The organism is Heyndrickxia shackletonii (genome assembly GCF_001420715.1).
Classification (GTDB): Bacteria; Bacillota; Bacilli; order Bacillales; family Bacillaceae_C; genus Margalitia; species Margalitia shackletonii.
This window is the reverse complement of sequence record NZ_LJJC01000004.1, coordinates 173,015-230,685: the sequence shown is the minus strand read 5'-3', so window position 1 is coordinate 230,685 and position 57,671 is coordinate 173,015. Positions and strand designations below refer to the sequence as shown.

At 37.8% G+C, this 57,671-nt stretch carries 58 protein-coding genes and 3 pseudogenes (2 of these 61 running past the window's edge); 19 read left to right on the top strand and 42 right to left on the bottom strand.

The annotated features are described in order from the left end of the window. Positions 1–132 (bottom strand): annotated as a pseudogene (locus AN964_RS01210) (SRPBCC family protein); it reaches 332 nt to the left of the window's first position. 150 nt (positions 133–282) lie between these two features. On the opposite strand from AN964_RS01210, the gene AN964_RS01205 reads away from it, so the two are divergent. Next, positions 283–927 (top strand): hypothetical protein, encoded by a 645-nt coding sequence (locus AN964_RS01205; RefSeq protein ID WP_055737977.1) that lies wholly within the window; start codon positions 283–285, stop codon positions 925–927. Positions 928–1,045: 118 nt separating this feature from the next. Here AN964_RS01205 and AN964_RS01200 read toward each other — a convergent pair whose 3' ends face one another. Continuing rightward, the gene (locus AN964_RS01200; protein ID WP_055737976.1) at positions 1,046–1,714 is read right to left on the bottom strand and encodes a Crp/Fnr family transcriptional regulator; all 669 of its coding nucleotides are present in this window, start codon (positions 1,712–1,714) and stop codon (positions 1,046–1,048) included. A gap of 74 nt (positions 1,715–1,788) precedes the next feature. Between AN964_RS01200 and AN964_RS01195 the strand changes: the two genes are divergently transcribed. Then, positions 1,789–2,547, top strand: a complete 759-nt coding sequence (locus AN964_RS01195) for an HAD-IIB family hydrolase (RefSeq protein WP_055737975.1) — start codon at positions 1,789–1,791, stop codon at positions 2,545–2,547. Continuing rightward, complete coding sequence (locus AN964_RS01190; protein WP_055737974.1) at positions 2,535–3,152, top strand: HD domain-containing protein; 618 nt, start codon at positions 2,535–2,537, stop codon at positions 3,150–3,152. The genes AN964_RS01195 and AN964_RS01190 overlap by 13 nt, the downstream gene beginning before the upstream one ends. 82 nt (positions 3,153–3,234) lie before the next feature. Here the strand turns inward: AN964_RS01190 and AN964_RS01185 are convergent, their stop codons facing one another. Next, a complete protein-coding gene (locus tag AN964_RS01185; RefSeq protein ID WP_055737973.1) occupies positions 3,235–3,966 on the bottom strand; it encodes a MerR family transcriptional regulator in 732 nt (243 codons plus the stop codon). A gap of 164 nt (positions 3,967–4,130) precedes the next feature. On the opposite strand from AN964_RS01185, the gene AN964_RS01180 reads away from it, so the two are divergent. Next, positions 4,131–4,574 carry a hypothetical protein gene (locus tag AN964_RS01180; RefSeq protein ID WP_055737972.1) on the top strand — a complete coding sequence of 148 codons (444 nt, stop codon included), beginning with the start codon at positions 4,131–4,133 and terminating at the stop codon, positions 4,572–4,574. 39 nt (positions 4,575–4,613) lie between these two features. Here the strand turns inward: AN964_RS01180 and AN964_RS01175 are convergent, their stop codons facing one another. The 11 genes from AN964_RS01175 to AN964_RS01125 all read right to left on the bottom strand — a co-directional run bounded on the left by AN964_RS01175 (position 4,614) and on the right by AN964_RS01125 (position 15,066). Beyond that, a complete protein-coding gene (locus AN964_RS01175) occupies positions 4,614–4,952 on the bottom strand; it encodes a DUF1801 domain-containing protein (RefSeq protein WP_055737971.1) in 339 nt (112 codons plus the stop codon). 45 nt (positions 4,953–4,997) lie between these two features. Next, positions 4,998–5,432, bottom strand: coding sequence for a YciI family protein (locus AN964_RS01170; protein ID WP_055737970.1), 435 nt, complete (start codon positions 5,430–5,432; stop codon positions 4,998–5,000). A gap of 340 nt (positions 5,433–5,772) precedes the next feature. Next, positions 5,773–7,038, bottom strand: a complete 1,266-nt coding sequence (locus AN964_RS01165) for an RNA polymerase sigma factor (RefSeq protein ID WP_055737969.1) — start codon at positions 7,036–7,038, stop codon at positions 5,773–5,775. Continuing rightward, positions 7,035–7,466 (bottom strand): YciI family protein, encoded by a 432-nt coding sequence (locus tag AN964_RS01160; RefSeq protein ID WP_055737968.1) that lies wholly within the window; start codon positions 7,464–7,466, stop codon positions 7,035–7,037. Before AN964_RS01160 ends, AN964_RS01165 begins: the two co-directional genes overlap by 4 nt. 103 nt (positions 7,467–7,569) lie before the next feature. After that, complete coding sequence (locus AN964_RS01155) at positions 7,570–8,376, bottom strand: alpha/beta fold hydrolase (protein WP_055737967.1); 807 nt, start codon at positions 8,374–8,376, stop codon at positions 7,570–7,572. 527 nt (positions 8,377–8,903) lie between these two features. Further along, positions 8,904–10,049, bottom strand: coding sequence for an ABC transporter permease (locus AN964_RS01150; RefSeq protein WP_055737966.1), 1,146 nt, complete (start codon positions 10,047–10,049; stop codon positions 8,904–8,906). A gap of 2 nt (positions 10,050–10,051) precedes the next feature. Next, positions 10,052–11,164, bottom strand: coding sequence for an ABC transporter permease (locus AN964_RS01145; protein ID WP_055737965.1), 1,113 nt, complete (start codon positions 11,162–11,164; stop codon positions 10,052–10,054). Positions 11,165–11,183: 19 nt separating this feature from the next. Continuing rightward, entirely contained in the window at positions 11,184–12,119 is a 936-nt protein-coding gene (locus tag AN964_RS01140; RefSeq protein ID WP_055737964.1) for an ABC transporter ATP-binding protein, read from the bottom strand. 172 nt (positions 12,120–12,291) lie between these two features. Next, on the bottom strand, positions 12,292–13,014 hold the full coding sequence (locus AN964_RS01135) for a gamma-glutamyl-gamma-aminobutyrate hydrolase family protein (protein WP_055737963.1): 723 nt from the start codon (positions 13,012–13,014) through the stop codon (positions 12,292–12,294). A gap of 299 nt (positions 13,015–13,313) precedes the next feature. Next, a complete protein-coding gene (locus AN964_RS01130; protein WP_055737962.1) occupies positions 13,314–14,414 on the bottom strand; it encodes a sensor histidine kinase in 1,101 nt (366 codons plus the stop codon). 10 nt (positions 14,415–14,424) lie between these two features. Further along, complete coding sequence (locus tag AN964_RS01125) at positions 14,425–15,066, bottom strand: response regulator transcription factor (protein WP_055737961.1); 642 nt, start codon at positions 15,064–15,066, stop codon at positions 14,425–14,427. A 343-nt stretch (positions 15,067–15,409) separates the two neighbouring features. Here AN964_RS01125 and sigV point away from each other — a divergent pair, with 343 nt between their 5' ends. The 3 genes from sigV to AN964_RS01110 all read left to right on the top strand — a co-directional run bounded on the left by sigV (position 15,410) and on the right by AN964_RS01110 (position 19,127). Further along, positions 15,410–15,889, top strand: coding sequence for an RNA polymerase sigma factor SigV (gene sigV / locus AN964_RS01120; RefSeq protein WP_055737960.1), 480 nt, complete (start codon positions 15,410–15,412; stop codon positions 15,887–15,889). 22 nt (positions 15,890–15,911) lie between these two features. Further along, positions 15,912–16,793: an anti-sigma-V factor RsiV gene (rsiV, locus tag AN964_RS01115; RefSeq protein WP_055737959.1), complete on the top strand. Its 882-nt coding sequence runs from the start codon at positions 15,912–15,914 to the stop codon at positions 16,791–16,793. A gap of 372 nt (positions 16,794–17,165) precedes the next feature. Further along, a complete protein-coding gene (locus AN964_RS01110) occupies positions 17,166–19,127 on the top strand; it encodes an acyltransferase family protein (protein WP_055737958.1) in 1,962 nt (653 codons plus the stop codon). Positions 19,128–19,284: 157 nt separating this feature from the next. Here the strand turns inward: AN964_RS01110 and AN964_RS01105 are convergent, their stop codons facing one another. From AN964_RS01105 to AN964_RS01075, 7 genes are all read right to left on the bottom strand, one after another. Further along, positions 19,285–19,770, bottom strand: a complete 486-nt coding sequence (locus tag AN964_RS01105) for a DinB family protein (RefSeq protein WP_055737957.1) — start codon at positions 19,768–19,770, stop codon at positions 19,285–19,287. Positions 19,771–19,896: 126 nt separating this feature from the next. Beyond that, positions 19,897–20,565 carry a YukJ family protein gene (locus AN964_RS01100; protein ID WP_055737956.1) on the bottom strand — a complete coding sequence of 223 codons (669 nt, stop codon included), beginning with the start codon at positions 20,563–20,565 and terminating at the stop codon, positions 19,897–19,899. 55 nt (positions 20,566–20,620) lie between these two features. Continuing rightward, entirely contained in the window at positions 20,621–20,947 is a 327-nt protein-coding gene (locus AN964_RS01095) for an ArsR/SmtB family transcription factor (protein WP_055737955.1), read from the bottom strand. Then, positions 20,944–21,360 carry an SRPBCC family protein gene (locus AN964_RS01090; protein ID WP_055737954.1) on the bottom strand — a complete coding sequence of 139 codons (417 nt, stop codon included), beginning with the start codon at positions 21,358–21,360 and terminating at the stop codon, positions 20,944–20,946. Before AN964_RS01090 ends, AN964_RS01095 begins: the two co-directional genes overlap by 4 nt. A gap of 76 nt (positions 21,361–21,436) precedes the next feature. Next, entirely contained in the window at positions 21,437–22,003 is a 567-nt protein-coding gene (locus tag AN964_RS01085) for a DJ-1/PfpI family protein (RefSeq protein ID WP_055737953.1), read from the bottom strand. A 744-nt stretch (positions 22,004–22,747) separates the two neighbouring features. After that, positions 22,748–23,035, bottom strand: a complete 288-nt coding sequence (locus AN964_RS01080) for a hypothetical protein (RefSeq protein WP_055737952.1) — start codon at positions 23,033–23,035, stop codon at positions 22,748–22,750. Between the two features lie 160 nt (positions 23,036–23,195). Beyond that, a complete protein-coding gene (locus AN964_RS01075; RefSeq protein ID WP_055737951.1) occupies positions 23,196–24,887 on the bottom strand; it encodes a peptide-N4-asparagine amidase in 1,692 nt (563 codons plus the stop codon). A 942-nt stretch (positions 24,888–25,829) separates the two neighbouring features. Here AN964_RS01075 and AN964_RS01070 point away from each other — a divergent pair. The 4 genes from AN964_RS01070 to AN964_RS01055 all read left to right on the top strand — a co-directional run bounded on the left by AN964_RS01070 (position 25,830) and on the right by AN964_RS01055 (position 28,779). After that, positions 25,830–26,237 (top strand): MarR family winged helix-turn-helix transcriptional regulator, encoded by a 408-nt coding sequence (locus AN964_RS01070; protein WP_055737950.1) that lies wholly within the window; start codon positions 25,830–25,832, stop codon positions 26,235–26,237. A 14-nt stretch (positions 26,238–26,251) separates the two neighbouring features. Further along, on the top strand, positions 26,252–27,223 hold the full coding sequence (locus tag AN964_RS01065) for a ring-cleaving dioxygenase (RefSeq protein ID WP_055737949.1): 972 nt from the start codon (positions 26,252–26,254) through the stop codon (positions 27,221–27,223). Between the two features lie 11 nt (positions 27,224–27,234). Beyond that, on the top strand, positions 27,235–27,855 hold the full coding sequence (locus AN964_RS01060; protein WP_055737948.1) for an alpha/beta hydrolase: 621 nt from the start codon (positions 27,235–27,237) through the stop codon (positions 27,853–27,855). A 420-nt stretch (positions 27,856–28,275) separates the two neighbouring features. Continuing rightward, positions 28,276–28,779 (top strand): DinB family protein, encoded by a 504-nt coding sequence (locus AN964_RS01055; protein ID WP_055737947.1) that lies wholly within the window; start codon positions 28,276–28,278, stop codon positions 28,777–28,779. Between the two features lie 46 nt (positions 28,780–28,825). Here AN964_RS01055 and AN964_RS01050 read toward each other — a convergent pair whose 3' ends face one another. From AN964_RS01050 to AN964_RS01035, 4 genes are all read right to left on the bottom strand, one after another. Further along, positions 28,826–30,427 carry a bifunctional metallophosphatase/5'-nucleotidase gene (locus AN964_RS01050; RefSeq protein WP_163258598.1) on the bottom strand — a complete coding sequence of 534 codons (1,602 nt, stop codon included), beginning with the start codon at positions 30,425–30,427 and terminating at the stop codon, positions 28,826–28,828. A 297-nt stretch (positions 30,428–30,724) separates the two neighbouring features. Next, positions 30,725–31,690 (bottom strand): quinone oxidoreductase family protein, encoded by a 966-nt coding sequence (locus AN964_RS01045; RefSeq protein ID WP_055737945.1) that lies wholly within the window; start codon positions 31,688–31,690, stop codon positions 30,725–30,727. Between the two features lie 204 nt (positions 31,691–31,894). Further along, positions 31,895–32,599, bottom strand: coding sequence for a class I SAM-dependent methyltransferase (locus tag AN964_RS01040; RefSeq protein ID WP_055737944.1), 705 nt, complete (start codon positions 32,597–32,599; stop codon positions 31,895–31,897). Positions 32,600–33,074: 475 nt separating this feature from the next. Next, on the bottom strand, positions 33,075–33,527 hold the full coding sequence (locus tag AN964_RS01035; RefSeq protein ID WP_055737943.1) for a GNAT family N-acetyltransferase: 453 nt from the start codon (positions 33,525–33,527) through the stop codon (positions 33,075–33,077). A gap of 126 nt (positions 33,528–33,653) precedes the next feature. On the opposite strand from AN964_RS01035, the gene AN964_RS01030 reads away from it, so the two are divergent. Further along, on the top strand, positions 33,654–34,328 hold the full coding sequence (locus tag AN964_RS01030) for a FadR/GntR family transcriptional regulator (RefSeq protein WP_055737942.1): 675 nt from the start codon (positions 33,654–33,656) through the stop codon (positions 34,326–34,328). Positions 34,329–34,347: 19 nt separating this feature from the next. Next, positions 34,348–35,568, top strand: coding sequence for a CynX/NimT family MFS transporter (locus tag AN964_RS01025; protein WP_055737941.1), 1,221 nt, complete (start codon positions 34,348–34,350; stop codon positions 35,566–35,568). A 759-nt stretch (positions 35,569–36,327) separates the two neighbouring features. On the opposite strand, the gene AN964_RS01020 is transcribed toward AN964_RS01025, so the two are convergent. The 8 genes and pseudogenes from AN964_RS01020 to AN964_RS00985 form a co-directional block, all read right to left on the bottom strand. Next, positions 36,328–38,817 carry an FtsX-like permease family protein gene (locus tag AN964_RS01020; protein WP_055737940.1) on the bottom strand — a complete coding sequence of 830 codons (2,490 nt, stop codon included), beginning with the start codon at positions 38,815–38,817 and terminating at the stop codon, positions 36,328–36,330. Continuing rightward, positions 38,801–39,577: an ABC transporter ATP-binding protein gene (locus AN964_RS01015; RefSeq protein ID WP_055737939.1), complete on the bottom strand. Its 777-nt coding sequence runs from the start codon at positions 39,575–39,577 to the stop codon at positions 38,801–38,803. Before AN964_RS01015 ends, AN964_RS01020 begins: the two co-directional genes overlap by 17 nt. Position 39,578: 1 nt before the next feature. Beyond that, positions 39,579–40,145: a 2'-5' RNA ligase family protein gene (locus AN964_RS01010; RefSeq protein WP_055737938.1), complete on the bottom strand. Its 567-nt coding sequence runs from the start codon at positions 40,143–40,145 to the stop codon at positions 39,579–39,581. A gap of 59 nt (positions 40,146–40,204) precedes the next feature. Then, a pseudogene (locus AN964_RS01005) lies at positions 40,205–40,521 on the bottom strand (cupin domain-containing protein). 82 nt (positions 40,522–40,603) lie between these two features. After that, complete coding sequence (locus AN964_RS01000; RefSeq protein WP_055737937.1) at positions 40,604–41,677, bottom strand: DUF3626 domain-containing protein; 1,074 nt, start codon at positions 41,675–41,677, stop codon at positions 40,604–40,606. A 21-nt stretch (positions 41,678–41,698) separates the two neighbouring features. After that, positions 41,699–42,028: an HIT family protein gene (locus tag AN964_RS00995; RefSeq protein WP_055737936.1), complete on the bottom strand. Its 330-nt coding sequence runs from the start codon at positions 42,026–42,028 to the stop codon at positions 41,699–41,701. 230 nt (positions 42,029–42,258) lie between these two features. Next, positions 42,259–42,813 (bottom strand): GNAT family N-acetyltransferase, encoded by a 555-nt coding sequence (locus AN964_RS00990; protein ID WP_055737935.1) that lies wholly within the window; start codon positions 42,811–42,813, stop codon positions 42,259–42,261. Between the two features lie 134 nt (positions 42,814–42,947). Continuing rightward, positions 42,948–43,481 carry a GNAT family N-acetyltransferase gene (locus AN964_RS00985; RefSeq protein WP_205603425.1) on the bottom strand — a complete coding sequence of 178 codons (534 nt, stop codon included), beginning with the start codon at positions 43,479–43,481 and terminating at the stop codon, positions 42,948–42,950. Between the two features lie 269 nt (positions 43,482–43,750). On the opposite strand from AN964_RS00985, the gene AN964_RS00980 reads away from it, so the two are divergent. Continuing rightward, positions 43,751–44,968: an MFS transporter gene (locus AN964_RS00980; protein ID WP_055737934.1), complete on the top strand. Its 1,218-nt coding sequence runs from the start codon at positions 43,751–43,753 to the stop codon at positions 44,966–44,968. Between the two features lie 1,494 nt (positions 44,969–46,462). On the opposite strand, the pseudogene AN964_RS25280 reads toward AN964_RS00980, so the two are convergent. Further along, positions 46,463–46,900, bottom strand: a pseudogene (locus AN964_RS25280) (NUDIX hydrolase); the annotation flags it as partial. A 13-nt stretch (positions 46,901–46,913) separates the two neighbouring features. Continuing rightward, positions 46,914–47,675, bottom strand: coding sequence for a GNAT family N-acetyltransferase (locus AN964_RS00970; protein WP_055737932.1), 762 nt, complete (start codon positions 47,673–47,675; stop codon positions 46,914–46,916). 325 nt (positions 47,676–48,000) lie between these two features. Between AN964_RS00970 and AN964_RS00965 the strand changes: the two genes are divergently transcribed. Further along, entirely contained in the window at positions 48,001–49,131 is a 1,131-nt protein-coding gene (locus AN964_RS00965) for an ABC transporter ATP-binding protein (RefSeq protein ID WP_055737931.1), read from the top strand. Between the two features lie 2 nt (positions 49,132–49,133). After that, complete coding sequence (locus AN964_RS00960; RefSeq protein ID WP_055737930.1) at positions 49,134–50,696, top strand: glycine betaine ABC transporter substrate-binding protein; 1,563 nt, start codon at positions 49,134–49,136, stop codon at positions 50,694–50,696. Between the two features lie 30 nt (positions 50,697–50,726). Here AN964_RS00960 and AN964_RS00955 read toward each other — a convergent pair whose 3' ends face one another. The 3 genes from AN964_RS00955 to AN964_RS00945 are packed head-to-tail and all read right to left on the bottom strand — an operon-like array spanning position 50,727 to position 52,390. Then, positions 50,727–51,059: a YrdB family protein gene (locus AN964_RS00955; protein WP_055737929.1), complete on the bottom strand. Its 333-nt coding sequence runs from the start codon at positions 51,057–51,059 to the stop codon at positions 50,727–50,729. Between the two features lie 9 nt (positions 51,060–51,068). Further along, positions 51,069–51,755, bottom strand: coding sequence for an MBL fold metallo-hydrolase (locus AN964_RS00950; RefSeq protein WP_055737928.1), 687 nt, complete (start codon positions 51,753–51,755; stop codon positions 51,069–51,071). Then, positions 51,752–52,390, bottom strand: coding sequence for a TetR/AcrR family transcriptional regulator (locus tag AN964_RS00945; protein WP_055737927.1), 639 nt, complete (start codon positions 52,388–52,390; stop codon positions 51,752–51,754). The genes AN964_RS00950 and AN964_RS00945 overlap by 4 nt, the downstream gene beginning before the upstream one ends. A gap of 217 nt (positions 52,391–52,607) precedes the next feature. Here AN964_RS00945 and AN964_RS00940 point away from each other — a divergent pair, with 217 nt between their 5' ends. The 3 genes from AN964_RS00940 to AN964_RS00930 all read left to right on the top strand — a co-directional run bounded on the left by AN964_RS00940 (position 52,608) and on the right by AN964_RS00930 (position 54,768). Next, on the top strand, positions 52,608–53,468 hold the full coding sequence (locus AN964_RS00940; protein ID WP_055737926.1) for a pirin family protein: 861 nt from the start codon (positions 52,608–52,610) through the stop codon (positions 53,466–53,468). Positions 53,469–53,546: 78 nt separating this feature from the next. Further along, positions 53,547–54,095 carry an NADPH-dependent FMN reductase gene (locus AN964_RS00935; protein WP_055737925.1) on the top strand — a complete coding sequence of 183 codons (549 nt, stop codon included), beginning with the start codon at positions 53,547–53,549 and terminating at the stop codon, positions 54,093–54,095. 226 nt (positions 54,096–54,321) lie between these two features. Beyond that, the gene (locus AN964_RS00930) at positions 54,322–54,768 is read left to right on the top strand and encodes a C40 family peptidase (protein ID WP_055737924.1); all 447 of its coding nucleotides are present in this window, start codon (positions 54,322–54,324) and stop codon (positions 54,766–54,768) included. Positions 54,769–54,820: 52 nt separating this feature from the next. Here the strand turns inward: AN964_RS00930 and AN964_RS00925 are convergent, their stop codons facing one another. The 4 genes from AN964_RS00925 to AN964_RS00910 all read right to left on the bottom strand — a co-directional run. Further along, positions 54,821–55,345 (bottom strand): 5' nucleotidase, NT5C type, encoded by a 525-nt coding sequence (locus AN964_RS00925; RefSeq protein ID WP_055737923.1) that lies wholly within the window; start codon positions 55,343–55,345, stop codon positions 54,821–54,823. Positions 55,346–55,423: 78 nt separating this feature from the next. Next, positions 55,424–56,539, bottom strand: coding sequence for a DUF1835 domain-containing protein (locus tag AN964_RS00920; RefSeq protein WP_055737922.1), 1,116 nt, complete (start codon positions 56,537–56,539; stop codon positions 55,424–55,426). A 72-nt stretch (positions 56,540–56,611) separates the two neighbouring features. Next, the gene (locus tag AN964_RS00915; protein ID WP_055737921.1) at positions 56,612–57,565 is read right to left on the bottom strand and encodes a DUF4871 domain-containing protein; all 954 of its coding nucleotides are present in this window, start codon (positions 57,563–57,565) and stop codon (positions 56,612–56,614) included. Beyond that, positions 57,552–57,671 carry the 3' portion of an RNA polymerase sigma factor gene (locus tag AN964_RS00910; RefSeq protein ID WP_055737920.1) on the bottom strand. Its footprint extends 405 nt past the window's final position, so the window shows 120 of its 525 coding nt (coding positions 406–525); the start codon falls outside the window, past its right edge; it ends in the stop codon at positions 57,552–57,554. The genes AN964_RS00915 and AN964_RS00910 overlap by 14 nt, the downstream gene beginning before the upstream one ends.

Genomic DNA, 57,671 nt, shown 5'->3' with positions numbered 1-57,671 from the left:
TGAGGTGGTGCCTCCCACTGCTCTTTCGTTTGTTTTACTTGTCGTTTTCGTATGTACTTCTACATCTCTTGCAAGGTCAAGGCATTTGTCAATCGGTGCCTTGATGTAAATTTTATACACAATTAATGGCATTTTGATTTTCTCCCCGAATTAGCACTTATATAGGTAATACTACAATTTTCCGGAAAGTCCTTTAATCCGCTTCCTCTATTAAAATATGGAATTTTATGCTAAAATCAATACAAATTGTTTGAATATTTCGTCAGCTAGAGGGGGGTTTTTATGAAGCAAATAAACACAAATATCGTTCAAGGATACAAAGAAAAAGATATTCCTTTTTCTTTGTATGCGGATGAAAATAAATCTAGTAATTTAGCCATTTTCCTCCCAGGGGGAGGATATTCCGTTGAAAGACCGCTTTTTCATTATGCAACTAAGATTTTTTTAAACAGATCATTTGACATTTTACATATAAATTATCAATACAATGATTCATTTTATGATGATTTCAGTAATGAGGAATTAGCAGAAGCGGTTAAATATGATGTAAGGACCGTTATTGATAAGATTTTTGGAGACTCACCTTACGAAAACTATTATCTAGTCGGTAAGTCCTTAGGAACAATCGCTATGGGCACTGAATTAAAAAGGCAGATTTTTAAGAATGCTAAAGCGGTGTGGTTAACCCCGTTGCTTCATAGGGATGATGTATTTAATGCAATGATCAGTAGTGAAAATAGTGGTTTGTGCTTTATTGGTGACAATGATTACTGCTATATTGAGGACAGATACAATCAATTGCTAAAGAATCCAAATATCCTGTCAACATTATTTCCAAAAGTGAATCATGGCTTAGAATATGAAGATGATACGCCAGAGACAATTGAGGTTTTAAAAAAGATTATGAAAGAAATGGAACAATTTTAAAGCGTGGTAAACGCCACGCCTTTTCCTGTTAATGACTTTTTGCTCACAAGTACTGAGGTGATTCTTCTCACCGGTTTTTCCTTTGTTTTCGTATGTACTTTTTTACACTTTAAAATTATTATTCATAACGAATATCCTCAGAATAAAGATCTAGTTTTGCAAAATCTATTATTTTAATCCCTTCTGTTGTTCGAGTAATAATATCTTGTTCACCCCAAGTTTTGATAATTCGATTTAAGTGTCTTTTGGTTGTTCCGATTAATGAAGCCACCTCATTTAAATTAGATGTAAAAATATAATCTTTTGTAGAAGAATCCGAGTAAATTGTACATAAATAAGCTGCGAAACGAGCTTCAACTGATGCTAGTGCATTCACTCTTGAGGAAATAGTACAAGTTTGCAATTTATATGCAAGTTCTTTTAATAGAAGCTTTGTAAATGTACCATCCATTTGCAAATATGTTATATAAACCGAAAGTGGAATGAAGATAAAAGTACACTTACTTGAAGCGATGCAATCCGATTGAATCGTACAGTCTTGTAAAATTTCAATATCGCCCAAAACAGACAGAGGATTGCAATAACGTAGTAATAATTCTTTGCCGGTTACTTCCCTTGTTGTTACATAATACCGACCTTCTATTAACAAGTATAACCCGTCTATTTCTTTTCCCGATTGAAGAATAATTTCTTTTTCATGGAATGTGCGTAACATCAATAAATGCTGAATAGATAAAGGAATTGGTAGATTAAACTGTTCGCATGCTTGCTTTAAATTTATGCTCATATTTTACCTCCGGGACATCTGTCCTCTACATTCTATCAAAACTTTTGTAACATATGTAAAAAGGGGTGAGCATAATGAATTTTGTATTTGATATAGACGGCACTATTTGCTTTACCGGAAAGAATATAGAGGAAGAAATTTGTTCTGCTTTGGATGAATGCTTGGATAAAGGGCATGAAGTAATCTTTGCTTCCGCCAGACCTATCCGTGATTTATTACCGGTACTGCCCAAGAGATATCATCACGTAAAGATGGTTGGTGGCAATGGCGCATTTACTTTTAAAAACGGGAAAATTGAAGTTATCTATTTCAAACAAGAAATAGTGATAGCATTAAAAAAATTGATTGAATCATATCAATTAAAATATCTAGCGGATAGTGATTGGGATTACAGTTTTACGGGTGAAGAGGATCATACGATTTTTAAAAACCTAGATCCCCATAAAACAGCGATGAATAAACCACTTGAGGGTTTAAATGGAATTTCAAAAATGGTGATTTTTTCTCCGCCAGCGGAGGTGAAACAGGCTTTACATAAAATGCCGGTTTCTTTATTTGAACACCATTCAGAGGAGTTAATTGATATAAGTCCCCTTGGCATAGATAAACAAAAGGGGTTGCAGCAATTAGGTATTACAGAATTTATTGCATTTGGGAATGATGCAAATGATAAGCAGCTTTTTCAGGATGCTAAGCATAGTATTTGTGTGGGGAATCATCCAGTTTCTGTGTATGCAAATGAAATTGTTAATAGAGAGAACGTCGCTAAAAAAATCAAAGAACTAGCGAAACGATATGTAAATGAGGAGAGCGTTTATTCATGCAACAACTAAAAAATGTCCTTCAATTGATTAAATTAGGTGAAAAACTAAAAATGGAACTGCGTCATAGCTGGCTTTCAAATGGGAGGCGAGAAAGTGTAGCAGAACACACTTGGCGGGTTGCACTTATGGCCATGGCAATAGAACCTTATCTGCATCAAAAAGTAAATAGTGAGCGATTGTTAAAAATGATCATCATTCATGATCTTGTAGAAGCATATGCAAAAGATATCCCTGCCTTTCATACCATGGATAACGCTGAACAAAAAGCATTAAAAAGACAAAATGAAATAGAAGCAATTGAAAAAATTCGCGATATATTAGGCGATGAAAATGGCCAAGCTTTTTATCATCTGTGGTTTGAATTTGAGGACAAAATAACATATGAAGCTAAAATTGCAAATGCATTAGATAAATTAGAAGCACAAATTCAACATAATGAAGCGAATATTGACACTTGGCTGCCTATAGAGCATGAAATGACCTTTATGCTTCAAAAACATACTGCATTTGATCCTGTGCTGAACGAATTAAAAGATTTAATCGAGCAAGAAGGAGAAAACAAACTGCTCGCAGCAAACATAGATATACAAAGGTTAAAAGAAAATCTTAATTAAAAAATTATGTTTTTTGTGGGCTATTGCATAAGCATAAAAATTGGGAGAGGGGGACCCGCCCCTTCACCCCATTCCAATTTGGTTAGGACAATTTTTCTAAAGCTTTCTTGATATATTTATATAAAGGACCATCTATACCGAATTGAATCGGATTATTAGGGTTTTCCGCATGGAAACGTTCCGCTGCTTCCACAATTTTTGGATCTCCCCCGGAAAATATATTGGTTAGTTCTCTCCAGCGTTTTGCTAATTCCTGCACTTCATCACTCTCAACCGGAGTATTCTTCTCCATAAGTTTCCTTACCCTTTCAATTAATGTTGACCACTCATTTTGCACTTCTTTTATTTTTTCAGGCCCAAATTGTTCGCTTCTTTTCTTTAAATTCGCCAATTGTTCTTCTGTAAAATATTTATTAGTAGTCATCTTCATCACCTCAATTAATTTGATAAAACGCTCAACCGACACATCTCTTTGTTGGTTAAGAAATTCATATAGTTGTTCTAATTCCCTGCGCAGCTCTTCTTGAATACGAATGTCCTCATTCAGCTTTTCTAGTTGGATTTTAATAACCTCCAATGGTCTGAATGTCGGGCTTGTAATAAATTTTTTAATTTCATCCAATCCGAATCCTAATTGCTTCAAGGATAAGATTTGCTGCAGTCTTTCTAAATCAGCATCCGAATATAGCCTATGGCCTGTTTCTGTATGCTTTGAAGGAGAAAACAATCCTATCTGGTCATAATGGTGAAGTGTACGGACCGTAAGACCAGATAGTTTCGCCAGTTCTCCTACTTTCCAATGTTTCTTTTCCATCATCATCTCCTCCTAATTCGTACGAATAGTTTTTACCGGTAATTAAACTATACAACCTAACGTTACGTTGGGTTCAAGAAAAACATTATATTTTTTTAAAGGAGTTTTAGTAATTGGAGAAGAACCATATAATTTAGAAAATACTGGTCTTAAAGGGGGATAAAATGAAGGGACGATGTATACCACTGTTTACAATGTTATTTCTTTTCCTGATAACTCCAATAAATTCCTTCGCTAGCTGGGCATACCCCTTTGTTGTTTGGAATGGATATATTTACGTTGTAAGTGAGGAGAAGGTCGAAAAGGTAGAGAAAGAAATCGGGCATGTAACAAAGTACTCAGATAGGGAAGGAATGTATTCCGGAAACTTTTCAAATGTCTTTAAGAAAGGAACGAAATATTACTCTATAAAAGGAATTAGTACGGACGAGGCAATTGCCGTTCAAGATGGGAAAGGAAAGTTTGTAAAAGCAACAAGAGAAGGAAAATATGAAGGCGATAAAAAGTCATCTGAAATAAACTTTATGAAGTGGGCTGCTGTTTTTTTGGTAATCATTATCATCATTGCGACTGGGGGCAATTTTGTAAAGAGAAAGAAGGAACGGTAGTATTCCTTTTCATTAAAAAAGGGACAAGGATCTGACCCCTTATCCCACTGAAGCCTGACTAACCCATGAAACTAGCTGCTCGGAATCAAATGTGTCCCCTTTTCGCAGCTTTAATGTCTTTCTTTCCGGTGGCCCATCGAACATGCTTTCCGGTAGATCCAGTGAGGAAGCATTAAAAATCGTAAAACTAACAGCCTCTTTCGATGTTGAGATAACAGCAGCATATTTTCCATTTTTCAAAAAATGTGGCTTTTTATATTGGATACGTTCATTTACATCTGGGATAGCTTGATGGACAACTTTACGTAAACTGGTGGCTAATTCTCCTTGCCAGGGTTCTTTTATGGAATGAATAAAATCGGTTACTTCTTGATTCATTTTGACATCATCTCCTTTATTTATAGTTGGTTTTCTTAGTTTGCATTATAATTCTTTCAACATATTGAGCTGATCATGCAAATCAGCTTCTAATGCTTTAATTCCAGGTTCTTGTAAAGATTCTCTTTTCTCTTTAAGCCTTCGCAATTCAATCTCGAACTCACCGTACCCCACTGGAACCGGCATTTGTAGAGCCCAGTTTAGAGCCTCGTCCTCCGATTTCACGTCAATCAAGGTATATTCCGCTATGAAATCCTGATTTAACGGAAACGGACCGACCTGCACCTGTGGTTTTGCTCCACTCATTGGATACCTTACTTTTATCCCATTTGAACTTGGATAAAGTTCCTCATCTGCAAGAAGTGTGCCAATCTTAGCCAAGGACTTCTTATACGCATTCATTGCATCATGGAGTTCCTTGCTGTAAGCCACCCCAGCTTCCGTGTAAGCTGTAGCCTTCACAATCAACAAAAATCTCATTATTTTTCCCTCCTCGTAAGAAAAGCGTAAGTGCCTTGATCATCGGCGTACGGATTTCGTAGTCTTCGACTGAGATAAAGGAAACACAGCGAGGTCGTTCACGAGCTATTGAAAATTGAACTGCCATTTTCACCTGATGTTGACTTATCGTAGGGAGAAGACGGAGAAATCCGCTAGCCGATAGGCGCTGCAGCTAGACAAATACTAAACTTGTGAAATACTTTATATGATACAAAGCTTGTAAATACTAATAATTTAAGGAATATAGACTCCCAAAACTCCTTCCTTACTATTACGACGAATAGGAAACTATGTAATCGACAAGAAGGTTAAAAGATATTTATATCGATGTTTTTTTCTCACATTCTGCCGCTCTGTTTAGTAAAAGTGTTCGTTCGCGCTCATTTTGAGTTAGAGACGCTGCCCGTTCAAATTCTACCCGGGCTTCATCGTACCTCTCTAGTTTCATAAGGAGATCTCCGCGGACACTTGGCAACAAATGATACCCCTTTAAGGAAGGATTAGTATTCAACTCGTCCACAATCTGAAGTCCAAATGCAGGTCCAAATGCCATAGATATTGCCACCGCCCTGTTTAATTCTACGATTGGCGAAGGCATTACTCTTGAAAGTGCTTCGTAAAGAGCAGCAATTCGGACCCAATCTGTCTCTTTGGGAGACGGTGCCTGTGCATGGCAAGCAGTAATTGCAGCTTGCAAAGAGTATGGTCCAAGTGAATGTCCAAGACTGCGGCTGCGTTCAAGTGCTGCCAAGCCGCGACGAATAAGCAGCTGATCCCACAGTGCACGATTTTGGTCCATGAGAAGAATGGGTTCTCCTTTAGAGTTCACCCTTGTTTTCAGGCGGGAAGATTGAATCTCCATTAGCGCAACTAATCCATGCACTTCCGGTTCATGCGGTGCAATCTCAGCAAGTACCCGTCCAAGTCTTAGCGCCTCCTGACAGAGCAACGGTCGAGTCCAGTTATCCCCGGCTGTTGCTGAATACCCTTCATTGAACATCAGGTATATTACCTCAAGCACCGCTTGGAGACGATCTGTCAGTTCATCCCCGACGGGCACTTCAAAAGGAACATTATTAGCATTAAGCGTTCTTTTCGCTCGGACAATTCGCTGTGCGATGGTTGATTCCGCGGTGAGAAAGGAACGTGCGATTTCTTCTGTAGTTAGACCACAAAGCAGACGGAGGGTTAAGGCGACTCTAGCATCCTGAGAAAGCACTGGGTGGCACGTCATAAAGATGAGACGAAGGAGATCGTCACCGATCTCCTCATCCAAAGCATGGTCTATGTCCTCTTCTGTATATAAAGTTGTATGTTGGGCGACCTCAGCGTATTTCTGATCACGCACTTTCGTTCTCCGCAAAAGATCGATTGCACGCCGCTTCGCCGTTGTCATTAGCCATGCACCCGGATTTTCTGGTATCCCAATTTCCGGCCATCGTTCAAGCGCAATGACCAAGGCATCTTGAGCCAGATCTTCTGCAAGCGCGACATCTCGTACCATTCCGGTTAACCTGGCGATAACCTTTGGCGATTCTATTCTCCATATCGCATCAATCGTTCGATGTGTTTGGGACAAACTCACGCCTTTTGCTCCTCTACACGCTTTCGAAGTGCTGCTTCTTTTTCCAGTAATTCAGGATTATCCGTTAAGTCTTCCGCCTCAAATACCTGTCTAAGTTCAATTTCTCCCTGTCCATATCCGTGTGGGTCCGGCATCCTCAGAGCCCATTCAATTGCCTCTTCTCTAGATTTAACTTCGATCAGTGTATATCCCGCAATTATTTCTTTTGCCTCTGTAAAAGGACCATCTATAACCTTTGGTTTACCTCCCGGTTCTGGGTAGGAAATTCTGATTCCAGTTGAACTAGGCTGAAGTCCATCCGCAGCTAGTAAAACACCTGCTTTCACCAATTCCTCATTATATTTTTGCATCGCTTCTATTAGCTCCTTGCTTGGCAGTGCACCCGCCTCTGAATCTGTAGTCGCTTTCACAATCATCATAAATCTCATAGTAAAACCTCCTATTTTTTAATGAAGCTTTGTATCGCTTCTACTTATACAACGAATAATAAATGGATGAATCGACATCAAAATAAAGTTTTTTAAAAAAGAATTACCTTGTAAAGAATGCACAAAGTTCCGATGAAATCATTTTTGAATTAAGTTTCTTGGTGTGGCCAAGACCTTTTTTACTGAGGAGCTGTGCGTTTGGCAGAACACCCGCTAATTCCTTGGCGCTATTGCGAAGAGAGGCAGGGCTTTCCGTTCCTTCCATCACTAGTGTTGGTACTGTAACTTTCCTCCACTGTTCGGAAGGCAGGTTTTTTCCTTCCATAAAACCATCTAACAAAGCGGCGTCATAAGGAAGCGTGTGAGCAACATCCAATAGCTTTGACCATACACCCGGCATTACACGCATCATCGTTACAACAAACGAAGGTGCACCCATACCTTTTGTCATAAAAAACTTAACTGCCTCCGCTCGGTTATCAGCGGCAATAAGCTCGGTAGTTTGCTTCAGAAAATTTTCCGGTGGCTTTGGGTCTTCAGCGTTAACCACAAAAGGAGGTTCGTGAAGAGCTAATTTCGTAATATTTGCTCCTTTCTCTGCTGCCTGTAGGGCAAGAGCCACTCCAGAAGACAATCCCCAAACATATGCCGATCCGCCAGCTTCATCAATCATCGCTTGAAGATCTTCTATTTCACGAGCAATGTCATATGGCTTTGTGTCACCACTGTCACCTCTGCCCCTGCGATCATAGTTATAAACGGTAAAATACTCCGCTAACAAATTTGCCAGTTTTACTTGGGCAGGAAATTTTCTGTAGCTAAACGCTCCTGTTACCAATATAAGTGCCGGTCCTTGACCTACTTTGTCATATGCAATCTTCGTGCCGTCTTTTGAGATTACGGAATACATACAATGGCCTCCTATTCAAAATCATTTCATTCGGATTTTCATTTCTCAAAATATCCTGCATCTATTAAGACAACGAATGCGCTAATGACAAATCGACACATCTATAAAAATATTTTTTTAAAATTTTATAACCGAATAAAACACATTTTACATAAGTATAAATACTCCCACTGTATAGTAAATTCCTTTCTATTTTCAACAGTTCAATAAGAAAAAAGGGCATCCATCAAAATTGAATGCCTGTGTAAATTTGAAAGTAAAATGTACCGTCTCGAAGAAAGTTATACCGTTAATAAGAAAGTTGCACCGTTATACCCCTTATGGATAATATTGTCTGAAGAGTATTCTTATGTCTCAGAGGGGAATTTTTGAAGCTAAAAAATCGTTTATCGTAAAATACCGAATTGGGGGCATTTTGATAAATTTTTATTTTAAAGCTACTGCCCGTAAATTAATTTAATAGATACAATATCTTTTAAAAGTTCTCTTCATAAAAAAGGGATAAGGGAACCTGCCCCTTATCCTGCTTAAACAAAATTCCTGACATTGTTGTTACGGCTGATTTTATAGATTGCTATTAAGAAAAACGCTACAGCAAAAGCCAGCAGAATCATGAAATTCAATGTTACATGGCCTAAATGTGCGCCTTGCTGTAATTTCGTAATAGTTTCCAATACCCAGTGCTGCGGGAGGAAATCAGAAATTTTTTGCAATGCTTTTGGCATGATCTCGGCTGGGAAGAAACAACCAGATAACAAGCAGGTTGGAACGATGAATAAGTTTTGCATTGCGCCTGATGCGCCTGTACTGTTTGTAAAAGCTACCGTAATTTGTGCAAATCCAATTGCCACTAATCCAAATATCAGCAGGATTAAGCCCAATTGCCAAACCGGCATATTGATGTTGATGTGAAATATCCACTTAAGGCAAAGTAATGTAATAATAATTTGAATGACCATCACAAAAAGATTCACGATGATATTGGCCGAAATATATTTTTTGGCATTAATAGGTGTTGATAGAAGTCTGTAATAGGTTCTATTTCCTTTTTCTTTTAAAATAATTTCCGCAAGGGTGCTTGCACTGATTAGCATAATCATTAATAAATATCCGATCGTTTGGTTGGTCATATCTTTATACTTTGACGTGTCCTTTAATACACTCGCGGACATCTTTACTTGTGGCTGATGGTAATCGGCATACATTTTATCGAATTTGTTTTGATCACCATTAGAAGCCTTACTGATTGCAGAAATATTATCAATATAATTATATAGATAGGATTTGATATAACTTGTAACCGTTGCGCCTTTTATGGAAGAAATGCTGATATGATTTGGATTTCCTGCAAGAACACTCTTAGCAAATCCCTTATCAAGGGTAATAACACAATCGAGTTTTCCTTCCGTAATTTGATCCGATACATCAGATTCCTTAATGTTTTTCACCTTCACATTCTCTAAGCCTTTTATAAACTTAATGGTATCTGTTGTAACAGCTTGATGATCATGATCGACAATCCCAACTTGCAGTATCGTTCCACCTGAACCACCATAGGAAAGGAAGGAGATAAATATTCCAATAAGAGGAGTGCATATATATAACAGAATTCCCTTTTTACTTTTAAACGTTACTCTCAATATATTTTTCACTAACCAAAATATATCCTTCATATTTATAACCCCTCCCGTCTTTGAAAAGAGACTACCGCTATCAGCATCATAATAATCGTTATCCCGATATTCAGAGTTATAGAAGGAATGGCTGCCGCAAGATCATTCGCATAAATCACCTTGGTAATTCCTTCAATTGCCCAAGATAACGGCGAAAGTTTTGGAATATTGCCTGCATAGTCGATTTTATAATAAGCACCACCTATGAAGGAGGCTATTTGAATGACAATCATCACAATGGTTCGGGCCGCTCCGCCTGTTTTGGTGATATAGCTTACTCCAAGCCCGAAGCTGACAGCCATCAGCACTTCTGTTAACAAAATAAGGAACACAACTCCCAAATGGTCTCCCCAATTTGCTTTAAAAACAAATTTGCTAAATAAAACAACGATGACAATAAAGATAAAATTTATTGTGATACTTCCAAACACTTTTCCTAAAAATATGTCGCTTTTACGAGCAGGAGATACTAAAAGTCGGTCCCCCGTTTTCCTTGCTATTTCCGTATTCATTAAGGAACTACCATTCAACGCAGCATAAAGAGCAATCATGGTCGTCATGGCAATCGCATAGTAGTCCATCGCTCCAGGAGATTTTGTAGCATGTAAGGAAGTTTCTTTTATATATTGGTTGGAGTGATTTGATGCAAGAACCATATTCACTTTACTCGGATCGACCTTTGCTACCGACATGGCAACATTGTATTTATCTACAAAAGCGGTCAACATTCCTTGAATAATGTTTCCCTCAATACTATTCCGGTCACTTTCATATAATTTGATTCCAGTGTTTGAAATCTCCACATAACCGTCAACATCATTCTGTTTTACTGCTTTCTTTCCATCTACATTCCCTTTTGTCTCTTTAAAGTGAATCCCGGATTTATTTGTTTCTTTTTTAAATGTTTCAAAGGCTTGAGCTAATTGATTATTCCCCTGATTTTTATATAAAACATGAATGTTATCGATTGAAATCTTATTCGTACTGAATGCATTTGATAATGCCATCCCAAGTACCAACATAAACACAATTGGAAATGCAATCATGAACACAAACATCCGGAAATCCCGAAAAGTTTGCTTTAACTCTTTTAAAAAGATGTTCACAATGTTCACTCATTATCCCTCCCTTCTATTAATCACGCAGGTTTCTCCCTGTTAACGTCAAGAACACTGTTTCCAGATTTGGTTCCTGCTCTTCTAATGAACGTATTTCTGCACCGTTCTTCATTAACTGTTCAATGATCTTATTTAAATTGTTCACTCCGGCATCACTATTGATTTTAATTACATTGTCTTCTATTTGAACTGCTTCCACTCCATTGATTGCTTGCAACGTGTTCGGATCAAGACCCTCCGCCGATTTCACTTCAATCCAAATATCCTTTGTATTCGTGATGATGGATTTCAATTGCTCCTTTGTTCCTTCCGCAATGATCTGGCCGTGATCCACAATAGCAATGCGAGTACAGATTTCCTCTACTTCTTCCATGTAATGACTTGTGTAAATGATCGTACTTCCCATTTCATTAAGCTTGCGTACTGAGGTAAGGATATAGTTTCTGGATTGCGGATCAATCCCGACAGTTGGTTCATCCATAATAATCAATTTTGGTCGGTGGGCAATGGCACACGCAATATTCAGGCGCCTTTTCATCCCGCCGGAAAAATTCTTTGGATAGCCTTTATGCTTATCACTTAAACCGACAAACTCGAGCGCCTCTTTTACACGCGCATCTAATTCCACCCCACGCAGGCCATACAGCCCCGCAAAAAAACGAACATTTTCATATGCAGTTAAATCCTCGTAAATGGCCAAATCCTGCGGAACAATCCCGATATTCATTTTTGCAAACCGGCTATGTTTTTCGGCATTTTTTCCAAGGATGTTAATAACCCCTTCGTTGCTTCTTAATAGTCCGGATATCATATTGATAGTCGTGCTCTTACCTGCTCCGTTTGCACCCAGAAATCCGAAGATCTCACCTTCTTCAATTTTTAAAGACATATTATCTACCGCGATAAAGTCACCGAATTTCTTCGTTAAATTTTTTATTTCTAACACATTCATGTTTTTTCTCCTCTCGATTAGAAATCCGCTAGCCGATAGGCGCTGCAGCTAGACATCTATTAAAGCGCTTATGATGTTATTATAGAAAAAGGAACACACTTCCATAAGTGCATTCCTTCACTGTTTTCACATGAGAATTTTCATGTTTTTCATATGAGTTTTTTCGCGGGAGTTATTTGCCTAGTTCACAGGCTTTTATAAACTCAGCAAATAGTTGATCCATCTGGTAATTGGTCCCCATTTCCTCCGGATGCCACTGAACTCCCAAAATCCAACCTTCTTCCATATTTATTGCTTCGATAGCTTCTAATATTCCATCATGTGCCCGCGCCGTGACCTTTAATCCGAGAGCAAGGGTGTTCACTGCTTGGTGATGGAAGCTATTCACCCTCACTTCCTGTGTCCCAAGTATAGTGGATAAAAAGCTATTTCCTTCTATTTTAACGGAATGAGAAGGGGTTTTACTGGATGCCTTTTGCGTATGCTGAATACAATTAGGAACAATACTTTCAATATCCTGCAAGATGGTGCCGCCCAGTGCTACATTTACGACATGCACCCCTCTGCAAATCGCCAAAATAGGTACCTTTCGTTTTCTTGCAGCGTGTACTAATCCTATTTCAAACTGATCCCGTTCTATTATGGTTTTTTTCAGCTGCGGATGAGGTTCCTCATGGTAGGTATACGGATCCATATCCTCTCCCCCGCTTAAAATAATTCCATCGCATACATCTAACCATTGTTCTGCCATTTCTTCTGGCGCAACAGCAATAATAACAGGGAGGCCACCCGCATTAGTTATTGCATCACAATAACTAATAGGCAGCATTGAGCTTTCATGACCATTATAATGAACGGATGAACTAGTAATGCCGATAACCGGTTTTTTCATCATCTAAGAATATACGCTCCTCTTCACAAAAGTAAATTTATGTACAGTATTTCCTTTAGAAGAGGGAGGTATTTGTTTTAATAAAATATTAAATATAAAAACAAACGGACACTGGTTCCGTTATCTTTATAAAATCACCCTAATTTAATGACTAAGCGGACAGAGATTCCGTTATTTGCGTAAAAAAAGAGAAAATAACCTCCCTATTGCAAAAATAACGGAATCTCTGTCCGCAAACATAAGGATTCAGCCCGTTTTGTCACACATAAAGGAACTGGTGTCCGTTATCCTAAAGCTACTAATTAAATAGGCAGCAATGTCGTCACCGAAAACCCATTCATCCCATCCACTATCACTTTTCCGTTAATAGCGGCAGTCCGTTCTTCCATTCCCCTGATTCCAAGGCCTTTTTTCACCTTTTCAGCGCCTTTGCCATTATCCTTCACTTCGACTCTAATGATTTTATTTAAAACATTAAGTTCTATAGAAACATGTGTAGCATCCGAATATTTTAAGGTGTTCGTCAAAGCCTCGGTAATGTTCTCCTGTATGATTTTCCAATGAATTGGGGCGATAACCTCCAGATTCCCCTTGTAAATAAAGGAAGTGTCCAGCTGATGTTTCGATGAAAATTCATCAATTAATAGCTTCATTCGGTGAATACCCATCTGTTCGGTGGGCGGCTTCATATTTTTCAAGGTAACTCGAATGCTTTCAATTCCCTCCTTCGAGATATTGATGGCATTTTGCAATAATTCCGTCGCTTTTTCCTGATTTATGCCCATCAAACGCTTAGAGGCTTCCATTTGAATAAGAGCGCCAGTCATGGAGTGGCCAATTTTATCATGGATTTCTTGGGAAAGCCTGTTCCGCTCCTCCAGCTTAAAAGTATATTCTGATTGCCTTATGTATTCTTGATTTTCATTCAAACTTTTCGATAGCTTTTGCAGACTTCTTCGCATCGTATCCATCTGATGTTCGTATTTTATCAGTTTGTTGGTAAAAATAACTCCCATTCGAAATACCATATAGCTCAGTAGGGTTACCATTCCGTATGCAGGGTACATATTCCCCTTCATATATATAACCGGAATAAGGGTTATGAGTAACAAATATGGCTTTTTTTCCATAAAGTAATTCCCTAACTCAAAGATACTGATAGGCAGAAGCAGCATAAAGTGCGGATCGATTTGGATACAGAAAATAACTACTAATATAATGGACACTAGCATAAGCAGCTTTTTAACTATATCCCTTTTAAACAAATAGGTCACAATGCTCACACTAAAATAAACAAGCAGGGAAAAAACAACCCAGGGCAAATGAGGGCTGCCTGATTGAACATAGACTGCAGCAATATACCCCATAATAATTAATTTGCTGAAAATCATCCATAATTCCATTTTAATTCCCTCATTGCTCTACTTTGCCTGTTAAATAATAAATGGCAATTTGCGTACGGTGCCCAAGACCCGTTTTATTTAAAATCGACGTAATATAATTCGCAATCGTCCCTTCCGAAATAAAAAGCTGCTTTGAAATTTCTTTATTGGAAAGTCCTTTTGCAATAAGTGACATAATACTAAGCTCTCTTTCCGTAAACAAACTCGTATCAATTTTCGATTCCTGATTTTTAGACTCTGCCAAATTGGACTTTATTTTCTCCAGCACCACATCCTGTATAATACTATTTCCTTTATACACACCCTTGATGGCATCCCGAATGACTTCCGGTTCTGTATTTTTTAGCAAATACCCCTTCGCTCCGTTCTTTATCGCATCCATGATATATTCATCATCATCAAAGGTCGTTAGAATTAAAGGCTTTGTGTTTGTTTGCTCTGTTAGGAGCTTCGTTGCCTCTACGCCATTCATATTCGGCATTCTAACATCTAGTAAAGCAACATCAACTTCATTGTTTTTACAATAATCAACTGCTTCTTTCCCATCATCTACGGTCGCTAAAACCTCGAACTCATCATACGTGCTGAGGATGATTTTCATCCCCTCCCGAATAAAAGAATTATCATCGGCAATAATTAGTTTTATCTTCATTCTATAGAGTGCGCACTTCTCGCACTTTTCACATCCTTTATAAAAAATTACCCTTAAAAACGTATTCTCTTTCTTTCAAACAAAATCCTTTCTAAATTATTCTTACTTAATGTATTACAGGAAAAGCGCAATCGCCTTGCTCATCTGCTAGCGGATAGGCGTTGCAGCTGGACAGTGACTACACTGTTAAATAATTTTTATACTAATAAAGTTTACACATTCTTATACTTACAAATGAAAATAAAATTTCCAAAAAAAGCTTAAAACTTTTTATCCTCACCGCACGTCTATTTTCCGTAACACCAAACAGATACGTATCTTAGAAAAAGGAGCTCTTTTTTCAATGAAAAGCAAGTTGGACCACTATTTTATACAGTTCGTTACAGAAAATAAAGAAGACTTTTATCGACTGGCTTATAGTTATGTCAAAAATTCAGAGGATGCTTTGGATATTGTTCAAGATTCTATAAAAAAGGCGATTCTGGCGAAAGATTCTATACGGGATGCCCAGTCCGTCAAAAGCTGGTTCTACCGAATCGTTGTCAATACATCCTTAGACTTTTTGCGTAAAAAGAAAAAGGTTACCTTCGTCGATGAAGAAACTTTAGATTATTATAGCTCAGGCAAAGAAGATGTCTACAAGCATTTGGATTTGGAAAAATCGCTGGAGGAATTGCCCGTTAAGTATCGCAGTGTCATCATCTTGCGATTTTTCGAGGATTTAAAAATTGAAGAAGTCGCAGAAGTCCTTGGTGAAAAGGAAAGCACGGTCAAAACAAGGTTATACAGAGCACTGGATATGCTGCGAATTAAGTTACAATAACACGTTACTGGAGGAATTTTGGATGGATAAGAAGTTGGAGCAATTAAGAAGTGAATATAAAAATATCCCTATTCCGGCTGAACTTGATGAGATTGTGCAAAAGGCACTAAAACAGCCCAAACAACCCACACGCACCTACAAATGGATTTTAGGAGCAGCAGCCGCTGCAGCCATTTTCATTGCCAGCGTAAACACAAGCCCTACATTTGCAAAAACATTGTCCGACATACCAGTAGTTGGAAGCGTCGTGAAGGTAATTACGTTTAAGGAATGGAATGTGGACGACAAAACATACAATGCACATATCAAAACACCGGGTATTAAAAATCTGGAAAATAAAAGTCTAGAGAATAGCTTAAATCAAAAATATTTAGAGGAAAACAAAAAATTATATAAGGATTTTAAAACGGAGGTTAGCGAATTAAAAAAACAAGGTGGCGGTCACCTAGGAGTTGATAGCGGTTATGTTGTAAAAACGGATGACGAACAAATCCTCTCCATCGGCCGTTACGTTGTCAACACAGTAGGGTCGTCCTCTACAACATTTAAATACGACACCATTGATAAAAAAAATCAAGTGCTAATCACCTTACCAAGCTTATTCAAGGACGACAGTTATATAAAATTAATCAGTAATAATATTCAGGATCAAATGCGTCATCAAATGAAGGAGGACCCGGATAAAATTTATTGGGTAAGCGGCACAGGAGACAAAGATATTATGCCAGGAGATATGTTTAAGAAGATTTCCGCTAATCAAAACTTCTATATAAACAAGGATCATAAACTGGTCATTTCTTTTGATAAATACGATGTTGCACCTGGATATATGGGAGTAGTGGAATTTGTCATTCCGACTGATGTTATTTCAAAAGTTTTGGTTGGACATGAGTATATTCGATAAATCCACATTTACAGGGATAGATGGAAAAGTTTATCCCTGTAAAAATATGTTGTTACAACTGCCTAACATTACTCTCATCATTTTCAACCCGCATTTGTAAATAATTTTTGTTTGAAATAGAAAACTAGAAAAAACTTTAACAAAAACCATTGATACATCAGTAATATAAATGTAATATTTGTAATATACATGTCTTAATTTGAGCAATATTCGTGGAGAGATGGATGAAAGGAATCTATTAATATAGAAAATAAGCATTTTCGGCTTTCGTTGAAAAAAGTAAAGTATTTTGAACGGCTTCTTTCATTATCGTTTCCCTTTATTGTCCATACATACAACTTGTTTTACTTCATAAAGGAGGGAACTCATTTAATGAATACTAAACGATACATTCATTCACTTGATGGTTTACGAGCGTTAGCCGTATTCGCCGTCATCTTCTACCATCTCGGTTTTGGATGGGCATCTGGAGGCTTTCTAGGAGTCTGTGTTTTTTTCGTACTTTCCGGATACCTTATTACCGATCTTCTTGTCACAGAAAAAGACAGAAAAGGAACAATCGATTTAAAAAACTTCTGGTATCGCAGAGCGAGGCGTCTACTGCCAGCTATGTTCACCCTCCTTATCGTGATTTCATGCTGGGTCATCTTATTTGACCGCCATTTTTTAGATACTTTGAAGGGAGACATTATTGCAGCGGCTTTGTATTTCAGTAATTGGTGGTATATTTTTCACCATGTTTCTTATTTTGAAAGCTTCGGTTCTCCTTCCCTGCTTACTCACTTTTGGTCATTAGCTGTGGAAGAACAATTTTATTTACTTTGGCCATTATTCATTGTAATCGGGTTAAAGTTTTTATCAAAACGGTCCGTACTAATATTAACTTTACTTGCTGCCGTCCTTTCCGGTATAGCAATGGCCATCCTTTATCAGCCAGGTATGGATCCTAGCAGAGTATACTACGGAACGGATACCCGCGCCTTTTCTTTATTAATTGGATCTGCTCTGGCCCTATGTTGGCCTAGCCAAAAATTAGCTGCAAAAGTACCTTTAGCATCACGCTTTTTTCTCAATTTAGTTGGGGGACTCGGACTTTTTGTTTTACTTTGGATGCTAGTACGAACCAACCAATATGAAAGCTTTTTATATTTAGGCGGAATGGTTCTATTGTCAATCGTAACTGCGTTTTTGCTGGCTGCCCTTGTCCATCCTGCAAGCAGCATCAGCAGAATTTTTGATGTGAAAGCCCTGCGATTTTTAGGAGTGCGATCCTATGGCATTTATTTATGGCATTATCCGGTTATTATGCTAACAACACCTGCCGTCAATACAGAGGGAATATCTATCGTTAGAAGTATATTTCAAATTGGACTTATTATTTTACTTTCATCCCTTTCCTATAAATTTATTGAAAATCCTATCAGAAAAAATGGATTTGGTGTGATGTGGAAAACGCTGGGCAAGATGTCCTTCAGACGTGCGTTTGCTTTTATAGGAGTATCCGCAGTATTGCTTATTTCATTACTCGTGATTTCGAATGAACCGAGTGCGAAAGCGAATAGTAAAACGGTTGCTCCCCCAAAACACACAAAAGTCCATACTGAAAAGAAGAAAATGACTGTTGTTGAAAAACCACGGAATAATCATGATGTAAAACAGAAAGTGGATGTCGCCAGTAAAGAAACTTCTACTTCGCCATCAACGGAAAAGAGAAAAAGTCCTGTACAGATAAAACCAAGTGATAACAAAGTCAATCAACCATCACAAAAAGTTACAGAAAACAAAGTGACTAAGAAAGAAGATCAGAAAGTAAATCAACAAACTGTCCAAAAAAGCAATCAAAATACCCAAGGCACACCGCCTCCAAAATCAAATTCAACCATAACAGCTATTGGGGATTCCATTTTGGTCGACGTAGAACCTTATTTAAAAAAGGTGTTTCCATCCATAAAGGTAGATGCTGAAATAGGCAGGCAAATGTACCAAGCGCTAGACCTAGTGAAACGAATGAAAATTAACGGGGAATTGGGCAATGTGGTAATTATCGAACTCGGTACAAATGGTCCTTTTACAAATGGCCAGTTAGAAACCATGATTAAGACCATTGGAGTGAACAAGAAAATCATATTTGTGAATACTCGGGTTCCACGACCTTGGCAAAACGTTGTGAACACTACACTGAACTCGGTAACTGCAAAATATCCTAATACATCTCTTGTAAACTGGTTTTCTGCTAGTGCCAATCATAATGATTACTTTGAGCCTGATGGTGTTCATCTTAATCCAAAAGGTGCAAATGTGTATGCATCTTTAGTGGCTAATACGGTTAAATAAGTAGCTAAAGGGCTGCTGAATGGGGCCGCAATATTGTTCAAATGTCACTTAATTGTTACTCGAACAGATTGAAGGACACAATCAGCATGCTATGAACCATCGAAATGATAAAAAAACCATCGCCAAGAATTCTAACCTGCATTCTTGGCGATGGTTCTTAAAATTGCATTGCCTGTTTTACTTCCTCAATTTGTTCTAAATGGCGCTGTTCATGATATCCTATTAATTTAACCCATTGTTTCAAACTTAACATTCCAAATAAACGATGAGCCATTGCTCTATTCGCCAAATCATCCTCAGATGTATGCGAAACAAAATTTATTAAAGCCTCACGAGATTCATCAAGCTTGCTTTTCATTTCTTTTAATGAAGTAAATTCGTTGGAAGGCTTTAAAAATTCTGGCGCATCGATCTTTTTTGATCGATTTAACAACATATTAATAGGTACTTCCGAAGTTGGTTCAGTATTGTACTTCAATTCTTGAGTCATTCTTTGTACAACAACCTTCTCCATCAAATATAGATGCTCCAAATTCTGCATAATAGACCATTTGCCTTCTTCAGGCGTTGTATTTAACTGCTGATCCGATAAGTCACTTACACTTTCCAATAATTCTTTTCTAATCTTATAGTTATGTTCCATGAAAACCCACCCCCACTTATCTCTAAAACTATTTATCTATACAATCTAGTGTAGAATAATATGCAATATTATTTTCGGGAATTTTCTTATGGTGATAAGAACGTTGAAGAATTAACACAGGTGATTTTACTTAACATGTTCTGCAGATGGCATGGCATTTCCATTGTCATCGGTACACCAGGATTGAGATTGGAAAGCTAAAAATATCGCCACCCACCTATTTTCTTGTTCAAAATGCAGGAGAATTCCCCCATCTTGCCATATCCCATTATCCTTTTGCCAATGGCCCTCATTTCCTTGGTTCATATGAATATCATGAATCCCATTTCCAGGTGTAAATCCAAAATACTGATCGGGCTGATTTTGCTCCGGACCCCATCTTTGCCCAAATGCGTAAACAATTGCCTTTGTATCAATAGCTTGTTTAAAATAATACTGAAATTTATCGTTTAAATCATTATTAGGACCATCTTCATCAGTTGGCAGAGGGATCATTTGGGATCGATCTAATAAATGACCTCTTATATAATCGAGTCCAATATCAGGATGATTATTTTGTATAGGGGTAAAACCAAACTCTAAATCTGGTAACTTTGTAATTTCTTCCGATTTGAAATTCTCACCTACAAAATATAATACTTCTGAGGGATAGTCTTGAGATTTTGTATTAATGGCAATCCGGTACCCTATTCTATTTTCATCCACAATAAGTACTTGAAAATGAGGCTTTTCGTTGCTGCCCAACATCGTTTTGACTGCTTTTCCTTTTAAAACTCCATAGTTTTTTATAGGCAATTTCCATTCCTCCATTTGTTTTAGAATGTTAAGAGGATGAAAACATCCTCTTATTTTACTCTTCATCATTTTCAACAAATTCTTTGAGTGCCGAAAGTCTATCTGCCCAATATTTTTCGAAAAAGCTTAGCCATTTTTGAAGTTCCTTCAATGGTTCAGGTTGGAGCTTGTACCTTGTTTCACGCCCTACTTTTTTACTTTGAACAAGACCTGCATCTGCCAGAACATGCAGATGTTTATTGACCGCGGTACGGCTGATAGGAAATTGTTCAGCAATGGAAGCAATTGGCATTTCCTTATCAGCAAGCATTATTAGCATCTTCCGCCTGGTTGGGTCGGCAACCGCTTGAAAAACATCGTGTTTTATAACGGTATCTTTCATTTTAGTGATTCTATATAAGATACAAGTTTACCTTCTTTAATTTTAGCCCAACCTTCATCCATAATGCCACGGATAACCGTATGCGGTTGATTAAATTCGGTAACCTTGTTTTCATCCCAGCCAGAGTGAATAAGTGTAAACTCTGTTTTCCCATCTACCTCTTTTAATTCAAACGTTAGATGCCAATCCTTTCCCCAATCAAATCCAACTTTATAGGGAGGCTCAAGTTCGGTTACTTTGCAAGGAGAATCCCCATATGGTCCTGCATGCAAAACAAATTCTTTTCCAAGGACCGGCTCAAATGTATTGTCCATCCACCACGCTGCAATTCCCTCTGAAGTTGCAACTGCTTTCCATACCTTATCAATTGGTGCATTTAAAAGGACAGTGTGTTTAATATCTGGTAATGTCATGAATAAAACCTCCAAAGAAATTATAACACTAAAAGGTGTCACGTTCATTATAACACCTTTTAGTGTTATTTCAATACTACTTATTAATTAGAGTTTGATTTCTTGAAAGTTTTAATGCAATATTTTTCAATCTTGGGTCTTCTTCCATAAGTCCACTCTTCTCTAAAACCGCCATCATAAATTCGAAATGGGCGGATCCTTTACTAGTAATCAGCTTTTCACCGACCACAATGTCGGTATCCGTGTAATTTCCTTCAGTAAAGTACTCTGAAAATATTTCTTTAATAGGAGGCATCGTAGTAAAATCACCTTTCACTAAGCCAGCACCCGCTACGATTGCTGAAGAGGCACAACTTGCAGCAATAAATCCATTAAACTCTTGTAAAAATTGTTTCAGATGTTGATTATCTACCAATTCCTTGGTCACCCTCCCTCCAGGGAACAGTAGGAAGTCATATTCATTCGGATTTTTATGCCCAATACTTTCTGTATGAACCAAAACTCCTCCATCAGTAGATACCAAACCGCCATTAATCGATAGAGTCTCAATCTGATAATCGGCATCTGTTAAAAACTTTAGTAGCAGCGAAACCTGCCATATAGCAAAATCATCATATACGAAAAATCCAACCTTTTTTTGCATTTCTTCACCCTTTACTACGCATATTTTCATTATAGTGGCAATATTTAAAATATATCAGTCTTTAATTATAAATGGAAATATTGTATAGAAATTCCTCATTACTACTCATTCACTTTCCTTTTACAAGGAGTTCCTTATGGAAAAATACATTATTCTTTGTATCTCCTTTTGTATGATTCTGATATCTCTCATTTCTATGTACGAAATGAATAAACCTAGATTGGGACCTGTTGGTAACGGAACCTTTTCCACTCTCTATTGTGTTACTTTTATTTCTATACTCATTGCAGGCATGTGTTACTTTTTCTATTGTATATTGTTGTTTAAAAGGGAGCGAAAATAATTGAAGCAAAACAAAACGAAGATGCTTGTTTTATCATCGGAACCATGGCAATTTTGGCTTTTTTCGTAACGGAGATTTTTCAAATTCGAAGTAATCATCTAGCAAACTTACTTAAAATAAATCAGTGTTTTGATAATGATCGGACAACATTAATAGAAGTAGAGACTTCTTTCGGTTACACCAAAGTTATATGTAGTGAAAATTAAACCTGTTTTTGAATATATTTTATAAAAATATAACTCTTTAAGACAATACCACCGAAATTTTTTTATGATTCATTATTTCACAATTTTAAAATCACCCTCTGCCACTATGTCATCCCAGTCATCTTGTATTCTCATCGTATATTCACCTTCATCAATGGGAGTAAAGAAACCGAAATATACAGCAGGAGCCTTTTGTCAAATTTCATTTAAATTAAGATCAAAGGAATCATATATACTTTTATCCTTTCCTCTGAAAATAGCTACTTTGTAATGTTCTGTTTCCTCCATTTGATCAAAACTAAAATATGATATTTGATTTGTTTTTAAAACATTGGATTCCATTAATTGATGTGTTTCATTATCTATATTATTTGCAAAATCAATTTTTTCTGGTGAATTAACCCACCAAATAAACCAAAAGATACAAGCTATTATTAAAACTAATATGATTCTTGCTTTATTCCCCCTAATAAATTTTTTCATTGAATTGATATTTCCCCTTATTTTATGTTTTACTGCCTAATTATATCTGCTTTTGGAATATTTTAATATGGGAAATAGAGTGGAATATTATTAACAAAATTCAATTTATATATAAAACAAAAACCTGTTTTTACATTTCAAAAACAGGTTTTTTTATCAGCTATTTTCCTTTCTTAGACAATGACCCAAGTTCTAAATTATAAGTAACGATTCCTCCATGCGACATCAGCACTTGATGGTAGGATTGTTCGTTGGAGTCTTTAAAATCAACAACTGCAGTAGTGGCGCCTTGAGCTGTATCCGATTTTGAACGATAAAGTGATGCATATCCTTGTGTGTTTAAATATAGGGTGCTTTCGTATGGAGACTTCCATTCAGGTCCATTTAGGACATTGTATACATGCAAGGATTGTGTTAAATTGGACGGCAATAAGAAGGAAGAACCGTCCTGCGTTGGCATGTAGCCTGAACCACAATCGAGTGTGTACACTTCTTCTGTATGTTTCGTGCTTGCTTTTTGACCTTTCTTTGCAAATGATTCATCCATTGTGACAACTTGTGCGTTGTGAACAATCTGGACCCCGCCCTCATTGTAATTTGTTTGATCACTTGTATTATTGCGTGATGCCTGAATGGTAGATGTATAGTGCTCTCCCTTTGCATCAATTACCCCTTGAATTTCATAACTCTTATTTGCGTTCTCTCCAAATAAATTATTGTCATTACCAAATAGATCCGTTTTTGTTTTATCCGATTCTGTCGGGAATGTTAACGTGTTTTTCACAATTTTTCCGGTTGTAGGCTTTCTATTATTTTGATATAAAAATAACGATCCGCTCATCAACCAGTAATCAATATGCTGATTCACTTTGATACTCAGTGTATGTTTTCCGCCCAGCAGTCCTGCAAATGGTGTTAGATTCACACGGTACGCCGTCATATCTAAAGTATGGATCCCTTGAATAGGACGCCATAAATATGGATTCACCCCGCCTGTATATAATGTCGGCTCAGGCCAAACTGCTCCTGCTGGCTGCCCATCAATATACACCTCAATTTCACGGAAGTCCGGCTGCAACGACCACCAAAATTCATCATTATTTTGTGGTACAGCATATAAATCCAGATAAGCTCCTTTGATGTCTTTCGGTAAATCTAGCGGAACATCCATGGAGGAATTCTTTTCGTACATATAAAAAGGTGCTGCATCCTTTGTGATTGGAATGATTTTATCCGGTGTTTTTATTTTCAACGGATCTGCTTGCTTATTCTTTTTGCCTTTTTCCTCAGGATAGTATTCTAACTGAATAGACATTTCAGGAATTCCAGTGTATGTATCATTTACGTAGTTTTCCAACTTTGTAGTTAGCACTTGTTTGCCTTGCAGAACCGGCAGATATTCTGTAACATCCTTCTGGATTTTCCACTCTATCCCGTCCTTTGTTGGTTCAGGTGTCACGCCGACAAATATTTGCGAGGAACCCGCCCAAATTTGGAAGAGTCGATCATACTGTCTTCCCTTTTGCGTTCCAGTAATCGTTAAGATGACCTTCCCCCACTTATCGGAAGGAAGCTTCACTTCACTCTTCACAGGTGGTTTCGCATTTCCGAACTGCTCCTTATTCAACACCTTTACAACGGTTGGTTTTGTAGAAGGAACCGTAATAGGTACACCAATCGAAATAGGATTATCCGTTTTGCTGAATTGCTCCGTCTTCGCAACAGCTAGTGTGTTAGCGAATGGTTTCTTTTGAATACCCTGCTTTTCTGCAAAAGTAGATTGGCTGCTTCCTAACGTGAGCAACGCTAAGGCAATACCTGTGCACGCAAGCTTCATTCCTGTTTTTTTCATAAAATAACGCGCCTCCTGGATTTTTGACTATTATGATAATTTCGAAGTACAAATGTTATTTCCTTCCAACTTTTGAACCAATTATTTAGTAGTTCAAAAGTTGGATAATTAATGAGGAAGGGGTTGATTGGGAACAATTCACGAAGTATCGTGACCGCAACCGTGGATGGTATTGATGAACGGGAACAATTCACGAAGTTTCGTGACCGTAATCGGGAATAGTATTGATGTACGGGAACAATTCACGATGTATCGTGACCGTAATCGGGAATAGTATTGATGTACGGGAACAATTCATAGAGTATCGTGACCGCAATTGTGGATGACGTTGTGGAACGGGAACAATTCACGAAGTATCGTGACCATAATCATGGATGACGTTGATAATCGGGAACATTTCACGATGTATCGTGACCGTAATCGGGAATAGTATTGATGTACGGGAACATTTCACGATGTATCGTGACCGCAATTGTGAATGGTGTTGATGTACGGGAACAATTCACAAAGTATTGTGACCGCAATTGTGGATGACGTTGATAATCGGGAACAATTCACGATGTATCGTGACCATAATCATGGATGACGTTGATAATCGGGAACATTTCACGAAGTATCGTGACCGTAATCGGGAATAGTATTGATGTACGGGAACAATTCACGATGTATCGTGACCGCAATTGTGAATGGTGTTGATGTACGGGAACAATTCATCGAGTATTGTGACCGCTATCGTGGATGATGTTGTGGAACGGGAACAATTCACGAAGNGTATCGTGACCGCAATTGTGAATGGTGTTGATGTACGGGAACAATTCATCGAGTATTGTGACCGCTATCGTGGATGACGTTGTGGAACGGGAACAATTCACGAAGTATTGTGACCATGACTTGACTTTTATATCAGTTTAGTTATAAACTGATTCAACAAGAGGTGATGTTATGCAAGAAAAACTCAGTTTAATGATTTGGTTCCGATTATCGCGAATTTATAACAAAAGCATCCGGGAATCGAACCAATACCTGAAGAAATGGAATTTATCTATTGCTCAATTTGATGTGTTAGCACAAATTGGATCACACAAACGTTTATCCCAACAAGAGCTGGCAGATAAACTCTTGGTTACAAAGGGAAACATCACACAGCTTTTATCGAAATTAGAAGATCTTGACCTTATAAAAAGAGAACAGGAATGGAAAACAAAATATTTATCCTTAACGGAAAAAGGAAAAACACTTTTTAATGAGGTAGTCCCAAAACAAGAACAATTCCAGGCATCACAGTTCAGTAAATTAAATCAGGAAGAGAAAAAGCAATTATTAGAGTTGCTTAGAAAAATACAAAATTAATGGAGGGAAATTATATGGAATTAAAAGGGATTCATCATGTTTCAGCCTTAACAGCGAAAGCCCCTGATAATTTTGACTTTTATACAAAAGTACTAGGCCTTCGTTTAGTAAAAAAGACGGTTAATCAAGATGATATTTCCGTTTATCATTTATTTTATGGCGATGAAAAGGGAAATCCGGGTACAGAACTAACGTTTTTTGAAATTCCTCATGCTGCGCGCACACATGAAGGGGTGAACAGTATTTCTGCACTTTCTTTACGTGTCCCAGATGATCAGGCACTTGTATTTTGGAAAAAACGCTTTGAGGAATTGCATATTGAGCATGAAGAAATTAAAAATCGTGCCGGCCGCTCCACTCTTGCATTTAAAAATCATGAGGGGCAGCGTCTAATTTTAGTATCGGATGAGAATAATGTTGGAGTAAAAGGCGGAAAACCTTGGGATAAAAGCCCGATTCCTCAAGAGTACGGAATGCTGGGATTAGGTCCTGTAAAGCTAACTGTTCGGTATGCTCCAGCTACTGTTAATGTATTAACAGATATATTAGGATTTCGCATGAAGGGACAATATTCTTCCGAAGTCGAAGGTCAACCCGATATTCTTGTGTTTGAAACAGGTGAAGGTGGTACGGGTGCAGAAATCCATGTCGAAGAAAGAAACGACCTGCCACCGGAACGTCTTGGACGCGGCGGGGTTCACCATGTTGCATTTCGGGTAGAGGATGAAGAAGAGTTACGGGAATGGATTGCCAAAATTCGAGCAGCAAGATTCCCGAATTCCGGATTTGTTGATCGTTTTTATTTCCGATCTCTTTATTTCAGAGAGCCAAATGGTATTCTTTTTGAGCTTGCGACAGATGGACCTGGGTTTGATACAGATGAAGATTTGGCTACTCTTGGCGAATCGCTTGCCCTCCCGCCATTTTTAGAAGAGAAGCGCGAACAAATTGAAGCTAAATTAAAACCATTAGATACAAAGCAATAGAAAGGTGAAGAATGATGAGACATATTTTTGAAAAAGGGCAAAATCCTGATGCCCCTACCCTCCTTCTTCTGCACGGAACAGGAGGAACCGAACACGATTTAATTAATGTAGGAAAAATGATTTCCGCAGAATCTTCTTTATTAGGTGTGAAGGGAAATGTATCCGAGTTTGGAATGGCTCGTTTTTTCCGACGTCTATCTGAAGGGGTTTTTGATGAAGAGGATCTTATACTTCGCACAAAAGAACTAAATGAGTTTTTAGATGAAAGTGCGAAAGCATATGAATTCGATCGGAATAATATTGTTGCAGTTGGTTATTCGAATGGAGCTAATATTGCAGCAAGCTTGCTTTTTCATTATCAAAATGCGTTAGCCGGAGCTGTCCTTTTCCATCCTATGGTGCCAAGACGTGGGATTGAATTACCTGATTTGAGCGGAACTTCCGTTTTTATCGGAGCCGGTGAAAATGACCCATTGGTTCCGCTTCAGGAAACAAAAGAGCTTGCGGAGCTCTTGAAAGATGCGAAGGCAAATGTAGAAGTGCTTTTTGAGCAGAATGGACATCAATTATCCGGCAACGAAGTGTATGCTGCTCGGGATTGGTTGCAGAAGAAGTTTTTGAGAGATAAATAAGGTATTTGTATTGACCCTGCTATAGTTTTAGCGGGGCTTTTATTTTGGGGAAATTGGATGGTTGAGGTTTTGGATTACTTTTGGTATTTGTTGATACGGTTTTGCCATCTTTATTAGCGTTCCAAACTTGATAAGTTCACTAGATTTTCTGCCTAATTCAAACACCATTTGGGTTTCATTATCTTTTTCCACACTCTATTTTATTTTCCACAGTTTTCTCATTTTTCACAGGGTTTATATCCATTATTTCAGAGAGTTATATCTTTCATGTTCAGCAGTAGCTTTGCTGTGTTCTTACCCATTCAACGTGAAGCTCCGTTTTCCAAAGCAAACCATTCCACATGATTTTCCCTCGCTAAATGTATTTTGATGAACATGTAAGTCAATGATAAATAGGATAATAATCAAGGAGGAATAAGAATGTTTCAATCTATTGAAGAATTTTTGAATCTGTGGGAGCATGAGAGCAACTCTACTCAAAAAGTTCTAGAAGCATTAACCGATGCATCGCTTAAACAGGAAGTATCCCCTGAAGGACGTAATTTAGGAAGAATCGCTTGGCATCTTGTGACTTCACTTGAGGAGTTCGTTTCACAAACAGGTTTGCAATTCGAGGGAGCAAAATCTGACCAAGATGTGCCGACTTCTGCAACAGAAATTGCCAATCATTATCGGAAATCTAATGAGGCAATGGTTGCTGCTATCAAGGAGCAATGGACAGATGCGTCTCTAAAGGAAGTTCACAACATGTTTGGTCAACAGTGGCCAAATGGTTTCACTCTATTAAACTTAATTTTGCATCAAACTCATCATCGCGGACAAATGACGGTGCTTATGAGACAAGCAGGCCTTAAGGTTCCAGGTGTATACGGTCCTGCTCGAGAAGAGTGGAGTGCAGTTGGCATGGAGCCCCCTAAACTTTAATATCAAAAAGCCCTTAGCTCTCTATTCAAGCTAAGGGTTTTCTCATTTAGTTAATCTTTTGTATTCTATTTTGAATCTCCATCGTAATCGGGCCAGTTTGCTTTTTCACATAATCCACTAATGCATCTAAATCAACTGGTCCATTTACTTGATTCTTACCATTAGCAAATTCCGTGAACCCATCTCCACCACTTGCCAAGAAATTATTCATAGCAACTTTATAAGTTTGATTTGGTTCAATTGGTGTACCATCTTCTAAAGTTAACGAAACGATTTTATCATTCGCTTTTGTACTATCCCAAGTATATTTCATACCGGAGATTTGCAGCATTTTGGAAGAACCGTCTGTACGCCATTGTTGATTCAATGCTTTACGAATTTGATCACCAGTTAAGTCCATCGTAATCATAGTATTTCCAAATGGTTGAACAGTGTAAAGATTTCCCCAAGTAATGTCTCCGCTGTTAATGTCCGCACGTATTCCACCAGGGTTCGTAATAGCAATTTGGGACTTTGTAATATCACGCTGTGCATCCGTGATAAAATCACCTAAATTGGATTCGCCACTTTCATTTTGTTTGCCAGTTAATGCAGTCGTTGTCTTTCCAAGTACTTGATTAATTAATGGGGCAACCCTCTTCTCATCCTCGTCAATCATCGCTTTAATTTGCGGATCTGGAGTGATTGAATCTTGATAGGTTGTTACAATTTCTGCGCTGTCTTTTACAACATCTTTTGTTCTCGGATCGATCCAAAGATGGACATCGGCAAACGCTGTTCCATATGAATAGGCTTGTACAACTCGCTTCCCGGCTACTTTCGTATTAATATACGCATGGTTATGACCGCCGAAAACCACATCCACTTCAGGATCAATATTCTTTGCTATATCAATCACTTTACCAGTTGCATTTTTTCCGTCATAATCGGAGTTTCCTGGATCATGCGCCAAAACAATAATGGTTCTAACCCCTTTTTTCTTTAACACCTTTGCATATTTATTGATTGCTTCGGTTTCGTCTGTAAATTCAACATCCTTCACATTTTCTGGCATCGTAATACTTGGTGTTTCGGTTGTATCAACACCAATAAATCCAATGTTTACTCCATGAACCTTTTTGATTACATAAGGTGGTAACAACGGTTTCTTTGTCTTTTTATCTATTACATTGGCACAAACATACGGGAAGTTTAATCCTTTAAAATATTCCCCAGTGGTAGGATTCTTCCCTCCATAAATTTGCCGCATCATTTCTTTTACACCGTGATCAAATTCATGATTACCAAGTGTTCCAACATCAAAATGAAGTGTATTTAAGATGTTTAAAGTAGGTTCATCTTGAAATAATGCCGATACCGGTGCAGAAGCGCCTACTGCATCACCACTTGTAACTAACAGGGTATCTTTCACTTGTGCTTTTCTTTGTTTTAAATAGGCTGCGAGTACATCCGCTCGTCCAACATTTCGTCCACTAACAGTACGAGTGACATCCAACTGTCCATGTAGGTCATTGATCCCAAGGATTTGTACCTCAATTGGATGTGGATGGTCTTTTTTAATATTCTTTGCTGCCGCATCCACTGATGAAAACGGTAAGGTCAATAAGGATGCCAGACCTACTGATAATAATAGATTTCTTTTACGCAAATCTCCCACTCCCCCAAGTTTAATAGTTTACAAGATTCAGTATAAATAACGGACATTGGACACACAACAAGCAATAATATGCGTATTTTTTACAAAAATTGTGTTGTAAATTTATCCAATATCGTTAATTTGAACCATAAAACGAATAATCAAAATTACCTACTCGGACAATCACCATGTCTATAAAAATCATAATACTTGAATGTTAATTTCATATTTTGGGAGTTTCAATTTATCGTTAATTTAACTAAAAAAAGAGCATTCCTACCCAGATAGAAATGACCCTTGATTTTTTGATTAAGGAATTAATAATACCTTTCCAGTACTTTTTCTGCTTTCAATGAATTCGTGTGCTTTTGCACCTTCCCTTAATGGAAACAAGGTGGCTTCAGAAATCTTTAGTTGACCGCTTTGAATCCATTTAAATAGTTCTCCGGATCGCGCAACACGTTCTGCACGTGATGTCAGCACATTCCAAAGATCTCCCCCTGTCAACGTTTTGGATGTATCCATCAGCATTCTAGGATCAACTGGTGCTGGATCCCCTCCTGCCATTCCAAAAAATACAACTGTTCCACCGATACGTGTTACATCAAAGCTATCTATTAGTGTTGCTCCTACCGATTCATATACAACATCTACGCCACAATCATTTGTTACATCTTTCACTTGTGCTTTCCAATCCTCAGTATATAAAAACACATTATCTGCCCCTGCTGCTATTGCTGCTTGACGTTTTCCCTCCGAGGAAGTTAAGCCAATTACTTTTCCTCCAAGCAATTTAATGATTTGAACTAGCAGCTGTCCAACTCCTCCAGCTGCGGCGTGAACCATTCCTACATCTTCATTTTTAATGGAATAGCTATCTTTCGTTAAATAATGTGCAGTTAAACCCTGCAATAACAAAGAAGCCGCTGTTTCATACGAAATACCAGCAGGAATAGGAATCGCTTTATCCTGAGGTACTGCTACTAGCTCTGCATTAGCGAATGGAACGTCAGCGAAAGCTATCCTATCTCCTACCTTAATACCTTCAACCTTACTGCCGACTTGTTGCACAATACCAGCACCCTCGTATCCCAAAATATAAGGGGGCTGACCGACTAAATGATAATTGCCTTTTCTTCGGTAAACATCTGCAAAGTTCAATCCAATTGCTTTCATTTCTAATAAAACTTCTTCAGAACCAATTTGCGGATCTTTTATATCTCGATATTGGAGAACTTCGGGTCCGCCAAACGCTTCAAATATGAGTGCTTTCATGATGTTCGCTCCATCTCTTTAATAAAATCCTGTTTTAAAAAATAAATCCATTTTTGTTATTTTATCAACCATTTTTTCCTTTATTATAGACTATTGTGATTTTACAATGAATAAGTCGAACAGCTCCAATGTTTGGTACCAGACCTTTTATGCCCCTTCCAGCCCAGCTTATGCAGCTCCTTTGCTATGAATAAATTAAAAACCCTATGTCCTACTAGCTACATAGGTAATAGCATTCGTCCTTAACATAACATCTTTGCCATCTCTACTAATTATATATTCTAGAGGGTTAACCACCTTCGTTAAAATATCCCATCCTCTATAATGTTCCTCGAGTTTTTGCAGCATTTCATTCGTAGATAAATTAACTTCCATATATGCTTCCAGCGATTCATTCGAAGTCCTGTCTATTTCCTGGACCTCCGAATTAACAATTAAACAATGAAGTCCGTATCTCTTTGTTCCTTTCGTCATTCTTTCTAATAGATGATCAAGTACTTCCTCTGACCGAACATGCTCTAAACTCGAAACTGCTACTATTAAATCATACTCCTCCAGCTTAATATTAAACTCTCCAATATCTGCGTGAACCGTTTCGATTACCTCACTAACATCATATTGCAGGCTATATTGTTCTAAATGTTTTAAGGCAGACTCTAGCAAGTCTACACAAATAACCTTGCCAGCCTTGTTTTTTATTTTTTTCGCGATAGGAATACTGTTTCGGCCAACTCCGCACCCTAAATCCAGAACCTTTACATTTTCTTTTTCTTCTAGCACAGGTATTAGGTCCATAACGGTTTTTACTGGTTTATACAGCCATGAGCCTTCCTCAAATAATCTATAATTGTCATAGCAATAGTCGTGGTATTTTTTCTCTTCTATCCGAATAGAATTAATTCTTTCCACAAAATCTTCTTCTCCTTCTTTTACTACAATTTTTTTATTCCTTTTAGCTATGTAAGTAGCAAAGGTATTTATATATATAAATGTGAATATAAGTTTATATAAATTTTATCTTAAGGAGGTGTTTAATATTGGGGTTGTTGATTATTATCATGATTGCTTATTTACCTTTATTTTACAACATCCATAAAAGATTAAAAAATATCGAAGAGCATATTCCAGACATAGATCACCCAAAATAATAATGTTATGAGAATAGTTCCGTCCTTAATGGAACAAATTCATTATCCTGCCTCTCATTATCAGTTCAAAATTATGATACGTTTTAGTTTTGAGCAAAATTAAACTTAAATAGAAATAACCCTAAATTTAATGTTTCCACTTAGGGTTATTTATCGTTGATAAATATACTTTCCAAATATATTTTGTAGTTGATCAAAGACAACGAGGCCAATTTTTCTTAAGCTAAAAATATCTATTATAAGTCTTGAGACAATCTCACCATATCAATTACTTGGATTCCATTCTCGTATATTTCTTCATCATAATGTCTGATAAAAAAATCCTTATCTATGCCAACAATCCGAAAGCCACATTTTTGATAGAGCGCCAGCTGACCTACACTTGAGTTTCCGGTTCCAATTTCGATAGTTTTATAGCCTCTTTCCTTTGCCCGCTTTATTGCATCGTTTACTAATTTTTTGCCGATTCCTTTGCCATGGCAATGTTCAGCAACTGCAATATTTACAATCTCTATTGTTTCTGGCCGTGTTGGAAGCAAGACATATTCTCCAAGGATACTTCCTTCTTCCTCGGCAACAAAGCATTCGCCCCGACCAATGTAATCCTCCACTAGTTTTTGATTAGGGTCTGCTAATAAAAACAATTCCAGTGGGTACTGTTCCTCCGGTCTTAATTCTCGTATTTTCATGGTTTCACTCCTCACAGTATTTTATTATTCGTCATTTATATTCCCATTACCTTTAATTTTACATTTTTATTATGATATGTTATATTACCCAATGAACCAATCATCCTACAAATTTAGAGGTGCCATATGGATATTGCAAAAACAAACCGATTATCGCTTGTCGAACAAATCGTTTCACAAATAGAATCTCTTATTGAATCTGGGGCATGGTCTGTTGGGAGCCGAATTCCTCCAGAATTAGAATTAATGCAGCAGCTGGATGTAAGCCGTAATACTTTACGTGAGGCAATTCGTGCTCTTGTTCATGCAGGACTTCTGCAAACTAGACAAGGAAGTGGTACATATGTATGTTCCTCCAGTACTCTTGGAGCAGCACTGCAAAAACGGATCCAAAAGGCAAATCTTATAGAAATACTGGAGGTTCGCCATGCATTAGAAAAAGAAGCAGCACGGTTGGCAGCCATAAGAAGAAACCAAAACGATCTTGAAAATATACAAACCTATCTTGAGGCATGTCTAGCAGCTGCAGAACATAATGACAGTGAAGCATATGTGGAAGCGGATATTCAATTACACAAAGCGATTGCTGTGGCAGCCCACAATAGTATGCTGATGGATCTTTATGAGCAAATGTCCGTGCCCTTGCACGAATCTGTTCATAATTTATCCGAAATGACCTGTCATACCGACTTTCACCATCATGTTCATTGGAAATTAGTAGACGCTATAAAGGAACAAAATCCCGAGCAAGCGATAGAAGCGGTTACCGAGTATATTGAACAATTTATGGAAATTTTATAATTAGAGCGGAGGAAGAAAGTTGAATTTACAACCGGGAACGTTACAACAAGAACAAACAAAGTTGGACGTAAAACCAAAAGTACTTTTATTAATTATCGGAATAATATTTATCGGAGCGAATTTAAGGGCTCCTTTAACATCAGTTGGACCATTGGTGCCTTCCATCCGTGAGAGTTTAGGAATATCAAGCACACTTGCAGGAGCATTAACAACGGTTCCTCTTCTTGCTTTTGCGCTAGTGTCACCATTTGCACCAAAATTAGCGCGCCGCTTTGGAATGGAATCCGTTCTTTTTCTCTCCTTAATCCTTTTAACCATCGGAATTATTCTGCGCCCTCTCTCTGGAGTAGGAACGCTATTTACTGGTACGATTTTTCTTGGTTTGGCCATTGCTATTGGCAATGTACTAGTGCCAAGCATTATTAAGCAAAACTTTTCACAAAGTGTAGGGACTATGACGGGAATATACTCTGTTTCTATGAATCTATGCGGGGCTATTGCATCTGGACTAAGTATTCCGATTTCCTCTAACTCAGGATTTGGGTGGCAAGGCTCCCTTGGATACTGGGGAATTATTTCAATCGTTGCGATTCTTTTTTGGATCCCCCAAATTCGTGCAAAACGCAAACAAGACATAAGGGTATCTGAAAAACAGCAATCGGTAAACATTTGGAAATCTGGCTTGGCTTGGCAAGTAACTGTCTTTATGGGACTGCAATCCTTAATCTTTTATACGATTGTCGCTTGGCTGCCTGAAATTTTACAACAGCAAGGGTTAAGCTCCAGCACAGCCGGTTGGATGCTATCCTTAATGCAGTTTGCGGTTCTACCCTTTACTTTTATCGTCCCAATAATAGCGGGACGCATGAAAAACCAATATCTGCTTGTCACCATTACGGCTCTTTTATTTATTATAGGAATGATTGGTATTCTATATGGAAATCTTTCACTCATCCCACTGTCAGTAATATTTTTAGGTATTGGGGGAGGCTGTGCTTTTAGCTTAGCGATGATGTTCTTTAGCCTCCGTACCAAAAACTCTTATCAAGCAGCGGAATTATCCGGTATGGCTCAGTCCATTGGATATCTTCTTGCAGCCGTTGGTCCAACTTTATTTGGAGTGCTGCATGATATCACGCACAATTGGGCAATTCCTTTATGGATGCTTGTTATAACTTCTGTGCTTATTTTTATATCTGGTATTGGTGCTGGGAGAAATAAATATATTGAGGAAAAATAAAATGGGATGGCTTATTGGCCATCCTGTTTTTTATCCCCTAAATTATTCCAAAGAACAAAATGAGATCGGTCTCAGGGCAAAGCGTTGTCAATAAACCACACTTATGGACAACTTGTTCGCCTTCTTATACAAAGGTATCCTTTACAATCCCAATACAGGACATCTAACTAAAGAAAATCCTATAGCTTGGCCTTCATTTCATTGATGAAGGACATCTGACAGTAGAAAACCTTGTAAATTGGCCTTCATTTCACTGATGAAGGACATCTGACTGAAGAAAATCCTATAGCTTGGCCTTCATTTCATTGATGAGGGACATCTGACAGTAGAAAACCTTGTAAATTGGCCTTCATTTCACTGACGAAGGACATCTGACTGAAGAAAATCCTATAGCTTGGCCTTCATTTCATTGATGAAGGACATCTGACAGTAGAAAACCCTATAACTTGGCCATCATTTCATTGATGAAGGACATCTGACAGTAGAAAACCCTATAGCTTGTCCTTCATTTCATTGATGAAGGACATCTCGCTATGGTTTATCATGCCACAATGGCCTTTATAACCTTTCTTAAGGACATCCCACTCTCTTTCTCATGCCACAATGGCCTTTATAACCTTTCTTAAGGACATCTCGCTCTCTTTCTCATGCCACAATGGTCTTTATAACACCATTCTATTCTCAATCTAAAAAAATGGTAAAACCATGAAAAAGCGAAATGACTCATATTTCTTGAATACCAGTCATCCCGCTTCAATTTCATTTATTATTCAAACTTAACTCTGCCGATATTTTCACCTTTGCTAGTTTACTAGCAAAAGGAATAAACACAACAATGGCCGTTCCAATCAGGATGGCCATAATAAGCCCTATAAATGGAAAATTAAAATGCAGCCTACTGCCTGTATCAATTAGACTGATGACATACGTTAATGCTGTTCCAGCAAGGGATCCTAAAGCTATTCCAATTAGGATATAAAGAATAACTTGTGTCATAATGACGATAATGACCCCTCTTTTGTTAATGGACAAGGTGCGTAAGATCGCAAACTCCTTCCGTTTGGAGTGAATATTATTGATAAGCGTATTAAATACTCCAACCATCACGCATACTACCATAATCGCGATTACGGCATAGAAGATGTACAATCTTTGATCAATCATTTTATTTGCCTTTTTCAATGATTGTTGATAGCTATTGATTTCTAATTCAGGATATTTCATTTTTAATGCTTCTAATTGTTTCAACGTATGTTTTTCGTTATCGCTGCTAATAAAAACTCGATCCAATGCTGTATGTTGGTTTCTATATTTGCTGCTCCAATCCATCATTACATCAATTGAAAGCGGCAGCTTATCGACAATTGCCGCTATCCTTGCCTTACCAATTGGTTTTTGCTTTTGTTCTGCTTCAAAGAAATTTCCTAGACGGATTGTATCTCCAGCTTTCACTTTAAACTTTTTCGCAAAATTTCTGCTAACGATAAGTTGATTCTTTCCAAACTTAATGTTCTTTGATATCAATCCTTGGCTTGCCAATTCTTTTAAATCACCTAAAAAATAATCAAACGAATAATAATTATCTGCTTTTATCAGATCCAATTGTGTAGGCGTGCTGACAGTACTTGCCCCTTTAATACCGGATAATTTCACTATTTGTTTTTTTATTTCCATAGGATCTAATTTCGAATCATAATTCAATCGGCTTGTGACAACGATATTAGTTTGATACTCATTTTTTAAATACTGTTCTTGATTTTTCTTGATTGTTTCCATTAACGTGGAGCCAAAAATAGTTATAATCATTAACGTACTGATGGTCAGCATTACAAAGGTGTTCTTTCTCACCTGCGGGATCACATTTTTTATTGATACAAAAGAGGTTCTACCTAATATACTCCTTATAAGAGGCAATAACTTTTGTAAAATAGGAGCAAGATAAACAGGGAACAACACAAAAATTCCAAAGGTTATAAGGATGCCTGCAAAAAGGACGGAAAATACTTGGTATGTATCCGCTTGAACAACAAGCTTTCCGAACAAGATAAAGAATAAGCCACCAATGATCATGCTATATCCTATTACTTTACGGAATTTTAAATTGGCAAAATCGTTCCGCTCATTTTCTTGCATGATTTTAAGCGGCAGTACTTTTGAGCTCCGATAAGCAGGAATTAGCATGAAAAGCTCAATTAAAACAAAGCAACTAAATGCCAGCAAAAGGGCGAGTTTTGGATGGAAATCCATTGTATCCACGTGGATCGCAAACCATTTTTGTATACAATTTTGGATAAACTGATTGCTAAGAAAAGCTAGAAGGAATCCTAATACAGCACCAACCATCACCATCAAGCTAGATTGAATAAACACAATATTAAACATTTGCTTGGACGTTGCACCTAATGACCGCATGATGGCGAATTGATTTTTATACTTATATAAAAAGACTTCAAAGTTGGCGACGATTAATAAAGAAGTAACAAATAACATTAGAACCGAAAGAACCGTCATAAAAATTTGCAGTGATGTGAGATTGGTCTTTAGATATTCATTCTCCTCTGCTAGATCAATACGTAAGCCTCGGTCCACTTTCCGTATATCATTTGCCAACACAATTGGATTTTCACTTTTTTTAGCTTTTATTAAGATATAAGTCGCCTCTATTAGGTTACCCGCTTCCGCCGCAATAAATTTCTTCGCATCGTCACGAGAGATAAGAAGAATATCGGGTGCTACCCCGGACGCATCTAAGTTATCTAATAGCTCTTTTATTTTAAAAGTTTCATTTTCAATCGTTATCTTTTCCCCAGCACGGACCTTTAAGGCTTCCGCTAACGATTTATTGATCATCGCTTCGTTGGCAGAAAGGTCCTGATGAAAATGATATTTACTTTTAACAAGCGAATCATTCTCAACTCCAACTGTATAAATATCGTTATATGTATGGTTGATGCTTAAATGTGTAAGCACCACATTGGAGTAGCTTTGTATACCTGGCTGATTCGTTATTCTCTGTAAAAGGGCTCTATCAACAATCTTGTTCTGATCAGGATTGTATCCTACTGACAAATCCATATTTCCGTACATTTTCTTTACTTCATTATGCAGTGTTTGTTTGGCATTAATCGAGAATATAGCTAATGTGATGATGAGCGATACAGACAATATAACGCTAATAATGGACGAGATGGCAATAAATTTATTCCGGTGAAAGAAACGCAGCGATACCCCTTTAATAGACTTTATCATTGGACATCTCCATTATTTCTTGAAAGGTATGTAAAATATTCGCCATATTATCTTGATTGCTGGCACATTTATATTCGTCCACAATTTGTCCATCGTGAAAGAAAAGCACTCTGTCTGCATAGGTTGCCACCTTTGGATCGTGGGTTACCATGATAATACTTTGTTCAAATGTTTTTTTCATGTCGATTAATACATGTAAAATCTCTGTAGAGGTATTGAAATCCAAATTTCCCGTTAGCTCATCCGCTAGTATAATCGGAGGAGCAGTAATTAGTGCTCGTCCAATTGCTACTCTTTGCTGCTGCCCTCCGGAAAGCTGAAATGGCCGATGTCTTCTCCAGTTAGATAGTCCGACGAGTTCCAGCATCCCATCCACCTTTTGTTCCATTGTTTCTTTTCCCACCCCTTTGAGGATCAACGGAAGAGCAATATTTTCTTCCACCGTTAGATCCTTTAAAAGGTTAAAAGATTGAAAGATGAACCCAATATTATCCCTTCTAAACTGAGCAGCATAGGGCTCTATAAACATATTGCGATCATGCTTTCCGTTCAGCCAGATTTTCCCCTTATCAGGCTCATCCAACGTACCAAGAATATTAAGGAGTGTACTCTTACCTGAACCGCTTGTTCCCATCACGGCAAGCAATTCGCCCTTTTGAAGATCAAAGGAGACATTTTTAAGTGCCTGAACTTCATACCCGATTCCTTTATACGCTTTCCAAAGACGCTCTACGGTTAACACGATTTGGTCGTTTGCCATCTTACACCTCGATTGTATTGGATAATAGTTTCTTAGAATACACTTCCGGTGCTGCTATACATCGGCCATCTGTTAAAATCGTTTCTATCAACGCAATCTCTGTTATCCTTGCGTCGATTGTGCTTAGTTTTTTAGAACAGTACTTAAATGCTTCACATAATTTGTCGTGGGATAACCGATTGGCTAATGTACAATGCGGAACCCATTTTCCCGGCAAGTAAAGAGAATCAGGATTATCATTAAACCTTTTGAAAAAATCGTGATGTGTTCGATGAAGATTGGACAGAGATGTCGACATGGTTGGGGATAAAAACAATGTTCCTGAGTTTAAGAATGTTCCTAATGAATTAAAAGTTATTTCTACTTGAAAAGTAGAATCGTAAAATTGATCCATCGATTGGATCATTTCATCTTTATCAAGATGATTATAGCTTGCGATGGTGATATGAGGTTTTCGGTCCTCAACCTCCTCCGCATAAAAAGAAATGGATTGTTTCCTTAGGTCTTGCCATATTTCTTTTATTAGGTTTTCCGTTTTCTTGTCCAACAGTGCGATAATTGCGAACATATACCTCTCACTCTCCATGAATTAGAAAATCAATCCTCATCCGTTTCAATCCAATCCCCTTAGCTATGTGGTTGTGAGATGACCAAAAACTCTATGTCATTGGGGATTCATTCTTCATTTGGTGAGGATTGCAAGGAGAAACCTCCACCCCTTCACCTGTATGTAATATAATTCTTTGACCATCTAGTTCTAATATTGCAGTTCCGGATAAAACATAGAAAAATTGCCGAGAATGCTGATGGTAATGCCGAGCCTCTGATGTATACGGAGGCATTCTTTCATGAATGACACTTAGGTCTTTATTCTTCACTAGGTGCCATCCGTCACATTGCTCTCCCCATGTATAATGTTCTGAGTTATGTTTACTTACCTTCATTCATACTTCCTTTTTCTCTTTGGAATACCTCTTTTTAAGATTTATAGGATATAGATGTCATATACTCATTCGAACCCTACAATCATCCATATTTTACAAGAACATGCCAAAGCTGTTTTAAATGCTGGAATGTTTCCTCCGGCGTTCCCCAATCCTCCCAATATTCTGGTTTATGATAGAAAGATGCAGCTGCATTGCCTATCGTAACTGCATCGAGCAGACCGGAAGTATGTGCATAATTTTCATCCACTCGCTTAGCAAGAGGCGGCATCGCTGGACCTCGAAAATCATCGGGTACAGCGGAAATAGCTAATTGAAATCCAGGATGCCACAAAAGTGTGATGGAATACTTTTCACAGAGTTTTTCCATTAAAACACCCAGTTGTGTATCCTTAAAGGATGGGTCGGCTACCAATGCCTCAACATCTTTAGATAGGTCTATATCGCCATGGATTTGTGCTTCGATATAATCATCTAGAGAGCGTCCCAATTTACCTAGCTGTCCGCTGCATGATGGAAGGGTAAGAAGTTGCTTTACCACATCGGCAACATCCATATCAGACTTACCAAGGGCCTCTCGATTTATTTCAGCCACTTCTAATAATGCAGCCATGATTGGTTCAAATGTGTCAATTGTTCCCATCACATCAGGTCCTGTATGACTGTCCCCAAAAGTAAAGGTGCAACACTCCAACATATGTGGTTTTAATCGAAAATGACATGAACCAAAACGTGGTGAAGCACCATCTGCATAATTCATTAAGTTCAATCCGCCATACTTAGGACGTTCCACATTTCTTACGGATGGATTTTGATAAGCCGCGCCAAACAAAATCTTTTCCCACTGATCCCGATCGCCACCCGCAAAAGCTGTCTTACTTCCGTTTGTAACCTGGGTGACAAATTGACTGTAGTACATTCCATCTTCTATAAAGCACTCCATAATGGTATGTCCATTTGAAAGAATTCGATCAGGATGAAAATTGAGCGTTACTCTCCCATAAGTGCGAATAATGGACAGCAGTTCCTTGATCGAAACAGATATTCTGTTCCGGTTAAAAATATCTATCATCTTTTCAATCGATTGACTTTGAGACTCTTTCGCTTTCAACCTCACATGGTCGATTGCAACGGATTGAGCATGAGTCAATTCCATCTAGTACACCTCCATCCACTATTATCTCAGTGGTTTTCCAAACACAATATGCCAATGCAGATGTTTGGAATCCTGATAGTTTCCTATATTCGTAATGACTCTGCACGCACCGTTTTCTTCGGTTACCGTTGCGGCAACTTTTTTAATAACATCGAATAACTCCATAAGTAATTCGTTATCTTCATATTGAAGGGTGATAAGCGACGGAATATGCTTTTTCGGTATCGCTACGATATGAACTGGATAAAAAGGTTTTGTATGATAGTAAGCTAAAACATTCTCTGTTTCCATTACCTTGTCTACGGCTGTCTTGCCGCTTAGTACCTCTTCACAGTAAAAATCCTCTGTCATAATGTCACCCCTTTTGGGAATTATTTTAAACGCGGACTCAGAATCCGTTATTTTTAATAAATGCCCTAAATTTGAGGACTAATCGGACACTGAGTACGTTAATTGTGTAAAAACACAATGAAATCACTGCTTTTTTCTTAAATAACGGCTCCTATGTCCGCAAACAGAAGGAATAAGCCCATTTTGTCACAGATAACGGAACTGTTGTCCGATAACGGGAGATTTGGTTATCATAGATTCCTATCTTTTACCCAATCAGTCTTTAGAATTGAAAAAACAAAAGTATCGTATGAAACCCCACCTTGATAGATATAACCTCTTAGCAGTCCCTCTTTTTGAAATCCCAATTTTAACAATAGATTGGAAGACGGGTCGTTTTCCGGAAAGGTAACGGCACCGATTCGATATAAATCCAATTCCTCAAAGCTGTATTGCAGAACTGCTTTTACCGCTTCCGAAACGATTCCCCTCCTCCAGAAATCCGGATGCAGCTCATATCCAACTTCTGCACGTTTGCTCGTGATAACAAGATTATTTAATCCGACACTTCCTATGTATTCACCTGTTTCTTTTAAAATCATTCCCCAGCGAATCCCACGCTTTTCTTCAAAATTCCTTGAAAAGGAATGTACCATCTTTTGAGCCTGTTCCTCTTCCTGAAAAGGTATCATTCCATAATAGCGAGTTACCTCTTCCCGTGAAAAAATATCATAGATTGCCCCTGTGTATTCTTCGGTGATTTCCTTAAGCATTAATCGTTCTGTTTCTAAAATAGGAAATGACATAAATAACACCTCTTTTCTTAAACTTTGTTGCATTTGTATAGGGAAGTCCTTGGTTATAAATGGAGAAACTTTATAAGAAAAGATTCCCTAAATCCTGACCAGCTTAGGATTTATATTGTGAAAACAGCTTTTATTTAAGATACCGTTTCAAACGTAGGTGGATATTTCACCTTCCCCTTGATTCCCTGTAAAGAATCTTCCTTCAACTCGATCGCCATAAAATTTGGGTCCTCCACATTATAAGGACATTCAATTCCGAACGAGGTTTGCGAAGGAACAAACCCAAATTTAGGATAGAAATCCGGATGTCCGAGTACAAATATATGAGAATAGCCTAGCTCACCACAAGCCCGCAACCCCGCCTTAACAAGTTCCGACCCAATTCCGATTCCTTGGTATTCCGGTTTTACCGACATTGGCGCAAGCCCAATAGTCGGAATCTCCCCTTCATTTGTTTCTATGAAAATTTTGCTAAACAAAATATGTCCAATGACGTCTCCGTCTTTCACCGCAACGAGAGATAATTCTGGTATAAATAGTTCACTTTTCCGGATAGCTTGAACTAAATTTGCTTCATTTAGTTTATTTCCGAACGCAAAATAATGTAGTAAGCGAATTTTTTCATAATCAGCTGGCGTTTCCGAGCGAATGATATATTCAAAATCCAATTTCGCCCCCTCCTTTGATGGTAAAATTTTACTACAATTGTTTTTGTATGTATAGTGAATATTATAAATAAAAAATATTTTATAAATTTTACGATTTTAATTCGAACAATTGGAAAATAAATGAAATAATAAGACAAAAAAAGAGGAAGGAGATTTTCTAGAATGATTGCCACTCGTTACTTGAATTTTGCAGATCATTAACACTGAATCCGAGGACCCCCGTTATAAAAATTTTTTATACAAAATTTTTATATCGGAGGAGAAAACAGATGAGTAAACCATTGTTCGTTCTATTATTAGGAAGAATTTTAACTAACTTTTCGGATAGCTTTTATAAAATTGCAACCATATGGTATGTAAAAAACACAACTGATTCTTCCTTGCTAATTGGTATCACGAGTGCTATCGCCATATTGCCGATAACAATTCAGTTTCTTTACGGTCCGATTATTGACCGGTTTTCTAAACGGAGGATCTTATTTTTTGCGTCCATTGGGCAAGGACTATTTATCAGCATTATCTCCATTTTGTATTATGCAGAAAGCCTATGGCTCCCCGTTCTGTTTTTGTTAATGTTTTTGTCCTTAACTTTTTCAGAGGCGACCTATCCAACGGAAAATGCTTTAATTGAACGTTTGGCTTCGCGTGATAAGCTAGCAAAGGTAAATTCGATTTTTGCCTTTTCGTATCAAACATTGGATATCATTTGCGATGCGATATCCGGTATATTGATCGCCTTCGTTGGCTTGGGGGTAATTTATATCTCGAATAGTGTTTTGCTTATTTTTACAGGGATGCTGTTCTTGTTTTATCTAAAAGTCCCTGCGTCGAAGAGGGAAAGCGAAGCAACTACAAATCATTTTTTCAAGCAGTATAAGAAGGATTTTGCAGATGGATTTCGAGTGGTAAAGAGGCAGAAAACATTATTAAGTATTTTGTTTGGTGTGATTGGGATTAATGTTTTGGCAACAATGGGATTAGCGATGTTGCCGGTGATTTCCAACACATCCGTAAAATATGGTTTCTGGCTGACTTCCATGTCCATCGGGTCCATCGTTGGGACGATTTTATCGAGCAGGTTGGAGAAAATGCCTTTAAACCGGGTTCTGCCTTTAACCTCACTGATTTCCGGTACTTCATGGTTACTGGCAATGGTTACCGTCAATCAGTTTATTGTTCCTTATATTTTCTTCGGTCTGGCTTGGTTAGGGATTGGAATCATGGGGATCTACATTCAAACTTTAATTCAAGTCAACTTGCCGGAAGAATACTTAGGAACAGGATTTACCTTCTTATCATCACTGCTCGGTTCCTTAAGCCCAATTGGATTCTTTTTAGGAGGACTGCTGGGGCAATTAACATCAAGTTATCTCGTACTCTACTTGGCTTGTCTTGGGTACTTCGGTTTCGCCGTTTACTTTTGGGTTCATCCGAAGTTGAGCAGACTAGAGAATGAGTTAAGCAGTCGATTTGAGGAATCAATATAATAACTTATCATCAGAAAGGAATATTATGCACTGGAAAAAGTATTTTATTCTAATGCCTCCCGCTCTCTTGATTGGTTTGATTTTCATACTTTATTTTCACCAGTCAAGTTTGGCTTTTTTAACCATAATAGTTTTTTGGGGAATCTATTATTTATGGGTGTATATAGAAAACAAGAAAAAGTCTAAGGGGAAAATCAAATAGAAAATTTATGAGCTCAGGGATATCCCTGAGCTCATTTTGAACACAAATCAAAATTTCTTGGTCACATCATCCAATTTGAGATGAAAAACAGTATCCTCTTGATAGAAAGAACCCTCGAATTCCCCCACGTCCTTAAGTAAAAGGAAACCGTCCTTTACAACCGGCTTTTCATCCAGTATGACATGGAGTTTCGATATTCCCCGGCTATTTTCGTTAGTATAAGCGACCACCGGCTGTTGAAATAGATATTCTTTATCATTCACTTTTACTTTCAAAAAGTTTTTGTGTAATAGTTTATTTTCACTTTTTACGATATTCATTGGATCAATCAAAGCGGATTTCATATCGCCTTCCAAAACAAGATGATACCCCTTTTTTGCTTCGAATTCTTTAAATTTCGCTTCTTTGCTGTTTTTAACCATTTCCACAATGGTTTTCGTTTCGTCCGAAATGGAAACCTCCTCTATTTGAAGGATTTCGTGACCCACGTGCTTTTTTAATAAATCATATAACGTGTGATTCGACTCAAAAAAACTTTCCTTCCATTCAGGTGAAAGTTCATCCAATAGCAGGCTGAGAAATAAACCAGAACCACAGCAGCTTTTTCTGAGATGTATGCTAGCATCTTCTTTGTTTAATAGATAACCACTATATTTTTCTAGTACTTTCTCATATGGAAGCGAGCTTTTCTCAGCATAAGTTTTTAATTCTATATAATAAGCAGGTCCCTCCACTGTTTCCAGCTTGGTTTCATATTGAATATACTCCCCAATAAGACTTTTTCTTTTTTCCCTCAGTCCAACGAAATTCTGAAGATGTTTTATCCGATCTTCCTCAGTCCCTACTAACGCCTGATAAAGATGAAATCTTTCCTGATTCCTTAATTCCACATTTTCCTCTATCAATAGATAGGATACCCCTAACATTTCGTCCGGAAATCGCTTTTCCCCTTTGACATATTGGAAGCCATGAAATAATTCGTGGGCAAGGATGGAGTATAAGCCTTCTATAGTATCATAGTGTTCTACACAAGCAATGGCGGTTGGATAATCTTCAAATAGTATAATGGTGTCCCCCAGAAATTGTTCATTCCATGGAAAAACCTGTTCTGTGAATGTTGGGTGACGATACAGATAAACTTTTTCTTGATCATAAAAAGCAAAGGCAACTGCTTCAAATGCTGGCCAGTGCTGGGACAAATTTGTTATATCCTCTGCTAATTTATCGTAGGTATCTTTCTTTTTCAAGGAGTCGTCCTTCCATTGAAAATAAGTTTCTTCATGATTTTTCAGTAAAAATATAGATTTAGGATAAGGTAAAGCAAGCTCCGGCATTTGTTCTGCATTAAAGTACCGTAACTCAGCCGTTTCTCCGTCAATCGGGTTTAGCTCGCCATCTTTAACATCACACTCAAACAGAAATACATTATATTCTACTTTATGACCATTCGGATACTGGTATCGAAAATCCTTCCCGCCAAACACTCCTAAAAGCTTTTTAGGAACTACATGCAGCCCTGTTTCCTCCCACACTTCACGAACAACTGCTTCTGCAGGTGCTTCACCAGGCTCGATTGCTCCTGCAGGGAGACTCCACTTTTCTCCATTCCCTTTGTTTTGGAATAAAATCTCCCCTGCTTCATTTCGAATAATTGCCGCTACACTTGGCATAAAAATCAATTCGTTCCCCACTTTTTCCCTTAGCTTCTGATAATAATCGGACATTCCTATTTTCCACACCCCATTAAAAATATTTATAGTAAGATTCCATCTCTGATTTCAGACGACAGCCATTACTTTTGAAAATATGTTGCATTTTTATATTTGTTGAATGAGTTCCTCCAACATAATATGTGGCACCGATTTCTTTTAGAAACCGTAATGACTGTTTATGCAGAATAGAACCTAGCCCTTTCCCCCGCTCTTCCGGAATGATTCCAAAGTAAAATAACCTGCCTTCATCTGTGGTGCCAGGTTCAATATGAGGGATAACAACCGCAATCGGATTTTCTTCATTTATAAAAACACGGCAGGAATTTCTCCAATTATCCCCTAATTCGGTTTTTACAGAATCTAGATGCTGATTCATCGATAAAGTGGAAGGCTTGTTATCCGAAAAAAGCATGCACCGCTCCCAAATATTCTTAAATTCTTCTTCTGAGAGCACATCCTTTAAAGATTTCCACTGAAAAGGGGGTGGATATTCATCTACGCTCCCTAATTCTTTTGTATATTCCAAAATGGATGATCTATATTGAAATCCATTGTTTACGAGGATACTCATGTAGTCATGGTTCGATTTTTGAATTAACACACTTATATAATGTAATTTATTGACTTCCCCAGCTTCTACCAGATGACTTATTTTTTCTTTAAAATCGGGATCCGGTTGCGCCTCGTTTTCTTCTAAAGCAACATATCGAGGTAGTCCGTTCAACACTTTAAATGTTCCTTGGAAAAATTTTTCTATATTAGATATATCAAACAATGCTAATCTGCCTTTCAATGTATTCCTTTTAAACTATTCTATTTTCTTACAAGATATCCTTTTTAAATTTTTCTACATTTCTATCTAATAGTTCAGCACTGTTATCCAAAAGTTCAGCGTTTTCCCCTCATTTTTCAGCACTCTCATCATTTTTTTCAGCATTCCTCTTCGACTTCAGCATTCTTACCTATTTTTTCTGCGTTTCACTCAAAAAGTTCAGCGTTTTCTCCTTATTTTTCAGCACCATACTCCAATTCCTACCCAAACCTTTTACCCAAAATTTCAAATTCATGTTTACCGCCAAAAATATTAGGGTAAAAAACACTGGAGGTGAGTGTGAGCATTGATAAAATTTAAAAATGTTTCCAAACAATACGATGGTGGCTATTTGGCCATTAAGAATTTGAATTTCACGATCAAGGACAATGAGTTGCTTGTTCTGATTGGTCCGAGTGGGTGTGGGAAAACCACCACGATGAAGATGATTAATCGAATTATCGAACCGACCAGTGGCGAAATAACCATCAACGGAGAAAGCATTAAACAGCAAAACCCCGTCGAGCTTAGACGGAATATCGGTTACGTTATTCAACAAATTGGGTTAATGCCGCATATGACAATCAGGGAAAATGTTGCGTTAGTTCCAAAGCTGAAAAAATGGGATGAGGCAAAGTACAAGGACAAAGTGGATGAACTTATGAAAATGGTAGGGCTTGATCCGAACATCTTAGGGGATCGATTCCCGGATGAATTATCCGGTGGGCAGCAGCAGCGAATTGGCGTAATTAGAGCTTTAGCAGCAGATCCAGACATTATATTAATGGATGAACCCTTCAGTGCACTAGATCCGATCAGTCGTGAACAATTACAGGAAGAGTTAATCAGACTTCAGCAGGAAATCAAGAAAACCATTGTCTTTGTTACACATGATATGGATGAGGCATTAAAGATTGCTGATCGAATTTGTATTATGAAAGATGGAGAAATTGTTCAAATTGACAAACCTGAAACGATTTTAAGACATCCTGCTAATGAATTTGTTCGTCAATTTATTGGTGAAGATCGCCTGCAGAACTCCACTAGCCTTCCTGAAATAGAACAACTCATGGTTCCCCCGATCACTGCTTATCCTTCACGCGGACTTGCTGAAGCAGTAAAAATCATGCGTCAAAAACGAGTGGATAATTTAATTATTGTGGATAAAGATCACCACTATTTTGGAGTCGTCAATATATGGGATATGCGACGTGCATACGGAAATGAACAATTAACATTGATGGATCTCATCCAAAAGGACATTCCCACTATTACACCGAATGAAAATCCCGAAAAGGCTATTCAATTAGTCAATGACTCTCCATATGGTTTTGTACCTGTCATCGACCATAACCAAAAGGTAAAAGGAATTATCAATCGTTCCAGCATCGTAAAATTTGTCACGGATCGTTTTGACGATTCAATGGGAGGGATCTAGATATTAATAGTTTATGGAATGAGTTAAAAGATGTTTTTATCAATCGTTTACCGGAAGTTGGTAGTTTACTAGTTGAGCATATTTATTTATCCCTAGTTTCTATTATTATCGCTATTGTCATTGCCGTTCCGCTTGGAATCTTCCTTACCCGCCATAAAAAGGTTGCAGATATTGTTATTGGAATCACCGCAGCACTGCAAACCATCCCAAGTCTTGCCCTGCTTGTTTTTCTAGTTCCCTTTATCGGAACAGGTAAACCGCCCGCCATTATTGCTTTAACCATCTATGGTTTATTGCCAATCCTTCGTAATACGTATTTAGGTATTATGAACGTGAACAGCAGTACGGTTGAAGCAGGTATCGGGATGGGAATGACTAGCAGACAGGTTCTTTGGAAAATTGAGCTTCCCCTCGCTTTAAACGTTATTATGGGTGGTATTCGCACTGCCGCCGTTATGGTTGTCGGGGTGGCTACTATTGCAGGTTTAATCGGAGCCGGCGGTTTAGGAGATTTAATTTTCCGTGGTTTGCAAACCTATAACTCCGGACTGATTATTACTGGGGCACTCCCATCTGCATTAATCGCTATATTATTCGATATGATTCTGAAACGATTTGAGAATGCAGCGAAACCTGGTACGAAAAAAAAGATATCAAAAGCAAAGAAATGGGTTGCCGCTTCTGTAGCTGCTGCCGTCCTTATTACCGGAATTACGATTGGGGTCGTAAAAGCAGTCAATAGTAAAAATTCTATTACCATTACCGGAAAAAGCTTTACGGAACAAGAGATTTTAGTCAATATCTATAAAGAACTAATCGAAAATCGAACGGATCTAAAAGTCGATAAACAATCGTTCATCAGCGGCTCAGCAGCTGTATTCCAAGGGTTGAAAAAAGGCGACTATGATATCAGTGTCGAGTATACAGGTACAGGATTAATGAATTATTTAAAGGAAGATATTGATTCAACTGACCCTGACAAAGTATACAATTATGTAAAAAAGCGTTTTAAAGAAAAATACAACCTCATTTGGTTAGACCCAATTGGATTTAATAACACCTATTCTCTTACGATTCGCAAAGAAGATGCAAAAAAATGGAATGTCAAAACCATTTCTGATTTAGCAGAAAAGGCACCCGAATTAATACTTGCTTCTGAACCGGAATTTCTGGAACGCGATGATGGATATCCGGGCTTGAAAAAAGCCTATGGAATCGAGTTCGGGAAAACTCAAGCAATGGATTCCGGCATCATTTATAGTGCAGCCAAAAATCATAAGGCAGACGTCATTGATGCTTATACAACGGATGGCCGAATACCAGCTTTCAACCTGCAGGTATTAGAAGATGATAAACATGTATTTCCTCCATATAATGCGGTACCATTAGTAAGAGGTGAGGTTCTTAAGGAACATCCAGAACTGAAAAAAGTACTGAATTTACTCGCTGGAAAAATCTCTGACAAAAAAATGCAGGAATTAAACGCAGAAGTAGATATTCATAAGAAAACGTATAAAGAGGTAGCCCATCAATTTTTAATGGATGAGGGATTGCTGAAAAAATAAAGGTCAGTGAAGGATTTCACTGATCCTTTTTTATATTTCCAATACATTATCAAGAATTAGAACAATAATTGCTACTACAAGAAAGTCTCCTGCTAAAATATGCCTTCCAGTTGCATATACCGCTACAGAAGCTAAACCAAATACTATCAGTTTTAGAAAAATTCTTAATGGGACATTTACAGGAATCGTTGCCTTCGGTGCGAGAAATAGCCCCCAAAAGAAGGCAACTAGCAGAGGTGTTCCAATTCCAAGTACCATCTTCATTCCTATTCCTTTCCCTATGTGGAAACCCCAATAACCATACGCAACCAAAGCAACTATCTCGACAAGAAAAATGATTGCCATTAGGATATATGAAAACATTTTACACCCCTATCGAACCAAATTAAGATTTTGACTCATCTGTTGAATATAGATCTGTATTTGACCCGCAGGTTGAAGGACCGAATTTCCATGACATACTTCTAATCGTTTTGGTTGCAGCTGCTCAATAATCCTGCTACTGTTTACGGCTTCCTCCATATCAGCAGTAAACATTGCCATCGGTTTTTGAAGCTGACCTTTTTTGGATGTAAATAAATCACCCGCTAACAATACTTGATCTTCTTCATGATAATAAGCAATATGACCAGGTGAATGACCCGGAGTATGATAAGGAGTTAAGCCAGCAATACTTTGAAGATTCCCCTGTTTATCTACCGGTAACGCTTTGGTTATCCCCTTACTAACAGATTGTGCGGCCTTTTTTCTTCTCGGATAAGGAAGGTCACCTTCCATATAAGGAATTTCTACTGAATGTGCATACACGGGGACATTTTTTTCCTTTAAAATAACGTTTAAAGCACCTACATGATCCGAATGACCATGAGTTAACAAAACGGTTTGGAGTGGCCCTCTTTGGATTCTTTCGATAGTTTTTAGAATGCCTTTTGCCATCGAGGGAATTCCTGCATCGACGAGCGTCACTCCATTTTCATCAGCAACAAGCCACACGTGAATAGGAATAATCATCCACGTTTTCAAACTCCAAATATGCTCAGAAATTTGTTCCACTTTCATTTTTTATCGCCCCTTTGTTTTAATTTTTCTTTAAATCCTAAAAGAAGAATCTCCACTGCTTCATCAAAAGTAGGGGTTAATCTTTCCATTAATACCTCTATTGGTTCGTGCGGATAGGAATAAGTGGCAACAATACCTTGAATGTTAAAGAAAAAAATGCGTGAAAATGCTAAAACTTGCTCACCGTCATCCATGGAAAGACATTTTTGGATTCCCTCTCTGATGATCTTAAATATTTCCAATCGTAGTTTGTTAATTTCCGAATCTGTTTCTTCCACATCCACTCTGGAAGATTTTGCTGAAATAAAAATAGTGTACATACTCCGATTGAGTAGACAAAAATGGATAAATTCTCTGCTAATCTCCTTCAACTTTTCTTCAGAAGTTATGTTGGCAGTTGAAGAAATAGTCTCCATTTTCTCCTTCAAATCCTGCAATACAGGCATGGAAAGCTTGTGAAGCAAGGCTTCTTTATCCTTGAAATAAATATAGATGGTGGTATGAGAGCATCCTGCTTCTTTGGCGATTTCCCGCATGGTCACATGATCATAACCATTTTTCGCGAAAAGCTTGCTTGCAGCATGTAAAATACTATTTTTCGTCTCCTCCGATCGTTGATCCTGTTTACTGGGCATTTTAATTCCTCACTATTCTTCGTCACTTTTTAAAAACTAACCATTGGTTACTAACCGTTGGTTATAATATAACCGATGGTTAGTTTTTCTGTCAAATAATTTTTCAATTTTTCTAAAATCTTTCAAAAGCTTATGAGGTTAAATCAATATATTTTCCATTTTTCTTCGGTATGTGTATCATAAAGGTAATTTAAAAATCCGAAAGAAGGCAATCATAATGAGAGATCATTCTATCTTTCAAAGAGATATAAAAAACCATTGGAATGTTCAATATAATCAAAACGGATATCCGCATGTTCAGCAGGGATGGGTATTACACCCTGAAAAACAAAAGGAATTTGATCCATTTATATTAATGGCAGAGGATTGGTTTAAACGAGGAACCTTTTCCGATCATCCGCACCGCGGTTTTCAAACAATTACTTATGTGGTGGATGGACGACTCGAACATATTGATAATCATGGCGGACATTCGATATTGGAGTCAGGCGATGTTCAGTATATGAACGCAGGATGGGCAGCAAGACATGCAGAGGAAGCGGTTGATGATGACCTAATCCATACCCTCCAATTATGGTTGAATCTCCCTAAATCATTGAAAAACACGAAAACATCTTATCAAAATATTTATGTGGAGAATGCTCCAGAGGTACCCTTTGACGGCGGTCGTATAAAGGTGTATTCCGGGGATTTAGCAGGTGTAAAAGGTCCTATGGAAAGTTTAGTCCCGATAACGATGGCCGAAATTAGTTTTTCTGCGGGAGCATCCTACTCACATGTTTTACCGGAAAACCATAATGCTTTCCTCTATGTTCTTTCAGGAGAGCTTGAATTTGGAAAAAGCAAAACTACTTTAGAAAAAACAAGTGCAGCTACCCTTACCTATAATGAAAAGGGATCCGGAAGCAGTGAACTTGTCATCAAAGCCAACACACGGTCAAAAGTATTAATTTATTCAGGAGTTCCTATTAATGAAGAAGTAGTTGCCTATGGACCATTTGTCATGAATACGATGGAAGAAATCCAGCAAGCATTCCGTGACTACCATGCAGGAAAATTTGGTCCTCCGGCAGTTTGATTGATTTTTTAAAAATCGATGATATAATATTAACAGTTAGTTACTTTTTGTAATCGAATCAACAGGAGGGAATTTCAAATGAAAATAGTAGCATTAGTTGGAAGTAATCGTAAAGAATCCTATAATAAAAAGCTTGCTTTATATATGCAAAAGCGCTATCAAGGTAAACTGGATATTGAAATTTTGCCAATTGAAGAGCTTCCTATGTACAATCAGGACGATGAGCTTGAACCACCTGCAATTGTAAAAGACATCAAAGCTAAAGTGCTTGAAAGTGATGGTGTTCTCATTGTTACACCTGAATACAATCATTCTATTCCGGCTGTATTAAAAAATGCGATTGATTGGTTCTCAAGGGTAGATAGAGTATTGGTACACAAACCAGTAATGATTGCTGGCGGATCAGGCGGAGTATTAGGTACAGTGCGCGCTCAAATGCATCTTCGCCAAATTATGAATTCACCTGGTGTCTCTGCTCTCACTTTACCTGGAAACGAAGTATTTATCGGTGCGATTCAAAGCAAAATAGATGAAACAGGAGAACTGGTAGATGAGGCTACAATCCAATTCATCGATTCCGTTGTGGAAAATTATATTAATTGGATTGAGCAAACAAAAGGATACTAAGATACACGGATCAAGCCTTGATGGTTTGGTCTTTTTTATTTGACTTTTTTTAACTTCTTACAAATGTGTATCAAATCTTTCAAAAAGCAACTATTTATCAGAACATTTAGAATCGGTGTCAAACTCTGTCACATTATGTAATATAACTGTAAACCCCCTGTGAAGACGCGGTTATGCAAATACTTGTATAGTAGAGATAACAAACAACATCAGGAGGTTCAACAGCATGATAAAAAAGGTCATCTCTACTGTAGTAATAGCAGCCGCGCTTACTTTTGGATTTTCAGCAAAAGGTCTAAACGCAGAAGCTGCGTCTTACAACACTAAGGCGATTTCTGTTGCAAAAAGTAATCTTGGTGTTCCATATCGTTGGGGCGGCACAAGTCCATCAGGATTTGATTGTTCAGGTCTTGTAAAATATTCTTACGGAAAAGCTGGCGTAGCACTCCCAAGAACAGCAGCGGATATGTTTCATAAGGGAACTCGTTCAAAAACTTTACAAGCTGGAGATTTAGTATTTTTCGCTCAAAGTAAAGCAGCAAAACCATCACATGTCGGAATCTATCTTGGCAGCGGAAAGTTTATTAACGCTTCTTCTTCAAAGGGTGTTTCTATTACGACATTGAGCAATCCATATTGGAAACCGCTTTATGTCGGTGCAAAGCACATATAATATAGAGAAATTAAGCTTCGGTGTGCAACCGAAGCTTTTTGTTTTGACACTTCTACCCTAAAAAATACTTCCTGACATCTTGCCAATTATTTACTCGAACGTAACCTGTGACATTGATATTGTGCGGAGCAGTAAATAGTATTCCTTGTCCCATAAAACGGTTAAAATGCCTTGCATTGTCATCAATCAGATAATCCGCATGTATGATGCTTTTATCCCCGCAAAACACAAAATTCATATCATTTAAAAAGCCAAAATGCTCCTTCAACCATTCATACTTGGCAGTAAAAGATGCCGGAACCTCCATTGCTGCTGTTGTAATAAATATTTCGTATGATTTACTTAGTTCTTTTATCACTTCTTGACTATCCTTCATAACCTCCAAATCCCGAAAAAAAGTAGGATCCAGAAAATACTTTCTGAGTTCTTCCTTTATATGAGGGCGCAACTCTCTCAACTTTTTTCCCTTTAAATCATCAATAGTTAGATTCTCGTTATAATCCCGATTATAGATTTTTAGTTGTTTAGGGATGAAATCAGCCATTACCTCATCCATATCAATAGCTATTCTTTTCAACGAAATACCCCTCCAATCTCTTTTATATATTATTATATATAAAAATAAGCTCAGCTTCCTAAAAGCTGAACAGCAAACTTATTTCCTTAATCTAACACTATAATGATGCATCGATTTCGGTATCCCTTTTAAATCAAACTTTCCGCTGTAGATTAAATGGCGAATTCTATACTCCAAAAAAGAGTCGCCAATTGGTTCTTCTAATTCTCCCAGCATATACCCAATCAGTCTATTAGTCTTGATAAATTCGTCTTCTCCTTTTTCGCGATGAAGTTCCTTCAAAGAATTTAATATGAATGTATCAAAATAATCTTCAGGCACCGTTTGTATTTTTTCATCTATCCAGACACGTAAAACTCCCGTTGTTTTCGAAAGCTCTTCCCATTCTTGGTGAAACTTCTCTCTTTCTTCTAAGGATAAAGGGGCTGCTGTTTTTTCTTTTTGAAAAATAAACTTAAAATGTTCAGGTGAAATACCACCTGAATGTATGGAATAGTACTCCACATTTTCTGGGGGGATTTTATAAGCAAGATACAATTCAAAAGAGTTATGAAGGAAAACATCATTTTGTTTATTCTTCAATAAATACAGGACAAAACGAAGGAAAGTTTGTTCCTCAGCATTATTGGCATACCAGATGTGAATAGGGGCATGCTCCGGAATATCCTCTATCTCATAAAGAGTATTGGAAAAATGATTTTCGTACCAAGCATCCTCGAAGGGAAAATTTATATTTTCCAAAAACCATTCATATCGATTGGTACGACCTGTTTTTCCTTCCAAATTCAAAATCGGGCCAATGTTAGCAAAACCAGGAAACCCAATAACCGTTTTTGGCCTTTCCAACCCTACTCTTAGGGATCCAGCAGCAGATTCTGAGCTAATAAGGTGGTAGGCACCTGTGTTTCCATTTAATGTTTTGCTGCGGAGAATGTGAATTTGTTCATTTATTTTTTCCACCATCATCTGGATGCCTTCTTGATTGATAAAATAACCTCGGCCTTCCAACGGTTTACGTTCTTCATGGTGGAACGTCTCGAATGCTTCCCCATCGGCTAATTCAAATGTTTCCCATCCCCCATTGTGTAAAAGGTTACTTGCAGTTACATATCGAGGAGATCTAATTCTATAAACAAATACAACATTCGGTTCCTCAAAAAAATATATAAATAATTCATTTACCCTAGTTTTCACCAAACTACTCCCTTTGTCAAAATTGTCTTAAAGTTACTTTAACACAAGGGACAATAACTGTAAAAAACCTTCTTAATTCTTCACATCCACAATCGTACTCTCCCCAAGGACGGTGATTTTCCACATGCCTGGTTTATCAAGTTTAAGTTTCCCCATGTATTCTGTATAGGTGTCTCCGTTTGAATAGTTGAAGGGGGCATACTGAATATAAGGAAAACTTAACATATGATTTTTATCCTTTATATAGGAGGCTTCCACATTGATGATGGATTCCTTTTTCTCACCTTTCACTTCTAAGCTAATATCCTTTGATAATCCAACTTTCACATCATCTCTTGATAAATTAAATTGTGACGTTTTTGTCGTAATATTAGGTGCTTTCACATTCACTACGATAGATCCGTATGGATGACCATCGATGGAAACATCGATTTTCCACAAACCCTTTTTAGGAAAGGGCTTAAAGGTAGTCAATGCACTTGCATCTTCTCCATACACCGGCCCTTGAATTTCTGTTTCGTTGACGACGAATTTTTCACCTGTTCCCTCATGTGTGGCTGTTGCTTTTAATTCCTTGTTTATCAATTTGTCCGGGTCACCCCAAACATACCAAAACATTTTGGCTCCTGCCCGCGGGTCTTTTGCAATAAATTCAGTATCCAGAAAACCGATTTTCCCTTTGATTCCGCGTACCCGATTTTTATACACAATAGAGCCATCACGATCCAACAGATCAAACGTTGGACTTACCTGCCAATGTTCCTTTTGGATTGGTTTCGGTGTATGAGCGGGCTTAGTCGGGTGGTGGGATACTATTAACAAAATAGGGATGAAAACAACTAGACATATTGCAACTGCAACGGCTAGCTTTCTGAAAATGCCGCTATAATCAAGGTCTCTTTTATTCACTCTCGCAGCAAGACGCAATTGATGGAGGATTTTTTCTTGTTGGACAGGCTGTAATTGCTGCTTTGGCATGGACCGTAATAGGGAGAGCTTATATTCCTCCTCCTTATTGAATTCCATAATCCCGCTCCTCCTTCCATTCTTTTGATTGCAGTTGAAGCTTTTTTAATGCGCGGTGTAATGTCAAATTTACTTTATTCTTCGTCCAGCCCAATACTTCAGCTGT

What these genes read in the sequence shown, in the direction of transcription:
- AN964_RS01205 (WP_055737977.1), top strand. Translation starts at nt 283, where the DNA reads ATGAAGCAAATAAACACAAATATCGTTCAAGGATACAAAGAAAAAGAT.
- AN964_RS01200 (WP_055737976.1), bottom strand. Translation starts at nt 1,714, where the DNA reads ATGAGCATAAATTTAAAGCAAGCATGCGAACAGTTTAATCTACCAATT.
- AN964_RS01195 (WP_055737975.1), top strand. Translation starts at nt 1,789, where the DNA reads ATGAATTTTGTATTTGATATAGACGGCACTATTTGCTTTACCGGAAAG.
- AN964_RS01190 (WP_055737974.1), top strand. Translation starts at nt 2,535, where the DNA reads ATGCAACAACTAAAAAATGTCCTTCAATTGATTAAATTAGGTGAAAAA.
- AN964_RS01185 (WP_055737973.1), bottom strand. Translation starts at nt 3,966, where the DNA reads ATGGAAAAGAAACATTGGAAAGTAGGAGAACTGGCGAAACTATCTGGT.
- AN964_RS01180 (WP_055737972.1), top strand. Translation starts at nt 4,131, where the DNA reads ATGAAGGGACGATGTATACCACTGTTTACAATGTTATTTCTTTTCCTG.
- AN964_RS01175 (WP_055737971.1), bottom strand. Translation starts at nt 4,952, where the DNA reads ATGAATCAAGAAGTAACCGATTTTATTCATTCCATAAAAGAACCCTGG.
- AN964_RS01170 (WP_055737970.1), bottom strand. Translation starts at nt 5,432, where the DNA reads ATGAGATTTTTGTTGATTGTGAAGGCTACAGCTTACACGGAAGCTGGG.
- AN964_RS01160 (WP_055737968.1), bottom strand. Translation starts at nt 7,466, where the DNA reads ATGAGATTTATGATGATTGTGAAAGCGACTACAGATTCAGAGGCGGGT.
- AN964_RS01155 (WP_055737967.1), bottom strand. Translation starts at nt 8,376, where the DNA reads ATGTATTCCGTAATCTCAAAAGACGGCACGAAGATTGCATATGACAAA.
- AN964_RS01150 (WP_055737966.1), bottom strand. Translation starts at nt 10,049, where the DNA reads ATGAAGGATATATTTTGGTTAGTGAAAAATATATTGAGAGTAACGTTT.
- AN964_RS01140 (WP_055737964.1), bottom strand. Translation starts at nt 12,119, where the DNA reads ATGAATGTGTTAGAAATAAAAAATTTAACGAAGAAATTCGGTGACTTT.
- AN964_RS01135 (WP_055737963.1), bottom strand. Translation starts at nt 13,014, where the DNA reads ATGATGAAAAAACCGGTTATCGGCATTACTAGTTCATCCGTTCATTAT.
- AN964_RS01130 (WP_055737962.1), bottom strand. Translation starts at nt 14,414, where the DNA reads ATGGAATTATGGATGATTTTCAGCAAATTAATTATTATGGGGTATATT.
- AN964_RS01125 (WP_055737961.1), bottom strand. Translation starts at nt 15,066, where the DNA reads ATGAAGATAAAACTAATTATTGCCGATGATAATTCTTTTATTCGGGAG.
- sigV (WP_055737960.1), top strand. Translation starts at nt 15,410, where the DNA reads ATGAAAAGCAAGTTGGACCACTATTTTATACAGTTCGTTACAGAAAAT.
- rsiV (WP_055737959.1), top strand. Translation starts at nt 15,912, where the DNA reads ATGGATAAGAAGTTGGAGCAATTAAGAAGTGAATATAAAAATATCCCT.
- AN964_RS01110 (WP_055737958.1), top strand. Translation starts at nt 17,166, where the DNA reads ATGAATACTAAACGATACATTCATTCACTTGATGGTTTACGAGCGTTA.
- AN964_RS01105 (WP_055737957.1), bottom strand. Translation starts at nt 19,770, where the DNA reads ATGGAACATAACTATAAGATTAGAAAAGAATTATTGGAAAGTGTAAGT.
- AN964_RS01095 (WP_055737955.1), bottom strand. Translation starts at nt 20,947, where the DNA reads ATGAAAGATACCGTTATAAAACACGATGTTTTTCAAGCGGTTGCCGAC.
- AN964_RS01090 (WP_055737954.1), bottom strand. Translation starts at nt 21,360, where the DNA reads ATGACATTACCAGATATTAAACACACTGTCCTTTTAAATGCACCAATT.
- AN964_RS01085 (WP_055737953.1), bottom strand. Translation starts at nt 22,003, where the DNA reads ATGCAAAAAAAGGTTGGATTTTTCGTATATGATGATTTTGCTATATGG.
- AN964_RS01080 (WP_055737952.1), bottom strand. Translation starts at nt 23,035, where the DNA reads ATGAAAAAATTTATTAGGGGGAATAAAGCAAGAATCATATTAGTTTTA.
- AN964_RS01075 (WP_055737951.1), bottom strand. Translation starts at nt 24,887, where the DNA reads ATGAAAAAAACAGGAATGAAGCTTGCGTGCACAGGTATTGCCTTAGCG.
- AN964_RS01070 (WP_055737950.1), top strand. Translation starts at nt 25,830, where the DNA reads ATGCAAGAAAAACTCAGTTTAATGATTTGGTTCCGATTATCGCGAATT.
- AN964_RS01065 (WP_055737949.1), top strand. Translation starts at nt 26,252, where the DNA reads ATGGAATTAAAAGGGATTCATCATGTTTCAGCCTTAACAGCGAAAGCC.
- AN964_RS01060 (WP_055737948.1), top strand. Translation starts at nt 27,235, where the DNA reads ATGATGAGACATATTTTTGAAAAAGGGCAAAATCCTGATGCCCCTACC.
- AN964_RS01055 (WP_055737947.1), top strand. Translation starts at nt 28,276, where the DNA reads ATGTTTCAATCTATTGAAGAATTTTTGAATCTGTGGGAGCATGAGAGC.
- AN964_RS01045 (WP_055737945.1), bottom strand. Translation starts at nt 31,690, where the DNA reads ATGAAAGCACTCATATTTGAAGCGTTTGGCGGACCCGAAGTTCTCCAA.
- AN964_RS01035 (WP_055737943.1), bottom strand. Translation starts at nt 33,527, where the DNA reads ATGAAAATACGAGAATTAAGACCGGAGGAACAGTACCCACTGGAATTG.
- AN964_RS01030 (WP_055737942.1), top strand. Translation starts at nt 33,654, where the DNA reads ATGGATATTGCAAAAACAAACCGATTATCGCTTGTCGAACAAATCGTT.
- AN964_RS01020 (WP_055737940.1), bottom strand. Translation starts at nt 38,817, where the DNA reads ATGATAAAGTCTATTAAAGGGGTATCGCTGCGTTTCTTTCACCGGAAT.
- AN964_RS01015 (WP_055737939.1), bottom strand. Translation starts at nt 39,577, where the DNA reads ATGGCAAACGACCAAATCGTGTTAACCGTAGAGCGTCTTTGGAAAGCG.
- AN964_RS01010 (WP_055737938.1), bottom strand. Translation starts at nt 40,145, where the DNA reads ATGTTCGCAATTATCGCACTGTTGGACAAGAAAACGGAAAACCTAATA.
- AN964_RS01000 (WP_055737937.1), bottom strand. Translation starts at nt 41,677, where the DNA reads ATGGAATTGACTCATGCTCAATCCGTTGCAATCGACCATGTGAGGTTG.
- AN964_RS00995 (WP_055737936.1), bottom strand. Translation starts at nt 42,028, where the DNA reads ATGACAGAGGATTTTTACTGTGAAGAGGTACTAAGCGGCAAGACAGCC.
- AN964_RS00990 (WP_055737935.1), bottom strand. Translation starts at nt 42,813, where the DNA reads ATGTCATTTCCTATTTTAGAAACAGAACGATTAATGCTTAAGGAAATC.
- AN964_RS00980 (WP_055737934.1), top strand. Translation starts at nt 43,751, where the DNA reads ATGAGTAAACCATTGTTCGTTCTATTATTAGGAAGAATTTTAACTAAC.
- AN964_RS00955 (WP_055737929.1), bottom strand. Translation starts at nt 51,059, where the DNA reads ATGTTTTCATATATCCTAATGGCAATCATTTTTCTTGTCGAGATAGTT.
- AN964_RS00950 (WP_055737928.1), bottom strand. Translation starts at nt 51,755, where the DNA reads ATGAAAGTGGAACAAATTTCTGAGCATATTTGGAGTTTGAAAACGTGG.
- AN964_RS00945 (WP_055737927.1), bottom strand. Translation starts at nt 52,390, where the DNA reads ATGCCCAGTAAACAGGATCAACGATCGGAGGAGACGAAAAATAGTATT.
- AN964_RS00940 (WP_055737926.1), top strand. Translation starts at nt 52,608, where the DNA reads ATGAGAGATCATTCTATCTTTCAAAGAGATATAAAAAACCATTGGAAT.
- AN964_RS00935 (WP_055737925.1), top strand. Translation starts at nt 53,547, where the DNA reads ATGAAAATAGTAGCATTAGTTGGAAGTAATCGTAAAGAATCCTATAAT.
- AN964_RS00930 (WP_055737924.1), top strand. Translation starts at nt 54,322, where the DNA reads ATGATAAAAAAGGTCATCTCTACTGTAGTAATAGCAGCCGCGCTTACT.
- AN964_RS00915 (WP_055737921.1), bottom strand. Translation starts at nt 57,565, where the DNA reads ATGGAATTCAATAAGGAGGAGGAATATAAGCTCTCCCTATTACGGTCC.